Genomic DNA, 51,193 nt, shown 5'->3' with positions numbered 1-51,193 from the left:
ACGCGCCGCTGGACATGCGGATGGACCCGTCGTCGCCGCTGACCGCGGCCGACATCGTCAACACCTACGACGAGGCGGAGCTGGCGAACATCTTGCACCGCTACGGCGAGGAGCGGTTCGCGCGTCGCATCGCCGCGCACATCGTGCGCCGGCGCGCGCGTCAGCCGTTCGCCTCGACCTCGGACCTGGTAGCCCTGCTCTACGAAGCGATTCCGGCCGCGGCCCGGCGCACCGGCGGGCATCCGGCCAAGCGCACGTTCCAGGCGTTGCGGGTCGCGGTCAACGACGAGCTCGACACGCTGCGGCGTGCGCTCCCGGCCGCCCTGGACGCCCTGGACGTCGGCGGGCGCATCGTGGTGATGGCCTACCAATCGCTGGAGGACCGGATCGTCAAGCGGCTCTTCGCCCAGGCGGTCGCGTCGCGCACCCCGGTGGATCTGCCGGTCGAGCTGCCCGGCCACGAGCCGCGATTCCGGGCCCTGACGCACGGCGCCGGGCGCGCCGACGCCACCGAGGTCGAACGCAATCCACGCAGTGCCGCAGTGCGATTGCGGGCGCTGCAACGAATGCAATCACAGCAGGCTAGCGGGAAAGGCAACGCATGAGAGCAGAACGCGAGACGTCCAAACGGCGCGGCGGCAGCGACCGTCGGGGTGGACGCGACGGTTCTGCCCGGCGGAGCCGGCGGCCCGCCGCCGAAGCCGGCTCGGCGCGGCGCGCCCGAAACGGCCGGACCTCGGCGCCCGCCCGCGAGGCCCGTGCGCCCAAGTCCGGGCCGCAGACCAGCCCCATCGCCCGGCCGGTCGAGCGGCCGGCCCGGCCCAAGAGCACCAGCCAGGCCAAAGCGCGGGCCAAGGCGCGGAAAGCCAAGGCGCCAAAAGTTGTTCGCCCTCGCCTGACCGAGCGGCTGGCCGCCCGGCTGGCGGCCATCGACCTGCGGCCGCGGACGCTGGCCAGCAAGGTGCCGTTCGTCGTGCTGATCATCGGCGCGCTGGGCGTCGGGCTCGGGCTGACGCTGTGGTTGTCCACCGACTCCGCTGAGCGGTCCTACAAGTTGAGCCACGCCCGGGAGCGGACCCGGCTGCTGCAGCAGCAGAAGGAAGCGCTCGAGCGCGACGTGCGTGAGGCCGAGGCGGCCCCCGCGCTGGCGGAGGCCGCCCGCAAGCAGGGCATGATCCCCAGCAGGGACACCGCGCACCTGGTGCAGGACGCGTCCGGGAACTGGGTGGTGGTCGGCACCCCCAAGCCGGCCGACGGCGTTCCGCCGCCGCCGCTGAACAACAAGCTCCCCGACGAGGTGCCGCAGCCGCCCAAGCCGCCGGCCGCCCCGCCCGAGGTCTCGATGCGGCTGGAGCCCGCCCCCGGTGGCCCCGCCCCGGCGAGGTCCGGGCCCGAAGCGCTGCTGCGCGCGCCCGACGGCGCGTCGACGGTGGGCGGTCAGCACCTGCCGCCGGCGGTGCCCCCGGTGCCCGGCGCGCCTGCCCCTCCCGGTGTGCCGGTGCCGGGTACGCTGCCCGGCATGCCAGGCGGACCGGCGACGGGTGCATTGCCCGGCATGCCCGCTGCCCCGGCCACCGGCGCCCTGCCCGGTACGCCCGCCGGCCCGGTCACCGGGCGCGCACCCGGTGTGCTGCCGGGATTGCCGACGCCGGGTCTGCCCATGCCGGCCGGACCGGCGGCCCCTCCAGCGCCGGCCGAGGTGCCAATTCCCTTGGGCGGGCTGCCCATTCCGGCTCCCGGCCAGATGCCCGCGCCGTTGTCCGCCGAGATTCCGGTCCCGCTGCAGTTGGGCCGCCCGGCGACGCCGGCCCAACCGGTGGCCCCCGGCGCGCCGGCTAACGGCCTGCCCGGGCCGGCGGTCGGCGCGCCGCCAGGTGCGCCCAGGTGAGCCGCGGAGAATCCCCGCGGGCACGCCGGTCCCAGTCGGCACGGCCGACACGTGGTCCCCGTAAGGATTTGGCGGGCAAGGGCGTACGGCAGCCCAAACGTCGCCCGAAACCGCAGCAAGCCGACGTCGGCCGAGACGTGCGGGAACCGAAGCGATTCCGGAAGGCCAAGCAGGCCAAGGGCGCCGGGGCGGCACAGCGTTCCGAGGCGGTGACGGACGGGCACTCGGCGCGGCAGCGTCGCACCCGCCAGATCGTGGAGTTGACCAGCCGCGGTGGGTCATTCGTCTTCCGGCACCGCGCCGGCAACGTGGTCATCCTGGTGCTCATGTTGGTGGCTGCCTCCCAGCTGTTCGTCCTGCAGGTGACCAGCGCCCCGTCGCTGCGCGCCCAGGCCGCCGGCCAGCTCAAGGTCACCGATGTGGAAAAGGCGGTGCGCGGCAGCATCATCGACCGCCGCAAAGACCAGCTTGCTTTCACCATCGAGTCGCGTGCGCTGACGTTTCAGCCGAAACGGATCCGCAAGCAGCTGGAGGAGGCCAAGGCCAAGAACTCGGCCGCCCCTGATCCGCAGCAGCGGTTGCGCGATATCGCCAAGGAGGTCTCCAGCCGGCTGGGCAACAAGCCGGACTCGGCGACCGTCTTGAAGAAGCTGCAAACCGACGACAACTTCGTCTACCTGGCGCGCGCCGTGGATCCCGCTGTCGCCAGCGCGATCTCGGACAAGTATCCAGAGGTCGGTTCCGAACGCCAGGACCTGCGCCAGTATCCGGGCGGATCGCTGGCGGCCAACATCGTCGGCGGCATCGACTGGGACGGTCACGGCCTGCTGGGGCTGGAGGAGGCCATGGACTCGGTGCTGTCGGGCACCGACGGTGCGGTCACCTATGACCGAGGATCCGACGGCGTGGTCATCCCCGGCAGTTACCGCAACCGGCATCGGGCGGTCAACGGCTCGATGGTCCAGCTGACGCTCGACGACGACATCCAGTTCTACGTGCAGCAGCAGGTTCAGCAGGCTAAAGATGTCTCTGGCGCGCATAATGTTTCGGCCGTCGTGCTGGACGCGAAGACCGGCGAGGTGCTGGCGATGGCCAACGACAACACCTTCGACCCCTCCCAGGACATCGGTCGGCAGGGTGACAAACAACTGGGCAACCTCGCGGTGTCCTCGCCGTTCGAGCCCGGCTCGGTGAACAAGGTGATCACCGCGTCGTCGGTCATCGAGTACGGCCTGTCCAATCCCGATGAGGTGCTGCAGGTTCCCGGCACGATCCAGATGGGCGGGGTGTCCATCCACGACGCGTGGGATCACGGCGTGATGCCGTACACCACCACCGGCGTGTTCGGAAAGTCCTCCAACGTCGGCACTTTGATGCTCGCCCAGCGAGTCGGCCCGGAGCGCTTCTACGACATGGTCCGCAAATTCGGTCTGGGGCAACGCACCAACGTGGGCCTGCCCGGCGAGAGCGCCGGACTGGTGCCGCCGATCGACCAATGGTCGGGCAGCACCTTCTCGAACCTGCCTATCGGCCAGGGTCTTTCGATGACGCTGCTGCAGATGACCGGCATGTACCAGGCGATCGCCAACGACGGCCTGCGGATACCGCCGCGGATCATCAAGGCCACCATCGCCCCCGACGGCACCCGTACCGAGGAGCCGCGACCGGACGGCGTGCGGGTGGTCTCGCCGCAGACGGCGCAGACCGTGCGCAACATGCTGCGTGCCGTCGTGCAGAAGGACCCGATGGGGTACCAGCAGGGCACCGGCTCGGCCGGCGCGGTGACGGGCTACCAGATGGCCGGCAAGACGGGTACCGCGCAGCAGATCAACCCGGCCTGCGGCTGCTACTTCGACAACGTCTACTGGATCACGTTCGCCGGGATGGCCACCGTCGACAACCCCCGGTACGTCATCGGCATCATGATGGACAACCCGGAGCGCAACGCCGACGGCACGCCCGGACACTCGGCGGCCCCGCTGTTTCACAACATCGCCGGCTGGCTCATGCAGCGCGAGAACGTGCCGCTGTCGCCCGACCCCGGCCCGCCCCTGACGTTGCAGGCCACCTAGCGGGTCGCCGCCCGACGCCCGCGCCCGGGGGACCTCCGTGGAGCCGCCCGGCGGCCCCGTCGGCGCGCGGATCGCCTCCCTGCCGGTTGCGGCTAGGTAGGGTGTCATGGCCGATCATGAGGATCACGTGGCGTCGGAGGGAGGTGTGACTGTGCCGGTGCCCACCGGGTTACGCCCCAGCGCGGCCGCGGGCGCGCGGCTGCCCGCCCTGGCTGACCAGATCAGCGCGGTGCCGGCCGACACCCCAGGCCAGGGCGGCGCCGTGCCCGACGTGACGATCACCGGCGTGACGCTGCGCGCCCAGGATGTGCGGCCCGGTGACCTGTTCGCCGCGCTGCCGGGCCTGACGACCCACGGGGCCCGCTACGCCGCCGACGCGATCGAACGCGGCGCCGTCGCCGTGCTCACCGATCCCGCCGGCGTCGCCGTGATGACCGCGGCCGGCGCCCCGACCGTGCCGACGCTGGTGCACCCCGACCCCCGCCGCGTGCTCGGCGGCCTGGCCGCCACGGTGTACGGGCGCCCGTCGGCGCGGGTGGCCGTCATCGGCATCACCGGCACCTCCGGCAAGACCACCACCACCTATTTGGTCGAGTCCGGTCTGCGCGCCGCAGGCCGCACGGCCGGGCTGATCGGCACCATCGGCATTCGCATCGACGGCGCCGACATCCCCAGCGCGCTCACCACTCCGGAGGCACCCGCACTGCAGGCGATGCTGGCGGCGATGGCCGAACAGGGTGTGGACACCGTCGTCATGGAGGTCTCCAGCCACGCGCTGGCGTTGGGCCGGGTGGACGGAACCGGCTTCGCAGTCGGCGGCTTCACCAACCTGTCCCGCGATCACCTCGACTTTCACCCGACCATGGAAGACTACTTCGACACCAAAGCCCTTCTGTTCGACCCGGATTCGCCGCTGCGGGCGCGCCGCGTCGTGGTGTGCATCGACGACGAGGCCGGGCGGGCCATGGCGGCTCGGGCCGGCGACGCGATCACCGTCAGCGCCGAAGGGCGGCCCGCGAATTGGCGCGCCGTCGACGTGGCCCCGATGGGCGCCGGGGGACAACAGTTCACCGTCATCGACCCCACCGGCGCAAAGCATCAGGTCGGGGTCCCGCTACCCGGGCACTACAACGTCGCCAATTGCCTTCTGGCGCTGGCCCTTCTGGACGCGGTGGGGGTGTCCCCGGAGCGGGCGGCGCCGGGACTGCGGCAGACCCGCGTGCCGGGACGCATGGAAAAGATCGACGCCGGACAGGACTTCCTGGCGCTGGTCGACTACGCCCACAAGCCAGGCGCCTTGCGTGCGGTGTTGACCACGCTGGCGCGTCCGGGCCGCCGCGTGGCGGTGGTGTTCGGCGCGGGCGGCGAGCGCGATCCGGGCAAGCGGGGGCCGATGGGCGCGACGGCCGCCGAGCTGGCCGACCTGGTCGTCGTCACCGACGACAATCCGCGCGGTGAGGACCCGGCGTCGATTCGCCGCGAAATCTTGACCGGTGCGACCGGGAGTGGTTGCGCGGCAGAGGTTGTCGAAGTCGCCGACCGGCGCGACGCGATCAGGCACGCCGTCGCCTGGGCCGGCCCCGGGGATGTGGTGCTCATCGCCGGCAAGGGCCACGAAACCGGACAGCGCGCCGGCGACGTGGTCCGCCCGTTCGACGACCGCGTGGAGTTGGCGCAGGCGTTGGAGGATCGCGCATGATCGACCTCACCCTCGCGCAGATCGCCGAGATCGTCGACGGCACTTTGTCCGACATCTCGCCGCAGGACGCCGCGGAACTGCGCGTCACCGGAACCGTCGAATTCGACTCGCGCGCCGTCAAACCCGGCGGGCTGTTCCTGGCGCTGCCGGGGGCGCGCAGCGACGGCCACGACCACGCGGCCTCGGCCGTGGCGGCCGGCGCGGCCGCGGTGCTGGCCGCGCGGCCGGTCGGGGTTCCCGCCATCGTCGTCGCACCCGAGGGGGCCTCGGGATCGCGGGCCGGGGTGCTCGAGCACGATCCGGACGGCTCGGGGGCCGCGGTGCTGGCCGCGCTGGCCAAGCTGGCCCAGGCGGTGGCCGCCGAACTGGTGGCCGGCGGGCTGACCATCGTCGGCATCACCGGATCGTCGGGGAAGACGTCGACCAAGGATCTGGTGGCCGCGGTGCTGGCGCCCCTGGGCGAGGTGGTGGCGCCGCCCGGGTCGTTCAACAACGAGCTGGGGCATCCGTGGACGGTGCTGCGCGCGACGGCCGACACCGACTATCTGGTCCTCGAGATGTCGGCCCGGCATCCCGGCAACATCGCCGCGCTGGCCGACATCGCCACACCGTCCATCGGGGTGGTGCTCAATGTCGGCACCGCGCATTTGGGCGAATTCGGCTCACGTGAAGCCATCGCCCGGACGAAATCCGAACTGCCGCAATCAGTTCCGGCGTCCGGGGTGGTGATCTTGAACGCCGACGATCCGGCGGTGGCGGCCATGGCGAACGTGACCGCCGCCCGGGTGGTTCGGGTCGGGCGCGCCGAGCGCACCAACGCGGGCGCCAGCGACCTGTGGGCCGGGCCGGTGTCGCTCGACGAGCTGGCCAGGCCGCGGTTCACCCTGTACCGGCGCGACGCGTCCGGGGTGACGCAGGTGCAGGTGCAACTCGGCGTCTACGGCGATCACCAGGTGGGCAACGCGCTGTGCGCGGCCGCGGTCGCGCTGGAATGCGGCGCCGGACTCGAACAGGTGGCGGCCGCGCTCGCCGGAACGGGGCCGGTGTCGCGGCACCGCATGCAGGTCACCACCCGCGCCGACGGGGTTACCGTGATCGACGATGCCTACAACGCCAACCCCGATTCGATGCGGGCCGGGTTGCAGGCGCTGGCCTGGATCGCCCACGGCGGGGGCGCGGGCGGCGGCCAACGCCCCGCCGAAAAGCGCAGGAGCTGGGCGGTGCTCGGCGAGATGGCTGAGCTGGGCGAGGACGCCATAGCCGAGCACGATCGCATCGGCCGGCTGGCCGTGCGCTTAGATGTGTCTCGACTCGTTGTCGTGGGAAGTGGGAGGTCGATGAGCGCCATGCACCACGGAGCGGTCATGGAGGGTTCCTGGGGCGCGGCCGATAAGGGGGCCGTCAACGTCGCCGACAGCGATGCCGCCCTGGCTCTACTGCGGGCCGAGGTGCAACCCGGCGACGTCGTGCTGGTAAAGGCGTCGAACTCCGCCGGACTCGGTGCGCTGGCCGACGCGCTCGCCGCCGAAAGCTCGGAAGGCTCTGCGGGCGGGACGCGCGCATGAGGCAGATCCTGATCGCCGTCGCCATCGCACTGACCGTGTCGATCCTGCTGACCCCGGCGCTGATCCGGCTGTTCACCCGGCAGGGCTTCGGCCACCACACCCGCGAGGACGGCCCGCCTACCCACCACGCCAAACGCGGCACGCCGTCGATGGGCGGTGTGGCCATTCTGGCCGGCATCTGGGCGGGCTACCTGGGCACCCACCTGGCCGGGATGGCCTTTGACGGCGAGGGCGTCACCGTCTCGGGTCTGTTGGTGCTGGGCCTGGCCACCGTGCTCGGCGGCGTCGGATTCCTCGACGACATCATCAAGATCCGCAGGTCGCGCAACCTCGGCCTGAACAAGACGGCCAAGACCATCGGGCAGGTCGGCGCCGCGGTGATCTTCGGCGTGCTGGCGCTGCAGTTCCACAACAACAACGGCCTGACGCCGGCCAGCGCGGACCTGTCCTACGTGCGCGAGATCGCCACCGTCACGCTTGCCCCGGGCCTGTTCGTGTTGTTCTGTGTGGTCGTCGTCAGCGCCTGGTCCAACGCGGTCAACTTCACCGACGGCCTGGACGGGCTGGCCGCCGGGAGCATGGCGATGGTCACCGCCGCCTACGTGTTGATCACCTTCTGGCAGTACCGCAACGCCTGTGTCACCGCTCCCGGGCTGGGCTGCTACAACGTGCGCGATCCGCTGGACCTGGCGCTGGTCGCGGCCGCCACCGCGGGCGCCTGCATCGGCTTTTTGTGGTGGAACGCCGCGCCCGCCAAGATCTTCATGGGCGACACCGGATCCCTGGCGCTGGGCGGCATCATCGCGGGCCTGTCGGTCACGAGCCGCACCGAGATCCTCGCCGTCGTGCTGGGTTCGTTGTTCGTCGCCGAGGTCAGCTCGGTTGTGTTGCAGATCTTGACTTTTCGCACCACCGGGCGCCGGGTGTTCCGGATGGCGCCCTTTCACCACCATTTCGAACTGGCCGGTTGGGCCGAGACCACGGTCATCATCCGCTTCTGGCTGCTCACCGCGATCGCCTGCGGGCTGGGCGTGGCCCTTTTCTACGGTGAGTGGCTGGGCGCGATCGGTGCCTGATGAGCGGTCTTGAACCCCTGGCGCCCGGCGCGCCGGTGCTGGTGGCCGGCGGCGGGGTGACGGGCAAGGCGGTGCTGGCGGCGCTGGCCCGAGTGGGCGCGGCACCGACGCTGTGTGACGACGACCCGGCCAGGCTGCGCGGCTACGCCGACGCGGGGGTGGCGACCGCATCCACTTCGGCGGCCGCCGACGAGATCTCCCGGTACGCGCTGGTGGTCACCAGTCCCGGCTTCGCGCCGACGACGCCGCTGCTGGTCGCCGCGGCGGCGGCCGGGGTGCCGATCTGGGGTGACGTCGAGCTGGCCTGGCGGCTCGACGCCGCGGGCCACTACGGGCCGCCGCGGCGCTGGCTGGTGGTGACCGGGACGAACGGCAAGACAACCACCACGTCGATGCTGCACGCCATGCTCACCGCCGGCGGCCGGCGCAGCCTGCTGTGCGGCAACATCGGCGACCCGGTGCTCGACGTCCTGGAGCAACCCGCCGAGCTGCTGGCCGTCGAGCTGTCCAGCTTCCAATTGCATTGGGCGCCTTCGCTGCAACCGGAGGCCGGTGTGGTGCTCAACATCGCCGAAGACCACCTGGACTGGCACGGCAGCCTGGCGGCGTACGCCGCGGCGAAGGCGCGAGTGCTCGATGGTCGGGTGGCGGTGGTGGGCCTGGACGACGCCCGGGCGGCGGCGCTGCTGGATACCGCTCGGGCGCCGGTGCGGGTCGGCTTCCGGCTGGGCGAACCGGCGGTGGGGGAGCTGGGCGTGCGCGACGGCCACCTGGTTGACCGCGCCTTTGCCGACGACCTGGCCCTGCTGCCGGTCGGGTCCATCCCGGTGCCGGGCCCGGTCGGGGTGCTCGACGCCCTGGCCGCCGCGGCGCTGGCGCGCTGCGTCGACGTGCCTGCCGAGGCGGTCGCGGCCGCGATCGCCTCCTTCCGGGTGGGGCGGCACCGGGCCGAAGTCGTGGCCGTCGCCGACGGCGTCACCTACGTCGACGACTCCAAGGCCACCAACCCCCACGCCGCCGAGGCGTCCGTGCTGGCCTACCCCCGCGTCGTCTGGATCGCCGGCGGCCTGCTGAAGGGCGCGTCGGTCGACGCCGAGGTCGCCAGGATGGCGTCGCGGCTGGTCGGGGCGGTGCTGATCGGCCGAGACCGGCAAGAGGTTGCAGAGGCGTTATCGCGACACGCGCCGGATGTCCCCGTCCTGCACGTTGTGACAGGCGAGGATGCTGGTATGGATGCGACTGCTGTGGTTTCTGGGGCAGATGTGACAGAAGTGAAACAAACGGGTGACAATCGGGGCGCGGCGGTGATGAACGCGGCGGTCGCCGCAGCGCGTACTGTGGCGCAGCCCGGTGACACCGTCCTGCTGGCACCGGCGGGCGCATCGTTCGACCAATTCGCGGGTTACGCCGACCGTGGCGACGCGTTCGCGGCCGCCGTGCGCGCGGCGCTCCGGTAGGGCGGGCGTGGGTAACGCACTGACCCGGCTGCTGGGCCGGGGGAAAGACGCCACCGAAACAGCCACGGCCGAGCCGGGGCTGGCCGACGACGCCGACGCCACGGATGCCACCGCGGAAGCCAAGGCCGACAAGGAAGCCACGGCCGACCAGAAGGCCGTCAAGAGGGCCGATAAGCCGCAGAAGGCGAAGAAGGACAAGGCCGCCGCCGGCGAGGGCGGTTCGCACAGCCGGTTCGGCGCCTGGCTGGGCCGGCCCATGACCTCCTTTCACCTGATCATCGCGGTAGCCGGGCTGCTGACCACACTCGGGCTGATCATGGTGCTCTCGGCATCCGGCGTGCGGTCCTACGACGCCGACGGATCGGCCTGGGTGATCTTCGGCAAGCAGGTGCTGTGGACCGTGATCGGGCTCATCGCCTGCTACGCCTCGCTGCGGATGTCGGTGCGGTTCATCCGCCGCGTCGCGTTCACCGGCTACGTCGTCACGGTCATCCTGCTGGTGCTGGTACTCGTTCCCGGTATCGGCAACCTGGCCAACGGATCTCGTAAGTGGTTCGTGATCGCGGGCTTCTCCATGCAGCCCTCCGAGCTGGCCAAGATCGCCTTCGCCATCTGGGGCGCGCACATGCTGGCCGCCCGTCGGCTGGAGCGGGCGAGCCTGCGCGAACTGCTGATTCCGCTGGTGCCGGCGGCGGTGATCGCGCTCGCGCTGATCGTGGCGCAGCCCGACCTCGGGCAGACCGTGTCGCTGGGCATCATCCTGCTGGCCCTGCTGTGGTACGCGGGCCTGCCGCTGCGGGTGTTCGTCACCTCGTTGTTCGCCGTCTTCGTCGCCGGCGCGGTCCTGGCCATGTCGGCCGGCTACCGGTCGGACCGGGTGCGGTCCTGGATCAACCCCGAGAACGACCCGCAGGACACCGGCTACCAGGCCCGACAGGCCAAATTCGCGCTGGCGCACGGCGGTATCTTCGGCGACGGCCTGGGCCAGGGCGTGGCCAAATGGAACTATCTGCCCAACGCCCACAACGACTTCATCTTCGCCATCATCGGCGAGGAGCTCGGATTCGTCGGTGCCTTCGCGCTGCTGGTGCTGTTCGGGCTGTTCGCCTACACCGGGATGCGCATCGCCCGCCGCTCGGCCGACCCGTTCCTGCGGCTGCTGACCGCCACCACGACCATGTGGGTGCTGGGCCAGGCCTTCATCAACATCGGATACGTCATCGGCATCCTCCCCGTCACCGGTATTCAGCTGCCGCTGATTTCTGCCGGTGGAACATCCACCGCCGCAACGCTTTTCATGATCGGCATCATGGCCAACGCGGCTCGTCACGAACCCGAAGCGGTGGCCGCGCTGCGGGCCGGCCGCGACGACAAGGTGAACCGGATACTGCGGCTGCCGCTGCCCGAGCCCTATTCGCCGACGCGCCTGGAGGCGTTCCGCGATCGCAAGCGTGCCCGCCCGAAGTCGGCCGAGCCGCCGCGCAAGGGCGCAGGCGCGCCGGGGCGTAAGGCCCCCCGCAAGGCCTCCCAGAAGGCCGACGCACCGCTGCGGCCGGCGCTATCGCGATCGGGCGGGCGGCCGTCTCGCCAGACTGGGGGTACCGCTCGATCACGGGCGAGGCATCATGGATCTGGCCAGCGCCGCGTCAGCCAGGCGGCCGGCCAGCGTCAGCCACGACGCGCTCGCGCACTGGAAGGTCAGCGTTACGGGTGAACGACACGGTCAACAAGCCGACCGGCGGGCGGGGGGTAAACCCTTCGCCCGCCGGTGCCGCGTTGTCGTCTTTTAAGCCACTGTCGGTGGTGCTCGCCGGCGGGGGAACCGCCGGTCACGTCGAGCCGGCAATGGCCGTCGCGGACGCGCTGAGCGCCCTCGACCCGCGAGTCAGGATCACCGCGCTGGGCACCGCCCGGGGGCTGGAGACCCGGCTGGTGCCCGAGCGCGGCTATGACCTCGAGCTGATCACGCCGGTGCCGCTGCCGCGCAAACCCAGCGGCGACCTGGCCCGGCTGCCCTCGCGGGTGTGGCGGGCGGTCCGGGAAACGCGTGCCGTGCTCAGGGCGGTCGATGCCGACGTGGTGATCGGTTTCGGCGGGTACGTGGCACTGCCGGCCTACCTGGCCGCCCGCGGGGTCTCGCCCCGCAAGCCGCGGGTCCCGGTGGTGATCCACGAGGCCAATGCCAGCGCCGGGCTGGCCAACCGGGTGGGTGCCCGCACGGCCGAGCGGGTGCTGTCCGCGGTGGCCGACTGCGGGCTGCCGCGCGCCGAGGTGGTCGGGGTGCCGGTGCGCGAGACCATCACCTCGCTGGACCGCGCGGCGCTGCGCGACGAGGCGCGCCGCTTCTTCGGTTTCGCCGACGACGCCCCGGTGTTGCTGGTTTTCGGCGGCTCGCAGGGCGCGGCCTCACTGAACCGGGCCGTCTCCGGGGCGGCCGCCGGGCTGGCCGCCGCCGGCGTGGCCGTCCTGCATGCGCACGGCCCCAAGAACACGCTCGACCTGCGCGAGCCCCGGCCGGGCGACCCGCCGTACGTGGCGGTGCCCTACCTCGATCGGATGGATCTGGCCTATTCGGCCGCCGACCTGGTGATCTGCCGGTCCGGTGCGATGACGGTCGCCGAGGTGTCGGCGGTGGGCCTGCCGGCCATCTACGTGCCCCTGCCGATCGGCAACGGGGAGCAGCGGCTCAACGCGCTGCCGGTGGTCAACGCCGGCGGCGGCATGATCGTCGCCGACGCCGACCTGACGCCGGAGCTGGTGGCCCGGGAAGTGGCGGGGCTGGTGGGCGACCCGCCGCGGCTGGCGGCCATGACCGCCGCCGCCGCGCGGGTTGGGCATCCCGACGCGGCGCGCCAGGTCGCCCAGGCGGCGCTGGACATCGCCAGGAAGGCGCAGCTCCGCCCGAGTGCCCGGTGGACCGGGGAAACCTCGTGAACACCGAGCAGCTGCCGCCCGAGCTGCAGCGGGTGCACATGGTCGGCATCGGGGGAGCCGGCATGTCCGGCATCGCCCGCATCCTGCTCGACCGCGGCGGGCTGGTGTCCGGCTCGGATGCCAAGGAGTCCCGCGGCATTCACGCGCTGCGGGCCCGGGGCGCGCAGATCAACATCGGGCACGACGCGTCCTCGCTGGATCTGTTGCCCGGCGGTGCCACCGCGGTCATCACCACGCACGCCGCCATCCCGAAGACCAATCCCGAGCTCGTCGAGGCCCGGCGGCGCGGCATTCCGGTGATACTGCGGCCCGCCGTGCTGGCCAAGCTGATGGACGGCCGCACCACGCTGATGGTCACCGGCACGCACGGCAAGACGACGACGACGTCGATGTTGATCGTCGCGCTGCAGCATTGCGGGCGCGACCCGTCGTTCGCGGTCGGCGGCGAGATGGGCGAGGCCGGCACCAACGCCCACCACGGCAGTGGCGACTGCTTCGTCGCGGAGGCCGACGAAAGCGACGGCTCGCTGCTGGAGTACACGCCCAATGTCGCCGTGGTCACCAACATCGAGACCGACCACCTGGACTTCTACGGCAGCGCGGACGCCTATGTCGCGGTGTTCGACGCCTTCGTGGAGCGGCTGGCGCCCGGCGGGGCGCTGGTGGTGTGCGTTGACGACCCGGGGGCAGAGGCGCTGGCCCGGCGCACGGCCGAGCTGGGCATCAGGGTGCTGCGGTACGGATCCCCGCGCGCCGGCGACGAACTCGCCGCGACGTTGTTGTCGTGGCAACAGCAGGGCACCGAGGCCGTCGCGCAGATCCAGCTGGCCCCCGAACTGGACCCGGAGCAGCACCCGCGGGTGATGCGGCTGTCGGTGCCCGGCCGTCATATGGCGCTCAACGCGATGGGGGCGCTGCTGGCGGCGCTCGAGATCGGCGCCCCGATCGATGCGGTGCTGGACGGCCTGGCCGGCTTCGAGGGCGTGCGCCGCCGGTTCGAACTGGTCGGCAGCACGGCCTCGGTGCGGGTGTTCGACGACTATGCCCACCACCCCACGGAGATCGTCGCCACGCTGGCGGCAGTCCGCACCCTGCTCGAGCAGAGCGGTGACGGCCGCAGCATCGCGGTGTTCCAGCCCCATTTGTATTCGCGGACAAAGGCTTTCGCCGAGGAGTTCGGGCAGGCCCTGGACGCGGCGGACGAGGTTTTCGTCCTCGACGTCTACGGTGCCCGCGAACAACCGCTGGCCGGTGTCAGCGGGGCCAGCGTCGCCGAGCACGTCAGCGTGCCGGTGCGCTATCTCCCACACTTCGCCGCGGCCGCCGAGCAGGTGGCGGCCGCCGCCGGGCCCGGCGACGTCATCGTCACCATGGGAGCCGGCGACGTGACCCTGCTGGGGCCCGAGATCGTCACCGCGTTGCGGGTGCGCGCCAATCGCAGCGCGCCCGGGGCGTTGCGATGACGGAACCGGACGACCCCGTCCCGGCCAACGCTGTCGGCGAACCGGCGGCGGGTCGACCCGCCGGCGACGTTGACGACGACGCGGGCGGCGCTGACGAGGACGGCGCCGACAACGCGGCCACCGAACCGCTCGCCACCGGAACGGGCGGGGCCCGGCCGGGAACCGACGTGGGCGACGGTCAGGGGGCCGACCAGGCCGAGGTCGAGGGGCCCCGCCGGCGCGCTCGCCGGGAGCGGGCCGAGCGCCGCGCCGCGCAGGCCCGCGCCACCGCCATCGAAGAGGCCCGCCGCGAGGCGAAGCGCCGCGCCGGCGGGCGGCTGGTCAACGAGCCCAAACCCGTTGCGCGGGGCGTGGTTCGGGGCCTGAAGATGCTGCTGGTGACGGTCTTGCTGGTGATCGTCGGGATCGGGCTGGCCCTGATCCTCTATTTCACCCCCGCGATGTCGGCCCGCAACATCGTCGTCGTAGGCACCGGGGTGGTGACGCGGGAAGAGGTTCTGGACGCGGCGCGGGTGCGGATCGGAACGCCGCTCCTGCAGATCAACACCAACCAGGTCGCCGACCGGGTGGCGGCGATCCGGCGGGTGGCCAGCGCGCGGGTGCAGCGCCAGTACCCCTCGGCGCTGCGCATCACCATCGTCGAGCGAGTCCCGGTGGCGGTCAAGGACTTTCCCGACGGCCCGCATCTGTTCGACCGCGACGGCGTGGACTTCGCGACCGGGCCGCCGCCGCCGGCGCTGCCGTACCTCGACGTCGCCGACCCCGGGCCGAACGACCCGGCGACCAAGGCCGCCCTGCAGGTGCTGACCGCGTTGCGTCCCGAGGTCCAGGGCCAGGTCGGTCGCATCGCCGCCCCTTCGGTGGCCTCGATCACCCTGACGCTCGGCGACGGCCGAGTGGTGATCTGGGGCACCACCGACCGCACCGACGAGAAGGCCGAGAAGCTGGCCGCGCTGCTGACCCAGCCCGGCAAGACCTACGACGTGTCCAGCCCGGACCTGCCGACGGTCAAGTAGCGATCTTCATCACGTCGCGCCGCGCGATGCGCCGCCGAGCAGCGCGCACGCCGCCCGACGCGGGAAAATTGCCCGAAATTTGCGGGACGCGTGTCGGCGCGCCTGCGGGGTTAGGGCGCGCCATACCCATACCGTTCTGGTTGCGCGGAACTACTTGACATAACTCTAACTCTATGGTTGAGGTTGAGGGTTTGCCAGGGGGGTCCGCGAATGTCCGGAGGAGCCCACCGCCGGGAGAGCTGAGCCAAGCCCATCAGGGAGGAAGACGAATGATGACCCCCCCGCACAACTACCTGGCCGTCATCAAGGTCGTGGGTATCGGTGGCGGCGGCGTCAACGCCGTCAACCGGATGATCGAACAAGGCCTCAAAGGCGTGGAGTTCATCGCGATCAACACCGACGCGCAGGCGCTGTTGATGAGTGATGCCGACGTCAAACTCGACGTCGGGCGCGAGTCCACGCGAGGCCTGGGGGCCGGGGCGGACCCGGAGGTCGGCCGCAAGGCCGCCGAGGACGCCAAGGACGAGATCGAAGAGCTGCTCCGCGGCGCGGACATGGTTTTCGTCACCGCCGGCGAGGGCGGCGGGACCGGCACCGGCGGCGCGCCCGTCGTCGCAAGCATCGCGCGCAAGCTGGGAGCGCTGACCGTCGGCGTGGTCACCCGGCCGTTCTCGTTCGAGGGCAAGCGGCGCGGCAACCAGGCCGAGAGTGGCATCTCGGCGCTGCGCGAGAGCTGCGACACCCTGATCGTGATCCCCAATGACCGGCTGCTGCAGATGGGCGACGCCGCGGTATCGCTGATGGACGCCTTCCGCAGCGCCGACGAGGTGCTGCTCAACGGTGTGCAGGGCATCACCGACCTGATCACCACCCCGGGCCTGATCAACGTCGACTTCGCCGACGTCAAGGGCATCATGTCCGGCGCGGGTACAGCTCTGATGGGTATCGGTTCGGCCCGCGGCGAGGGCCGCTCGCTCAAGGCCGCCGAGATCGCCATCAACTCGCCGCTGCTGGAAGCCTCGATGGAGGGCGCGCACGGCGTGCTGATGTCGATTGCCGGCGGCAGCGACCTGGGACTGTTCGAGATCAACGAGGCGGCCTCGCTGGTGCAGGACGCCGCCCACCAAGACGCCAACATCATCTTCGGCACCGTGATCGACGACTCGCTGGGCGACGAGGTGCGCGTCACCGTCATCGCCGCGGGCTTCGACGCCGCGGGCGCCGGCCGCAAGCCCGTGATCGGCGGCAGTGCCGATAAGGAGGAGAAGACCGGCGGTGCGCACCGGATCGAGTCGGCGAAGGCGGGCAAGCTCACCTCGACGTTGTTCGAACCGGTCGACGCGGTCAGCGTGCCGGTGCACACCAACGGCTCGACCTTGAATATCGGCGGCGATGACGATGACGTCGACGTGCCGCCGTTCATGCGCCGCTGAGAACATGCCCTTGACCCTGGACCCCCGGCCGCGACCGTCGGGGCCGCCTGGCCGACAGGGGAATCCGGATACTGGTCACGTGAGCGTTCGCATCCGGCGGGTGACCACCACCCGCGCCGGCGGTGTCTCGAAGCCGCCGTTCGACACCTTCAATCTGGGCGACCACGTCGGGGACGACCCGGCGGCGGTCGCCCAGAACCGGGCCCGGCTGGCCGCCACCATCGGCCTGCGCGCCGGCCGCGTGGTGTGGATGAACCAGGTCCACGGTGTCCGGGTGGAGGTGGTCGACGGGGCGCGCGACACCGCGGTCGACGACACCGACGCGCTGGTCACCCGAACCGCGCGCCTCGCCCTGGCGGTGGTCACCGCCGACTGCGTCCCGGTGCTGATGGCCGACGCGCGCGCCGGCGTGGCCGCGGCGGTGCACGCCGGCCGGGTCGGCGCCCAGCGCGGGGTGGTGGCCCGCACGGTGGAGAAGATGCTGGAGCTCGGCGCGCGGCCCGAGAACATTTCGGTGTTGTTGGGTCCGGCGGTCAGCGGCCGCAATTACGAAGTGCCCGCGGCCATGGCCGACGAGGTCGAGGCTGCGCTCCCGGGCAGCCGGACCACCACCGCCACGGGAACCCCCGGACTCGACCTGCGGGCCGGAATCGCCTGCCAGCTAACGGATTTGGGTGTGATAGCAATCGACATCGATCCGCGATGCACGGTAGACGACTCGGCGCTGTTCAGTCATCGCCGGGATGCGCCGACCGGCCGGCTGGCCTCACTGATCTGGATGGAGTGACCGCGATGGCGGTAGAGATACCTGCCGGGGGAGACCGCGAATCGGAATTGACGCACGCATTGGCTTCGGTGCGCTCTCGCCTTGCGGCGGCGGCGGAAGCGGCGGGCCGCAATGTGGGCGAAATCGAAGTTCTGCCGATTACCAAATACTTTCCAGCAACCGATGTTGTGACTTTGTCCCGATTGGGTTGTCGCGTCATCGGCGAATCGCGGGATCAGGAAGCGACGGCGAAAGTGGCCGAAGTCACCCGATTGCTGGCGGCATCCGGACGCGCGGATGTGGCAAATCCGCGCTGGCACATGGTGGGTCATATCCAGCGGAATAAGGCCCGGTCGGTGGCGCGCTGGGCGCATACCGCGCACTCCGTCGACAGCGCGCACCTGGTGTCCGCGCTCGACAAGGGCGTGGCGGCGGCGCTGAACGACGGCCGCCGCACCACCCCGATGCGGATCTACGTTCAGGTCAGCCTCGACGGCGACGAGTCGCGCGGCGGCGTCGACATATCCCGCCCGGGGGCCGTCGACCAGGTGTGCGATCAGGTCGAGGACTCCAAGAACCTGGACCTGATCGGGCTGATGGGGATTCCCCCGCTCGACTCGGACCCCGACGAGGCCTTTGACCGGCTCCGATCCGAGCATCGCCGGGTTCTCGAGTCGCATCGCAACGCCGTCGGACTGTCCGCCGGCATGTCCAACGACTTCGAAATTGCCGTCAAACACGGTTCGACATGTGTGCGTGTCGGTACCGCGTTAATGGGTCCACGGCGGTTACCGTCACCGTAAGTAGTCACTGCAGTAACAGCTTTATCACTAACACCAGTACTCCCAGGGGCTAGAAGGGTCAACGCAATGAGCACACTGCACAAAGTCAAGGCCTATTTCGGTATGGCCCCTATGGACGACTACGAGGACGAGTATTACGACGACCACGCGCCGTCCCGTGGGTTTCCGCGCCCGCGATTTGACGACGGATACGGTCGCTACGAGCAAGACGACTACGACGACCCGCGCCGCGAGCCCGCCGACTACCCGCCGCCCGCCGGCTACCGCGGCGGCTACGGCGACGAGCCCCGTTACGGCGCCGTCCACCCCCGCGAGTTCGACCGCGGCGAGCGCGGCGGCCCGCGCTTCGGCTCGTGGTTGCGCAACTCCACCCGCGGAGCTCTGGCGATGGACCCGCGCCGGATGGCGATGATGTTCGAAGAGGGTCACCCGCTGTCGAAGATCACCACGCTGCGGCCCAAGGACTACAGCGAGGCCCGCACCATCGGCGAGCGTTTCCGCGACGGCACCCCGGTCATCATGGACCTGGTGTCGATGGACAACGCCGACGCCAAGCGGCTCGTCGACTTCGCGGCCGGCCTGGCCTTCGCGCTGCGCGGCTCCTTCGACAAGGTCGCGACCAAGGTGTTCCTGCTGTCACCCGCCGACGTGGACGTTTCCCCTGAGGAGCGCCGCCGGATCGCCGAAACCGGTTTTTACGCTTACCAATAGACGCATCCGCCGCCCGCTTCCCGGCGGGCGGCCGGATCGTCGACGGGTCCCGGGGGCCACGTGAGATAGGGCCTCTTACCCGGAGTCGGTACGCTGGCAGGCGCCGCGCTTAGTCCGCGGCGCTTGGCATCTCATCGGTAAGGTCGGGGCACTTCAGTTGGTGTTGTTCTTTCAGATCCTTGGGTTTGCGCTATTCATTTTCTGGCTGCTGCTCATCGCTCGGGTCGTCGTCGAGTTCATCCGCTCGTTCAGCCGGGACTGGCATCCCACCGGCATCACCGTGGTGGTGCTGGAGATCATCCTGTCGATCACCGATCCGCCGGTGAAACTGCTCCGCAGGCTGATCCCGCAACTCACCATCGGGGCGGTCCGCTTCGACCTCTCGATCATGGTCCTGTTGCTCGTCGCGTTCATCGGCATGCAGCTGGCGTTCGGCGCCGCGGCTTAGCCTCCACGGCCCGCGCGCGGCGCGCCGGCCCGCGCGTCAGCGTCGACCCATTCCGGCCCGGAGACGGTTCGGCCACGTTTTAGCGTCGGTTTGGTTCCGCCGATTTAAAATTTCTAAGGTTTCGGATTTTATTGGCCTCACTGTTTGAAATTGGCTCTTATTTATTGGGCTAATCAGCAACCGTCGCGCCTGGTGTGACAGGATGGACGGCAGTTGCACTACGGCTACCACTGCGTTCTACACTTTCCAGAACGTTCGACAGGAACTTGAGGGGACGAAACAATGCCGCTTACACCAGCCGACGTCCACAATGTGGCGTTCAGTAAGCCACCGATCGGCAAGCGGGGCTACAACGAAGACGAGGTGGATGCCTTCCTCGATCTGGTGGAAGCCGAGCTGACCCGGCTCATCGAAGAGAACAGCGATCTGCGTCAGCGGATCGAAGAGCTCGACCACGAGCTGGCCTCCGGCGGCGGCTCGGCCGCTCCCGCCGCAGCGGCCGCGCCCACCCAGGCGATTCCCGTCCCCGAACCGGAACCGGTCAAGCAGGCGCCCGCCGCAGCCCCGGCCGCGGCGGCCAACAACGAGGAACAGGCCATGAAGGCCGCTCGGGTGCTGACGCTGGCGCAGGACACCGCCGACCGCCTGACCACCACCGCCAAGACCGAGTCGGAAAAGATGCTGGCCGACGCCCGTGCCAACGCCGACCAGATCCTCAGCGAGGCCCGCAGCACCGCCGAGACCACGGTCACCGAGGCCCGGCAGCGCGCAGACGCCATGCTCGCGGATGCGCAGACCCGCTCCGAGACCCAGTTGCGGCAGGCCCAGGAGAAGGCCGACGCCCTGCAGGCCGACGCCGAACGCAAGCACTCCGAGATCATGGGCACCATCAACCAGCAGCGCACGGTTCTGGAAGGCCGCCTCGAACAGCTCCGCACCTTCGAGCGCGAATACCGGACCCGGCTCAAGACCTACCTGGAGTCTCAGCTGGAGGAACTCGGGCAGCGCGGTTCCGCGGCGCCCGTGGACTCCAGCGCGGACGCCGGCAGCTTCGACCAGTTCAACCGGGGCAACAACTAGCCTTTCGGGCGTGCCGGTCACTCGCCGAGCTTCGGGGTTGGCACACTAGGGCTTGAAACCGCGGTCCCACTCGTCGCTTGGAGGATGACTGATGCTCATCATTGCGCTGGTATTGGCCTTGATCGGGCTCGTCGCGTTGGTGTTCGCGGTCGTCACGAGCAACGAGCTGGTGGCCTGGGTTTGCATCGCCGCCAGCGTGGTGGGCGTGGTGCTGTTGATCCTGGATGCGTTGCGTGAACGCCAGCGGCGTGACCTGGGCGGCGACGAGTCCGAGGCCGCCGATGAGGCCCAAGCCGACGAGAACAGGGCCGACGAGGGCGACTACGTCGACTACCCCGAGGAAGTCCCCGGTGAAGGCGAACCGGCGACGACGGGGGAGGCGACGACCCGGGAGACCGCGCCGACCGAAGAGTCCAAGGTCGTGGCCGAGGGCCGCGGCGACGAGCCCGCCAAGTAACTACCTTTCGCGCGCGTTTCGCCCTCAGCCGGTCGGCGTGGTGAGCAGCTCGCGGACCTCGTCGTCGCTGACCTGATGGAAGTCGTCGTAGACCTGCCCCACCGCTTCGAATCCGGGCGGCATGGTCGCGCACACCACATCGTCGGCTTCCTGCGCCAGCTCGCGGCAGGTCGACTCGGGCCCCACCGGAACGGCGACCACGATCGATTTCGGCCCGGCGGCCCGGATGGCACGCACGGCGGCGAGCATGCTTGCGCCCGTTGCGATTCCGTCGTCGGCCACAATGACTATCCGGTCGCGCAGGTCGGCGATCGGGCGACCGCCCCGGTAGGCGTGCTCGCGTCGGAGCAACTCGGCTGTCTCGCTGTCGATCACCTCGCGCACCTGCTCGTCGGTGATGCGCAGGCTGGCCACCACGTCCTCGTTCATCACCAGGCCGCCGCCGCTGGCCAGTGCGCCCATCGCCAACTCCGACCACTGGGGTACCCCGAGCTTGCGCACCAGGAAGACGTCGAGCGGCGCCTTCAGGGCGGCGGCGATCTCCCAGGCCACCGGCACTCCGCCGCGTGCCAGCCCGAACACCAGCACATCGTCCCTGTCGCGATAGGCCGCCAGCTGCTGCGCCAGCGCGCGTCCGGCCTCGCGCCGGTCGACGAACGTCTTCGGTGAGGTCCGCCGGACAAAGCCACTCGATGGGTTCATTCGTTAACGCTCCCGGCTGATGGACTTCTCTCCAGGCTACGTGCGTCAGGCCCAATGCGGTGGCAAAGTTCGGGTTGGTGACAGTGTCAGCGCGACCGAGAGGATCCGCGAGATGAGACGGCGTTACGGCACCTACACGGCCTACAGCATCGCCTGCGCGATCGTCTGGGCGGTGATTTTGGCGGTGGTTTCCACGGCGGGCGACGCCGCCTCCCGGCACACGTTCCTGTTGGTGTGTGGCGGGTGGGCGATCGGGTGGCTGTCCGGCGACGATCGCCAGGGGCGTGTACCCGCCACCGAAGCGGCATATTCGGCAATAGATACGGGTGTGATCGCGGCTTCGCCGCTCAACACACTCCATCGGCTCGGAAATGAACGCAATCGTCCATTTCGCTCACCTCAGTCGTGTGTCCGAGGGGGGACTTGAACCCCCACGCCCATTAGTAGGGCACTAGCACCTCAAGCTAGCGCGTCTGCCATTCCGCCACTCGGACAAGGCCAAACCAGCATGGGTTGGCAGCTAAGGCTATCGGATCGCGCGCCGCGAACCCAATCCAGCTCCCCCGGACGGCTCGATGATCGGCGTCGAGCCGTCCAGCCTCGGCAATGGTAGGAAAGGTGGTTGTGACCATTCAGAGCGGGGCGACCGAGGTGCCGACCAATCCGAGCGACGACGTGGTCGAGGTTGTCAGCAAGTTGATCCGGTTCGACACCACCAACACCGGCGAACCGGAGACGACCAAGGGCGAGGCCGACTGCGCGCAGTGGATCGCCGAGCAGCTCGCCGAGGTAGGGTACGCGCCGCAGTATGTCGAGTCCGGCGCCCCGGGCCGCGGGAACGTGTTCGTCCGCCTGGCGGGCGCCGACAGGGCGCGTGGTGCGCTGCTGATCCACGGGCATCTCGACGTGGTGCCGGCCGAGCCGACCGAGTGGAGCGTGCACCCCTTCTCCGGCGCGGTCAAAGACGGCTTCGTCTGGGGCCGCGGCGCGGTCGACATGAAGGACATGGTCGGCATGATGATCGTGGTGGCCCGCCAGCTGAAGCGCGCGGGCGTCGTCCCGCCGCGCGATTTGGTCTTCGCGTTCATCGCCGACGAAGAACACGGTGGCACCTTCGGAGCACAGTGGCTGGTCGATCACCGGCCGGAGCTCTTCACCGGCGTCACCGAGGCGATCGGTGAGGTGGGCGGCTTCTCGCTGACGGTGCCGCGTAAGGACGGGGGAGAGCGTCGGCTCTACCTGATCGAGACGGCCGAAAAGGGGCTGTCCTGGATGAAGCTCACCGCCCGGGGCCCGGCCGGCCACGGGTCGATGGTGCACGACCAGAACGCCGTCACCGCCGTCGCCGAGGCCGTCGCCCGCCTGGGCCGCCACCAGTTTCCGCTGGTGCTGACCGACTCGGTCGCGCAATTCCTCGCCGCCGTCAGCGAGGAGACCGGGCTGACCTTCGACACCGAATCGGGCGACCTGCGCGGAGTGATCGAAAAGCTGGGCCCGATGGCCCGCATGCTCAAGGCGGTGCTGCACGACACCGCGAATCCCACCATGCTCAAGGCCGGATATAAGGCCAACGTCGTGCCCGCCGTCGCCGAGGCGGTGGTGGACTGCCGGATCCTGCCGGGGCGCAAGGAGGCGTTCGAGGCTGAGATCGACGAGTTGCTCGGACCGGACGTGACGCGCGAGTGGATCAAGGACTTCTCGTCGTATGAGACGAGCTTCGACGGCGACCTGGTCGATGCCATGAACGAGGCGGTGCTGGCGCACGACCCGGGCGCCCGTACCGTGCCATATATGCTTTCCGGTGGCACCGACGCGAAATCGTTCGCGCGCTTGGGTATTCGCTGTTTCGGGTTCAGCCCGCTGCGGTTGCCGCCGGACCTGGATTTCACCGCGCTGTTCCACGGTGTCGATGAGCGGGTACCCATCGATGCGCTGCGGTTCGGCACCGACGTGCTGGCCCACTTCCTGACCCACTGCTAGACGACAAACGCAAGCCGATCACACGAGAGGACCGCCATGAGCACTGCGCCTGACCCGTACGCATCGTTGCCGAAGCTGCCGACCTTCACTCTGACCTCGCAATCGGTTACCGACGGCCAGCCCCTGGCCAAGCCGCAGGTCAGCGGAATCATGGGTGCGGGCGGCGAAGACGTCAGCCCCCAGTTGAGCTGGTCGGGATTCCCGGACGAGACCCGCAGCTTCGCCGTCACCGTCTACGACCCCGACGCCCCGACGGCCTCCGGGTTCTGGCACTGGGCCGTGGCCAACCTGCCTTCCGACGTCACCGAGCTGCCCGCGGGTGCCGGCGATGGCAGCAACCTGCCCGGGGATGCGCTGACGCTGGTGAACGACGCCGGGCAGCGTCGCTACATCGGGGCCGCGCCGCCGGCGGGCCACGGCCCACACCGGTACTACATCGCCGTGCACGCCGTGGACACCGACAAGCTGGATCTCCCCGAGGACGCCAGCCCGGCCTTCCTCGGATTCAACCTGTTTCAGCACGCCATCGCGCGGGCGGTCATCCACGCCACCTACGAACAGAAGTAGGGCTTCGGGCTCAGGCCGGAATAGAGCCCGGGCTCAGGCCCGAAATCACTTGCGTCAGTTTCGTTTAGGAATTTTCACCGCGGCGGGTTTTGTCGGCAAGTTGCCTCATGTCAAGATGCGCGCGAAGGGTGGTTCGTTGCCTCACGTGAGCGTGCGCGCTTGGTGATTGGAGCGGGGGTGCCAGCTGGGGCTTTGCTGGTGGCCAGGGTGAAGAGCTGGGCGGTCAACGCCTGAATCTGGCGTTGGGTGGCGGCCGGATTGATCAGCGAGTGGGTTCGCTTGAGCGCGACGATGCGTTCTACAGCCATGCTCGGGTGATTGATCGCGCGGTGAAACGGGGTCCTGGCCTTGTCGTGTTTGCGGGACACCTTGGCTCCTGTGCGGACTTTGGAGATCAGTTTCTGCTGGGGGTGGAAGTAGTTGGTCAGCTTCGATTGCAGGTGCCAGATTTCGTTGAGTAGCAACAGTTCTGATGCGGTGTCGTAGCGGTAGTAGCCGACCACTGTGCGTACTACGGCCCAGTTCTTTTGCTCGACGTGGAGCTCCACCATGTCGAAGATTGGGCCAGGACGCACCGCACCGACATCGATCAACTCGCGATGGCCTGCGGACCGCACCACCGGCTTCTCGAGAAGGGCTGGACCACCCGAAAACGCGCCAACGGCGATACCGAATGGATACCGCCGCCGCACCTCGATCGTGGCCAACCGCGAACCAACACCTTCCATCACCCGGAGGATCTGCTATGTGAGGACCAAGACGGCGCGGCCTGAGCTACTCCGGTGTGCGGGCCGCCGAGCCGACGGCATCACCGAGCGAAGCGAAGCCGCCGTCACGCAGCCGCTGCGCGATGCCCTGGTGAATCTGCTTGGCCCACAAGCCTCCTCCGTAGATGAAGCCCGTATAGCCCTGCAGCAGCGATGCGCCCGCGGTGATCCGCTCCCACGCGTCGTCCGCGGTCTCGATGCCCCCGACGCTGATCAGCACCAGGCGGTCGCCGACGCGCCCGTACAGTCTGCGCAGCACCTCGACCGCGCGGAGCGCCACCGGCGGCCCGGAGATGCCACCCGGCCCCAGCTCGTCGACCCCCGGTGTGTGCAGACCCTGCCGCGACACCGTGGTGTTGGTGGCGACGATGCCGGCCAGCCCCAGTTCGACTGCCAGGTCCGCGATCTCGTCCACATCGGAATCGGAAAGATCCGGCGCGATCTTCACCAGCACGGGCGTGGATGTCTCGGCGAGCACGGCCGACAGGATGGGCCGCAGCGACTCGACCGCCTGCAGATCACGCAGTCCGGGCGTGTTCGGCGAGCTGACGTTGACCACCAGGTAGGACGCCAGCGGGCCGACCAGCCGGGCGCTCGCCCGGTAATCGTCGACCGCCTGCTCGGCCGGCGTCACCTTCGTCTTGCCGATGTTGACCCCGATCGGCACCTCGGGCCGCTGTCGCGAGAGCCGCATCGCGAGTGCGCCCGCACCGAGATTGTTGAAGCCCATCCGGTTCAGCAGCGCCCGGTCGGCCGGCAGCCGGAACATGCGCGGGGCGGGATTGCCGGGTTGCGGATTGGCGGTGACCGTCCCCACCTCGGCGTGCCCGAAGCCCAGCGCGCCCCAGGTGAGCAGGCCGAGGCCGTCCTTGTCGAAGCCGGCCGCCAGCCCCAGTGGCCCGGGGAAGCGCACCCCGAACACCGTGCTGGCCAGCGCCGGATCCGTCGGAGCCAGCAGCCGGTGCAGCACCCGGCGCGTCCACCCGACCGCGGTGACACCACGCAGCACGGCGAACACCAGCGTGTGGATCCGCTCGGGCGGGACCACGAAAAACAGCTGGCGCACCAGGCCGTACATCCGGTGTCCGCCCTGACGTGGCTGGGCGGGCGTCACAGTTCCGGCTGGTCGGGCCGTCGCCCCTCGGATCCGCCGCTGTCCAAACGAGATTTCTTGCGGCGCAACAGGACTCGTCTGCTGCCATCGGTGTAGAGCCGCACCCGGGTCAATTCCCAGCCGCGGTATTCGGCCTCGATCGACAATCGGGTGGACGCGCTGATCCTGGTCACTTCCGGCGGCAGGCGCAACGGCGCCCATTCGTATTCGTCGGACATCTCGGTGTCCCAGCCCGCGGGTAGGCGGCTGCGCCGCGCGGCCGTCAACGCGTACCCGCAGCGTGTTCGATGACCTGAACTCCCGCACCGGAACCCGACACCACGTACAGGGTGTCCGACGCTTCGTCGAAGGCCAGTGAGTTCGGTTGCTGCACGGTCGGGTAACGCACCTTTTCGACGGGAATTCCGGTGGACAGATCGTAACCAATGACGATATTGGAAACGGTCTGCGAAACCCAGGCTAACGCGCGGGAGCCGGCCAGGCCGTAAGGCGCCTGCGGAATCGGGTAGGCCTGACGCAGGATCAGCGGGTCCACGCCGTACACCAGCAGCTGGCCGCCGCGGGTATCGGCGACCAGCACCCGGCCCACCGGATCGGCGGCCATCGTCGTGGCGCCCCGGCCCGCCCGCAGCGCCTGCTGGGCATGGCCGTCCGCATCGATCGTCGTCACCGACGTCTGTCCACGGTCCAGCACCACCGTCGTATTGCCTTGTGTGGCAAGCCAATCGACGCGAGCGAAGATCTTGTTGCGGCTGTTGACGGTCGCATTGGTCATGGTGCCCGGCGCCTGGGAGGCGAGGGTGTAGACGGCGCCGTCGGCGCTGCCCAGCACCAGCCTGCCGTCGGCGCGCTGCGCCACCGCGGTGAATTCGGTCTGGGCGGCGTCAGCGACGGCCACCTGCGTCACTCGGCCGGTGGACAGCTCGACCGCGAGGTACCCGCCGCGGTCGGCCAGGTAGGCGGTTCCGCGGCCGTCGTCGGCCAATGCGGTCGCCGGCCCCGGCAGCTCCACCACCCGCGGCGGGGCCTGCGGACCGCCGAACACGGTGACGCTGGCGGGTGCGGCCGGGTCGCTGCCCGGCGTCAGGACCGCCAGCTGATGGGTGCCGCCGTCGAAGACCGCCGCCGCGGCGTGACCGGCCAGCGGCCGCACCGCCCCCGCCGGCTGCTGCGAGGCCGGCGGCGACACGGCGGCGTGCGCCGGTTCGATGGTGCGCGGCGCGGTGTCGAGCGGATTCGAGGAACATCCGGCTACCGCGCTCAGCAAAACCACGAGTACCAATACACGCGCTTGAACTGCCAGCTTGTGGCGAAAGTGCCGTGACAGCAATTCTTTTCCCTCGTGGTTCGGCGGTGGAACACAAATTCTAAGGAACGCTTTCGCATCCAACAGGGCCACGCTGCCTTCGTCCCTCGCTACCGGCGGGGTATGGTCAGCTCATGGCCGTCACCGCTGACCGTCATTTGGCGCAGAATGAGTTTGCTGTCGAGGACATGTCGACAGGCATTTCCGCTAGCGGATACGGACAAGTCGGTGATGGGCGAAGTTTTTCGTTCCACATCGAGAACCGATCCCTTGTCGTCGAGGTTTACCGGCCGCGCCTGGCCGGGCCCGTTCCGCAGGCCGACGAGGTGGTCGCCAGGGCGGTCCGCAGCCTGGTCGAGATCGACCTCACCGACGAGCGCAGCCTGAGCGCCGCTGTGCGTGACTCCGTGGCGCACGCGGAGCCGGTTTCGCGCTAGGCCTGCCCGGACCCGTCCACCGGGTACCGTCGTGGTCGATATGACCGTCATCCTGCTACGGCACGGCCGCTCGAGTTCGAACACGGCTGGCGTACTCGCCGGTCGCTCCGAAGGCGTCGACCTCGATGAGAAGGGCCGTGAACAGGCCGATGGCCTGATCGATCGGATCGGTGATCTGCCGATTCGCGAGCTGGTCAGTTCGCCGCTGCTGCGCTGCCGTCGCACCCTCGATTCGTTGGCCGACGCGCTGTGCCTGACGCCGCTCGTCGACGATCGGCTCGCCGAGGTGGACTACGGCGAGTGGACGGGCCGTAAGCTCGGCGATTTGGTCAGCGAGCCGCTGTGGAAGGTCGTTCAGGCGCATCCCAGCGCGGCGGTGTTCCCCGGCGGCGAGGGCCTGGCTCAGGTGCAGGCGCGAGCCGTGTTCGCCGTGCGCGAGCACGACCGCCGGCTGGCCGCCGAGCACGGCGGCGACGTGCTGTGGGTCGCCTGCACTCACGGTGATGTCATCAAGGCGGTCATCGCCGACGCGTACGGCATCCACCTGGACGGGTTCCAGCGGGTTACCGCCGATCCCGCGTCGGTGAGTGTGATCCGCTACACCGAGCTGCGCCCGTTTGTGTTGCACGTCAACCACACCGGCGCGCGGCTGTCCGCCGGCCTGCGGGCCGGACCCCCGGCGAAGGCGGACGCGAAGCCCGAAACCGACCCCAAGTCCAACGGAGAGCCCCCGGAATCGGCCGCCGCGGCACCGTCCAGCGACGCGGTGGTCGGTGGTTCCACGGATTAATTCGGCGGCTACCTCCATCGGATCGCACGGCGGTGGCAACAGCCGGTATTTTGGGAAGTGCCATGGCCCGCGCAATTCATGTCTTCCGCACACCCGACCGCTTCGTGGCCGGGACCGTCGGCCAGCCCGGAAATCGCACGTTCTACATCCAGGCTGTGCACGACGCCCGAGTGGTGTCGGTGATTTTGGAGAAGCAGCAGGTGGCGGTGCTCTCCGAACGCATCGGTGCGCTGCTGCTCGAGGTGAACCGCAGGTTCGGCACGCCCGTCCCGCCGGAGCCCGCCGAGATCGAGGACCTCGATCCGCTGGTCACCCCAGTGGACGCCGAGTTCCGGGTCGGAACCATGGGCCTGGGTTGGGATTCGGAGGCCCAGACGGTGGTGGTCGAGTTGCTGGCGGTCACCGACGCCGAGTTCGACGCATCGGTGGTGCTCGACGACACCGAAGAGGGTCCCGACGCGGTGCGGGTGTTCCTGACGCCGGAGTCGGCGCGCCAATTCGCCACCCGCTCCAATCGCGTCATCTCCGCGGGACGTCCACCGTGTCCGTTGTGCGACGAACCGCTGGACCCCGAGGGCCATATCTGCGCACGCGCCAACGGATATCGGCGCAGTGCGCTGCTCGGGCCTGACGATGACCCCGAGGTCTGACGACCGTGAGGTGTTGCGCGACGGCGAGCTGACGGTCATCGGACGGATCCGCTCGGCCAGCAACGGCACCTTCCTCTGCGAATCGACGCTCGGTGAGTCCAGCGTGCACTGCGTCTACAAGCCGGTCGCCGGGGAGGCGCCGCTGTGGGATTTCCCGGACGGCACGCTGGCCGGGCGCGAACGGGCCGCGTATCTGGTCTCCGCGAAGTTGGGCTGGAACATCGTGCCCTACACGATCATTCGGCACGGGCCGGCGGGCCCGGGCATGCTGCAGCAGTGGGTGCAGCAACCCGGCGACGCGGTCGACAGCGAGCCGCGCCCGGGGCCGGATCTGGTCGACCTGTTTCCCGCCGGCACCAGGCAGCCGGGCTACCTGCCGGTGCTGCGTGCCCTCGACTACGCCGGCGACGAGGTGGTCCTGATGCACGCCGACGACATTCGCCTGTGGCGGATGGCGGTCTTCGACGTGCTGATCAACAATGCCGACCGCAAGGGCGGCCACGTGCTGCGTGACCTCGACGGCCACATCTTCGGGGTCGACCACGGCGTGTGCCTCCACGTCCAGGACAAGCTGCGCACTGTGCTGTGGGGATGGGCCGGCAAGCCGATCGACGATCACACGTGCCAGGCCGTCGCCGGCCTGGTCGACGCGCTGGACGATCAGTTCGGCGACGAGCTGGCCGAGCAGATCACCCGGGCCGAGATCGCCGCGCTGCGCCTGCGCGCGCGCACCTTGCTGGACAACCCGGTGATGCCCGGACCCAACCGGCACCGCCCCATCCCGTGGCCGGCTTTCTAGCGGTGATCGCAAGCGCGGCGCGGCCATCGGTGAAGGCCGCGGTGCGCCGTCGGCGATACTGAAGCGGTGAGCCCCGCCGCCGACGAGACAACCGCCGACGAGACAACCGATGCCGCCCTGGCCGCCGATCTCGCCGCCGATGCGGGGGAGTTGCTGCTGAAGGTCCGCGACGAAGTCGGCTTCGGATATCCCTGGGCGCTGGGCGACGCGGGCGACAGCCTGGCGAACGCGCTGATCCTGCGGCGCCTGCAGGAGGAACGGCCCGACGACGCGGTGCTCAGCGAGGAGGCGTACGACGACCTGTCCCGCCTCAAGCACGACCGGGTGTGGATCATCGACCCGCTGGACGGCACCCGCGAGTTCTCCACGCCGGGGCGCGACGACTGGGCGGTGCACATCGCGCTGTGGCAGCGTCCCACCGGCGACTCCAGCAACGGCCAGCGCGAAATCACCGACGCCGCCGTGTCGTTGCCGGCCCGCGGAAACATCGTCTACCGCAGCGACACCGTGACCGCCGACGCCGCGCGCGTCGGCGTCACCGACACCATCCGCATCGCCGTCAGCGCGACCCGTCCTCCCGCGGTGCTGCACCGGATGCGGCAGGCGCTGGCCATCCAGCCCGTCGCGATCGGCTCTGCGGGCGCGAAGGCGATGGCCATCATCGACGGCCACGTCGACGCCTACGTGCACGCGGGCGGCCAGTGGGAATGGGACTCGGCGGCCCCCGCCGGGGTGGTGATGGCCGCGGGGATGCACGCGTCGCGGCTGGACGGATCGCCGATGCGCTACAACCAACTCGACCCGTATCTGCCCGACTTCGTGATGTGCCGCGCAGAGTTGGCGCCGATCCTGCTGAGCGCCATCCGCGGCGGGTAACGCTACCGCCCCAACCGACGCCGCCAGTCTTTCGCCGAGAGCACCCGGACCATGTTTTCGACGAGGCTGCCCTTCTTGCGGCTGTAGGGGTACCAGAGCAGCTCCTTTTTCATCGCGACCCGGTCGGCGGCGATGGCCTTCTGGCGGCAGTATTTGCGAATGCCGTCGGCGCCGCCGGAGCGGGAACCGATTCCCGATTCCTTCCATCCCACCATCGGAAGCCCGAACTGCAGCAGGCTGGCGATCACGTTGTTGATGTTGACGCTGCCCGTATTCATCTGCCGCGCAACCGACATCGCCTTGTCTTTGTCCCGCGTCCACACGCTGCCGGACAACCCCAGGTTGGAGTCGTTAGCCCGCTCGACGGCCTCGGCGACGTCGCGCACCTTCATGACGGGCAGCGTCGGGCCGAAGGTCTCCTCGCGCATGCAATCCATGTCGTGGTTCACGTCGACCAGCACCGTCGGCTCGTAGAACAGGCCGCCGTCGTCGCCCGCCTTCCCGCCGGCGAGCACTTTCGCGCCTTTGCTCACGGCGTCGTCGACGTGGCGGGACACGATCGCGAGTTGCTGCGCTGTGGTCATCGACCCGACCTCGCAGGAGTAGTCGTGCGCGGAGTCCATCCCGGTGCGCAGCGCAGATGTCTTGGCCACCAACTTGTTTACGAACTCGTCGTAGATCGGCTCCTCGACATAGACCCGCTCCACCGAGATGCACACCTGCCCGGTGTAGACGAAGCCGCCCCAGACCGCGCCGTCGACGGCGCGGTCGATGTCGGCATCGGCGCACACGATCATCGCGTCCTTGCCGCCGAGCTCCAGGCTGCAGGGGATCAGCCGCTCGGCGGCCGCGACGGCGATGCGGCGCCCGGTGTTCACCGAACCGGTGAACATCACGTAGTCGACCGTATTAACCAGTGCCGCACCGGTTTCGCCGTAACCGAACACCGCGTCCAGCACGTCCGGCGCGCCGATCTGCTTCCAGCCCTCGACCGCCACCCGCCACGCCAGCGGCGTGAACTCCGAAGGCTTGGACAGCACGGCGCAGCCGGCCATCAGCGCCGCGGGAATGTCGAGCAGCGGCACCGACAGTGGCCCGTTCCACGGTGTGATCACCCCGACGAGGGGATAGGGCTGGTAGACCAGGGTCAGCTTCTTGCCCGCGTTCGCGGCGCCGTAGGGGCGCACCGTCTGATCGGCGAGGAATTCGGCGGCGTTGTCGATCCAGTAGTTGATGATCTGCAGCGCGGCGATCTCCACGCCGGTGTCGCCCCAGGACTTGCCCGTCTCGAGTTGCAGCGGCGTCAGCAGGTCGTCGCGGTGGTCGAGCATCCAGTCGCGCCACTTGCCCAGCCACCGCGCGCGGCCGTCGATTCTCATTTGCTGCCATAACGGCTGGGCCATGCGCAATCGGGTGGCCACCGCCTCGACTTCGGCGGCCGTCGAGACGGGGACGCCGCCGACGACTTGTGCCGTTGCGGGGCATCTGACCACGACTTCTTGCTGTGCGGCCGCGCCCGCGGTGTCTGGTCGGTCAGTTGTGTCAGTCGACATGGCAACCACCTCGCTCGTCGACACGGAGCGAATTTGCCCGATACCGGATTCAGCAAACCACAAATCGCGCCGCGGCGATATAGCTCGCGACGGGTATGGCTGCGGGTGATTCAGACCCGCATCGCCGGCGCGCCAGACCAGCGGAACAAGGCTGATCGCGCGCCTCCTTCCCGGCCCACCGCGTCGGCCGTATCGCCGGCGCGCCTAGGCTGATTGCCATGCAGTCGTGGTCGTCCCCACAGGTCCCCGTGTTGTCGGGACGCGGTCCGGAGCTTCGGCTGTATGACACGTCTGACCGGCAGGTGCGTCCCGTGGCGGCCGGTTCGACCGCCACGATGTACGTCTGCGGCATCACCCCGTACGACGCCACCCATCTGGGCCACGCGGCGACCTATCTGGCGTTCGATCTGATCTACCGGCAGTGGCTGGATCTCGGCCACGACGTCCACTACGTCCAGAACGTCACCGACGTCGACGATCCGCTGCTGGAGCGCGCCCAGCGCGACGGCATCGACTGGCGCGACCTGGCCGAGCGTGAGGTGTCGCTGTACCGCGAAGACATGGCGGCGCTGCGCATCCTGGCGCCCCGCGAGTACGTCGGGGCGACCGAGGCGGTCGCCGAGGTCGTCGAACTCGTCGAGAAGATGCTGGCTTCCGGCGCGGCGTACGTCGTCGACGGCGAGTACCCCGACATCTACTACCGCGCCGATGCGACTCCTCAGTTCGGCTACGAATCCGGCTACGACCGCGACACCATGCTGCGCCTGTTCGCTGAGCGCGGGGGCGACCCGCAACGGCCCGGCAAGACCGACCAACTCGATGCCCTGCTCTGGCGGGCCGCGCGGCCGGGGGAACCAAGCTGGCCGTCACCGTTCGGCCCCGGGCGCCCGGGCTGGCACGTCGAGTGCGCGGCGATCGCGCTCAGTCGCATCGGCAGCGGCCTGGACATCCAGGGCGGGGGTAGCGACCTGATTTTCCCACACCACGAATTCACCGCCGCGCACGCCGAATGTGTGCGCGGCGAGCGGAGATTCGCGCGCCACTACGTGCATGCCGGGATGATCGGCTGGGACGGGCACAAGATGTCCAAGAGCCGCGGCAACCTGGTGCTGGTGTCGCAGCTGCGCGCCCGGGGCGTCGAGCCGGCGGCGATCCGGCTGGGGCTGCTGGCCGGGCACTATCGCGGCGACCGGTACTGGAGCGATCAGGTGCTCGACGAGGCCATCGCCCGGCTGCAGCGCTGGCGCAGCGCGGCCGCGCTGCCGGCCGGTCCGGACGCCGCGGACCTGATCGCGCGGGTTCGCCAATACCTGGCCGATGACCTGAATACTCCCAAAGTCCTTGCCGCGCTTGATGGCTGGACCACCGATGCGCTGGAATACGGCGGCCACGACGCTGAGGCGCCCAGGCTGGTGGCGACCGCCGTCGATGCGCTACTGGGCGTGGCCCTCTAGCCGACGCGGCGGTGTGTTCTGGGTCAGGCCGGCACAGCCGTTCCGGCGCCGGGTTCGTCCGGGATGACCTGTGAGGCGGCCGTCAACGCGGGCGTCCACCATTTCGCCAGCGCCAACAGATCGACGGCTTCCTCGTAGAGGTTTGTTGAACGGGAGCGCACGGCAAATGCCCTATCGGGTGTCTCGGGTCGATGTCCGGCGGTCTTGGCCCCGGCGGCGTGCGCGAGCTCGAAAGCCGTTGTCGCGGAGCCCTGTTCGTCGGCAGGCACTGAGTTTTCCTGAAGGAATCGGGCCAGCTGGTCCGGGGCCGTACTACGCACATAGTGGCGCAGCTGCAGGATCGCGTCGCGAATTTCGATGACGGTTTGGTGCAGCTGGAGAGTGGTCTTCTGAAATCGCCGGTGGTCATGCTCGATGCTGAAACTGCTTTCCGGCACCACGGCCGTCATGCTGAGCCGCAGTGGCTGCAAACTCTTCCAGGTGCGGCTGATGCGGTCCAACCCGAAAAACGAATGCAGCCTGACGACGAGCGGCACCGCGCCGAAGAGGTAGACGATGACGGCCATCCACAGGAATTCCGACCCATGAACCCGGCCCCGGAATCCAACGGTATGAGTCCAGCCGAGCTGGTCGCTCACCGCCAACACCAGCGCCTCCATGCACGCCGCTGCCGTCACGACAACCGCAAGGATTCCGGCGGCGGCGAGCAGCGATTCGCGACGCTCGGTGGCTCTTATCAGCTCGGAGCCGAACATCCACAGCAACCGGGTCACCAAGATGACGATCATGGTCAGGTACAAGCTCAGCGCCAGCACCGCGTCCCAGCCGCCGGACACCTCAAATGTCTGTCCCGCAACGCGCGCACGGGTACCCGCACCCAGGAATGCCACCGACAACACGACGGCGGCCAGGCGGTAATAGCGATGACTGCGGCGCGTTTCCTCCGGTGAGACCTTGTTCCACAGCATGGTAAACCCGACGAATTCACCGGACGCTAAAATCATTGCGACGCAAGATAATTGCTGGGCGGTGGTCACGGTCATGAGAGCGCTGTTGGACAGCACCGCTTCGACCTTGCGCTCCCGCAACAGCTGGGCCAGCAGCAGCCAAGCCATCACATTGTTGAGGTAAGTCTGGTAGAGGTTGGCCCTGCACCATCGGAAACGTGCCGCGAGAACCATCCCCATGATCGTGATCACGGGCCACGCGATGATGCCTGGGATGGTGGAGGTCACTGGCGGCGGAAGAAGGCGCTACGCATCATGGAGTGACGCTCGGCGGCCTCCGCGGCGGCGATCAGCAGTAAAGAAGCGAACATCTCGGCATCGCGCTCCTGGTCACCGCCGTAGTCGCTGCGTCCCAGCACGGCGCGCACCGTGTCGGGATCGAGGTCGGGCAAGGCCTGGCACACGGCCGCATCGCAGGCGCGGCTGGCGCTACGACCATGGCCCAGCAGGATATGTCCGATCTCGTGGCCCACGATCTGATCGATGTGGTAGTCGGTGGTTCCGGTCTCATGCAGAATCACGTCTTCGTCGTCGCAGGCCAGCCAGAGCCCGCACGGGCTGTCCGCCAGCGCGGCCGTATCCGCCGGGACGAGCCGGATCGCCCGACCGCGCATTTGGCCCAAGTTCTCGATGAAGACGTTCCGGTCCCACGGGACCGGAATCGGGAGCGTGCGCGTCAGCGCAAGGATGTCAGCGTTTGATGCCGGCATCGAGCTGGTCATTTTGCCGGGAGGAGATAGGGGGTAATCGCTCGAGTTCGCGGAGGTGATCGACGATTGCCGCCAGGCTGTCGAGAGCCTGGGGAGTCAAGCCGGATGCACGGGCCGCCAGATCGCGCACGCCGTTGTCACGTAGCGCCTGCAACAGATTCAGCTGCGCGTCGATCGCCGGGTCGGTGCCTCGATCGATCAGATAGGACGGCGGCACGCCGAAATAGTCGGCGATCGCCCGTAAATGGGCGACCGTCGGGTTTGTTTTGAGGCCGCTTCTGAGTTGCCAAAGGTAAGCCGGGCTGATCGGGACTCCGGTTTTATCCGTGATCGCCGCCGCGGCCGCGGCGTTGGAGAGCGGGGGCGTGCCCGCCTTGCGCATCAGCTCGAAAAGCTTGTTCAGGCGGGTGGCCAGTCCGCTGTCACTCGGCCCTGTGGTCTGGACGCCGTCGACTCCCAATGCACTCTCATTTCATGCGAACGCCAGCAGTGTGTACCCATGTTACAGGCTCGCTCATGACGACCGACCCCCGATTCGCCACCCTGAGTCTTTTCAGGTGCACGACTGTGACCTCGGGATCTGCGGCTGGTGAAGCGCTTCACCATGTTTATCCACAGGGGTCGCCGTTCCGTTTTACATTTTCATCAACGTACGGTTGAATGCGTGACGTGTACTGCCGTGTACAGTTCGCCACCCGGTTGCCGCACCGCGAGTCGGCGATCGACGCGCTCGTTGGCGAGTGCGCAGACCCGGCTTTGCTGGCGAGCGGGATGGGGCGGATGCGATCGCACGGGATCGAACTTCGCTCCTGGGGCCCGGACACTCTTGACATTTCACATTGCGCGCAGCCGCGTGTTTCGCGCCGGCGAAGCAACGCACGGCGAGTTGAACCAGCATGGCAGGAGGTCGTGACGAAGTGCAGCAAAGTCGAATCGGGGCCTGAAGTCCGTCACGAACCACTTCCCCCGTTGTGTACATGTCGCCCGACTCAAATACCGAGGCGCCACTAAAAGCTGAATTCCCAGGGCTGGCCGACACCATCGGCGTTGTTAGCCAGTGTTGCATTCCGAGGCCCTAAATGTCTCAGGCGCCGCTTCGATGGGCGGTCTCATCCGAAGTGGTGCACTGTGTCTGTTGTTTGCTGTGCACTTCTCCCAAAGGCTGGCGTGAATCTATGAAACACCTGTATAACCCCTGCAACAATTTACACGAGTGTCGAATTTCTGCGGTGGACGAGCCTTTGCTGTCGCGCCAATATAGGGGTATATTTCTGGCAAATACTGGGCTGCAGAAGGAGTTGGGTCCGGTGCGTACTAAGAGCGAGTTGGCGCGGCCGCCGGTGGGCAGGCTGCTGCGCCGACCGCTCGGAAGCGACCGCGACCGGCCACAAGCTCTTCGCTCGGCTGCCGTCGCTGGGGCTTCTCTTGGGCCCGTTCGTGATTCACAACGTCGCCCACTGGGCACGCGCCTGGCTTTGCGAAACGCCTTGGCGCCCAAGCCCTCCCAGCAAGCCTAGGGTTTGCGGTGTCGGGGGAAGTCGGGTCGACGTGGCCAGTAGTGGGTCGCGACGTGGAGCTGCGGCGGTCACTGGCGGCGCTGAACAACTCGGAGTTTCACGGGGTGGCGTTGGTCGGCGACAGTGGGGTGGGCAAATCCACCCTGGCCCGCATGCTCGCCAAGACGGTTGAGTCGGCAGGGCGCACGGTGCGGTTCGCGCTGGGCACTCAAACGGGTTGCGCTGTGCCGCTGGGCGCGTTCTCCCGCGCGGTGAGCCTTCAGGTGACGCACGAACCGGCGGTCATGCTGGCCGCCGCGCACGACACCTTGAGCAAGGACAAGAACCTGGTCGTGGTGGTGGACGACGCGCAGTTGCTCGATCCGCTATCTGCCACGTTGATCAATCAGCTTGCGGCCAGCCGCAGTGCGCGGTTGATCGTGACGATCCGGTCGCGTGAGCCGGTACTGGATGCGGTGACCGCATTGTTGAAAGAGCGCCTGTTGCTGACCGTCCACGTGGAACCGTTCGGCCGCGAGCAGACGGGTCTATTGGCCGGCGCTGTTCTGGGCGGTCCGGTCGACTCTGGTCTGGTTGATGAGTTGTTTGAGCGCAGTGTGGGAAATCCGTTGCTGCTGCGTGGTTTTCTTACCGCGGGCCGGGAAAATGGAGCGTTGGCCCGCACCGAGGAAGGCTGGCAACTGCGGGGCCCCCTGCGCGCGGATCGCGAACTCCACGATGTTCTGGGGTTTCGGCTGCAATCGCTGAGCCCGGAGGAGTTGGAGGTGGTGGAGATCTTGGCCACCGCCGAGGGGCTGAAGTGGGAGATCCTGCGCGACATCTGCGATGCAGAGGCCATCGCAACTCTGGAGCGTCGTGGCCTGATCCAATTGGTTGCCGACGGATCCCACACCGTGGCGCAGTTGAATCACCCCATGCTCGGTGAAGCCGCGACCCGGCACGCTGGAATGGTGCGCGCCCGGCAACTCAACGGCAAATTGGCACGAGCTCTACGGAAGCATGAGCGGGCCGGGGACCGGCTGAAGCAGCCCGGCCTGCGAAGCCGGATCCGGTTGGCGCAGTTCATGATCCACAGCGACATGGAGCCCGACCTCGATCTGGTCGTCGAAGCGGCGCAGCACGCGCTGGCGATGTCGAATGTGGTGCTGGGTGAGGAACTGGCGAGGTTTGCGGTCGATCGCGGTGGGGGGCTGCCGGCCGCGTTGGTGCTTGCCGAGGCGGTGAGTTGGCAGGGCCGCGGCGACGAGGCGGACGAGGTGCTGGTCGACGCCGAACCCGACGACGGCGACGACTTCATGACCGCCCGATGGGGCTGCCTGCGCGCCGCCAACTTCTTCTGGGGCTGCGGGGACGTCGAAGCCGCCACTCGAGAGCTCTATGACGTGAAGAAGCGCGTCTCGTCCGAGGCCGGCCTGACCCTCATCAATGCGTTGGAGCTGTCCGTCGGCTACTTCCATGGGGATGTCGAGACGACGATCGAGGTCGGCCCGGGCCTGTGCGAGTCCGATGAAGTGCCGGTGGCCACCGTGTGGGCCGTTTTCCCGACCTGTGCCGCATTGGGGGCGGCCGGGCGTTTTTCCGAAATCGGCCGCATAGCGGACGTCGGGGTGCGTGCGGCTGCACTGTGCGGATTGGGGCCGCATCGATTCAACATCGGGATGACCGAGATCATGGCCGCGACGGCGGCAGGGGATGATTGCGCGGCCGAGCGAATCTACAAGCGTTACGCCGCGATGACCGACGGCCTTCCCGCGGCGGAGGCCATGGTTGACGCGATGCTGGGGCTCATTCGACTGAGCCGCGGAGAGCTGACCGCGGCGTGCGCTCTGTTCACCAGTGCAATCGCCGTGTTCTCGAAGGGTTTTGCGTCGCCGTGGCTGGTGGTCGTGGGCGCCTGGCAAGCCCAGGCCGAGGGGGCGCGCGGTGACGGCGCGGCGGCCACCGCGGCTTTGCGACGCGCGGACAAAGCCTATGGACCGCATGTTGCGGTGTTTGTGCCGGAACTCGAGCTTGCGCGCGCCTGGGAGCGGGCAGCGGCCGACGACGAGAAGGCCGCCCAGACGCACGCCTTGCAAGCGGCGGAGATCGCGCGCGCGGCGGGTTCGCACGTGATGGAGATGCGAGCACGCCATGCGGCGGTCCGCTTCGGCGACCGTTCTCAGGCCGCGAGGCTGGAAAAGCTTGCCCGTATTCTGGACACGGCGCTGGCCGGGGCAGTCGCTGATCATGCCCGCGGTTTGGCGCAACACGACGGCGACCTGCTCGATGCCACGGCACGTTCATTCGCCGATCTCGGCGCCTTGGCGAATGCCGCCGACACAGCGGCGCAGGCGGCCGGCGAACATGCCCGCCGGGGCGACCGGGCTAAGCGATACGAGTCGTCGGCCTGGGCACACGCTTTGGCCAGGCGTTGCGAGTTGCGCACGCCGGCGCTCGAGGCTGCGATATGCCCGCTTCCCTTCAGTGATCGGGAGCGCCAGATCGTGGGTTTGGTCGCGGCCGGTTTGTCGAACCGTGACATCGCCGAGCGGTTGGTCCTTTCGGTACGCACGGTGGAGGGACACCTCTACCGCCTTTTCACCAAGCTCGGCGTCAACAGTCGCGAACAGCTTGCCTTATTGGCAACCAGAGAGCCGTTTGCGGGGAGAGACTTCTTGACCCGCGGCAGCCAACCACTGGGTCGCGGGGACGATGTTCACCCCTATGCAGGCTAAGTTTGTATAGGCAACGTATAGAGTTCTAGGGGCCGCTACTCTATCTCGGCGCGCACACCACTCGACTTCCCTATAGATTCCGGCGACGGCCGCTCGAGCGGCCATACGCTCCGGCCCATGATAGGTAGTCGGAAGCACACGAGCGTGACCGCTGTTCACGATGTCGACTCGTCCGGACCCGCAGATGCGGTCCCGCCGAGCGAATTTCAGGTAGTCGAGGACGTGGTCCCGCCGGCCTGCTCGGGCGTGGCGGCTTCCTATGACTTCTTCGGACTTTATCTGGCAGCGGCGCGCTCCGGCTTTATGTAGCGCCGCGAGCTCGACGGGTCGGCCGGCGGATGCGAACCGCAGTGGCTCGCGGCATGCGGTGAGCGGTCCAGCAACAGTTTGGTTGCCATGTCGGCACCTCGGTGGGAGTGGGAGATACATCATTTGACGCAACGGGTTAACGGGTCGACGTGGCCCATTGTGGGACGCGATGTGGAGTTCCGGCGGTCACTCGCGGCGCTCAACAACGGGGACTTCAACGGGGTGGCGTTGGTCGGAGACAGCGGGGTGGGCAAGTCCACCCTGGCCCGCATGCTGGCCAAAACGGTCGAGTCGGCGGGACGCACGGTGCGGTTCGCGCTGGGCACTCAAACGGGTTGCGCCGTGCCGCTGGGCGCATTTTCCCGTGTGGTCAGCCTCGGAGTGGGGCACGAACCGGCGATCATGCTGGCGGCCGCGCACAACACTCTGGGCCAAGACAAGAACCTGGTGGTGGTGGTCGACGAGGCGCAGTTGCTCGATCCGTTGTCAGCCACCTTGATCAATCAACTTGCGGCCGGCCGTAGTGCGCGGTTGATCGTGACGATCCGGTCCGGCGATCCGGTCTTGGATGCGGTGACCGCGTTATTGAAAGAGCGCATGTTGCTGACCGTTCACATCGATCCCTTCACCCGCGAGCAGACCGGCCTATTGGCCGACGCGGTCCTGGGGGGCCCGGTCGAGCCCGGGCTGGTTGATGAGTTGTTTGAACGCAGTGCGGGCAATCTGTTGCTGCTGCGTGGCTTCCTCACCGCGGGCCGGGAAAGCGGGGCTCTGGTACACACCGATCACGGCTGGCGTCTTCAGGGCCCGCTGCGCCCGGATCGCGAACTCAACGATGCTTTGGAGTTTCGGCTGCAATCGCTGAGTTCTGCGGAACTGGAGGTGGTGGAGCTCTTGGCCACCGCCGAATTGCTGGAGTTGGAAATCCTGCGTGACATCTGCGATGCGGACGCAATGGCAAACCTGGAGCGCCGTGGTCTGATCCAGTTGGTTGCCGACGGATCCCACACCGTGGCGCAATTGAATCACCCCATGCTCGGTGAAGCCGCGGTCCGCCATGCCGGGGTGGTGCGCTCGCGGCAACTCAACGGCATTTTGGCGAAAGCTCTTCGCAGGCATCTGCGGGCAGTGGGGCGGCGCTCGCAGATCTCGGATCCCCGTGGCCGTATCCAGCTGGCGCAGTTCATGATGCGCAGCGATTTGGAAGCCGACCTCGATGTGGCTGTCAAGGCGGCGGCGGATGCGCTGGCGATGTCGAATGTGGTGCTGGGTGAAGAGCTGGCGAGGTTTGCGGTCGATCGTGGTGGCGGGTTGCCGGCCGCGTTGGTGCTTGCCGAGGCGGTGAGTTGGCAGGGCCGCGGCGACGAGGCCGAGTCCATCCTTTTGGATGTCGACGTCGATGACGCCGACGAGTTGTTGATCGCGCGGTGGGGTTGTCTGCGCGCTGCGAACTTGGCCTGGGGATGCGGTGACGCCGAAACCGCGATGCGCGTACTCACCGAGGTGAAACAGCGTCTCATGACCGAGGGCGGTCTCGAGCTGATCAATGCGTTCGAGGTTTCAATCGGGTTCTTCCGCGGCGACATTGAGACGACGATCGAGCTCGGGCCCGGGCTGTGTGAGCCCGGTGTAGTGCCGATGGCGACCGTGTGGGCGGCTGTCGCGACTTGCGGTGCCTTGATGGCGGCCGGCCGTTTCTCCGAAGTCGGCCGCATAGCCGCTGCCGGCGTGCGCGCGACGACGCTCTGCAGGGCAGGAGCGCAGCGGTTCGCCATCGGACTGGCCGAGGTTATGGTCGCGACCGCCGCCGGTGACTATCCGGCGGCCGACCGAATCCACAAGCGCTACGCCGCACTGGCTACGGGTCTTCCCGCAGCGGAGGCCATGGTCGACGCGATGCTCGGGCTCGTGCAGGTTACCCGCGGTGAGCTCTCGACAGCGTGCGCCACTCTAGCCCGGTGCATTTCCCAACTGTCCCAAGGCTTTCCGTCACCCTGGTTGCTGGTGGTGGCCGCCCTGCTGGCCCAAGCCGAGGGGACGCGCGGCGACGATGCGGCGGCGGCAGCGGCGTTGCGGCATGCGGAGGAAGCATACGGACCACATGTCGCGGTGTTCTTGCCCGAACTGGAACTCGCCCGGGCCTGGGAGCGGGCAGCGGCCGGCGACACGACGGCCGCCCAGACACATGCAATGCAAGCGGCGCAGATCGCGCGGACAGCCGGGATGCACGTTGCCGAGATGCGGGCACGCCATGCAGCCATTCGCTTCGGCGATCGTTCGCAGGCCACGCGAGTAGATGAGCTCGCCCGAACCTTGAACTCCGCATCGGCGCAAGCGGTCGCCGACCACGCGCGCGGGCTGGCACAACACGACGGCGACCTGCTCGATGCCGCGGCCCATCGATTCGCCGATCTCGGCGCACTGGCTTTCGCCGCCGATGCGGCGGCTCAGGCGGCCGGCGAACATGCCCGTCGCGGCGACCGTCGCAAGGAGGTCGAGTCGTCGACGTGGGCGCACGCGTTGGCCAACCAATGCGGGTCACGCACACCGGCGCTCGAGGCCGCGGCGCACCCGCTTCCCTTCAGCGGACGTGAACGTCAGATCGTCAGTCTGGTCGCGGCAGGGCTGTCCAACCGCGAGATCGCCGACCGGCTGGTCATTTCGGTACGCACGGTGGAGGGACACCTGTACCGCCTTTTCACCAAACTCGGCATCAACAACCGTGACCAACTCATCCATCTGATCAACCGAGATGCGTCGTGAAGCAACAGGTTGTCCGGGCATCGGGTAGGGCGGCCGGTCGGGAGCTGCGCCGCCGGCCCGTGGTCCGCCTGCGCCTCTGAGAGTCGCAGCCAACTGAAAACCGAAAATCCCTCCTGCACAGGGAAATAGCAGGTGGGCTTGTGCCGCGCGACCAGCGTGTCCAGCTGCTAAGTCCGGATTCGTCCAGGAACAGGAGACGGCGACATCGGTACGTCATGACCGACGTTCCGCGATGGCTCATGTCCATCGAAAACCAGCAGCCGGGTACCCATCTGGAACGCGCCAGGACATAGAAGGAGCCCACGCCGCGCGAGTGTTCAGCACGGACCCCACGGCCACCTCGGGCGGCGTTGCGGCACTACGTAAGAGAGGAAGCCGGCAGCGGCAACGAAAATCCCTGTTGCACAAGGTAATTCAGGGCAATAGGCTAATTTTCGGTTGTGCAATTTCCTGTCTCCGCAGAGCCACCACTCTGTCGGCTTGCGCCTACCACTCTATGTGGGGGTCCTGACTACGCTACCGACTTGATAAGCCTGACAACAGGATTGAAACCCACGACGCTCTGGGTCATGCACTTCGTCGAGACCGCGTTCGGGCGCCCGGCCAGCACCAGCTAGTGCACTCAACTGTTCGGCTCATGTCAAAGCAAAATTTGGAGGACTGGTGAGTACCAACCCGTTCGACGACGACAATGGCAGCTTTTTTGTCCTGGTCAACGACGAAGAGCAGCACAGCCTCTGGCCGGCCTTCGCCGAGATTCCAGCCGGCTGGCAGACGGTCTACGGGGAAGCCGATCGCGCTGCGTGTCTGGAGTACATCGAGCAGAACTGGGCTGACATACGTCCGAAGAGTCTGCGCGAGAGGCTGGCAAGCCGTGGTTTTGATAGTTGAACCGTGCGGGCGGCCGACGGAACCCGACGGCCAGGCATATCCGCTGACGCGCGGGCAGCTAGACACTTGGCTTGCACAGGAATCGGGCCAGTCCGATAGGCAATGGCAGCTAGGCCAATTCGTCAAAATCGAGGGCGCGGTAGACCGTGATGCCCTCGAGTGGGCGATCCACCGGGCGGTCCGGGAGGCCGAACGGGGCAGGGCCGCCATCTTCGAGGCGGATGGCCAGGTCTTCCAACGGGCGATGTGGACAAGATTGACATCACACTGAGAGAGGCTGGGGTCCATGGAAAGAATCGAGCACGATTTGATGGGTAACGTTGTGGTGAGCGACACGCAGCCGCAAGGATTCTTGTTGCGAACGCGCATCTGGCTCTTCCAATTCTTACAAAACATGTTCTTCCGGTTTGAAAACTTCATTGGACGCGCCTCGACGTACGGTGACCAAGAGTTTTTCGATCCGAAGGACTTTCCCTGGGTTGGGGCGATCGAGGCTGATTGGCGCAAGGTCCGCGCGGAGCTCGATGCGCTTCTGCCCTATGCGGCGGACATTCCTGCCTTCCAGGAACTCCAGCCGGCCCAGAAGGCGCTCACCCAGGACGACGGCTGGAAGACTTTCTTCTTCTACGCCTACGGTCTTAAGGCGCGGGGGAATTGCCGCCGCTGTCCGGAAACAACCAAGCTCCTCAAGCAGATGCCGGGCATGAAGACCGCGTTCTTTTCCATCCTCGCGCCCGGCAAGCACCTGCCGCCGCATCGTGGTCCCTGGAAGGGCGTGCTCCGCCTCCATCTCGGGCTGCTCATTCCCGAGCCGGCCGAGATGTGTGCCATCCGAGTGGGTTCGCAGACCCGTCATTGGCAGGAGGGCAAGGTGATGATCTTCGATGACACCTTCGAGCACGAGGCGTGGAACCGGACCGACGGGGTACGGGTGATCCTTTTTGTCGACATCATGCGGCCGATGCGCTTCCCGGCGAATGTCGTGAACGCGGTGTTCACGTCGGTGATCGCGATGCCCTTCGTGCCTCTCACCGGCCTCGCCGGTAACTATCTTCGCTGGGAAAAGCGTTTCGAGGCCCTCGTCAATCAGGGCGCCGCAGCGAAGTAGCGGTTTGAAGATGTCTACCGAACCGACCACGCTCCACCATACGAAGAGATACGTTCCCGCTTTCCTGCGGTCTCGCCGGTTCGCCGTAATCGTCGCGATCGGCGGCATGCAGCTGATGGTGGCGATGGACGGCCCTGTCGCGATCTTCGCGCTTCCCAGGATCCAGAACGAGCTGGGCCTGTCGGATGCCGCGCGGAGCTGGGTGATCACCGCCTACATGCTGACCTTTGGCGGCCTGATGCTGCTGGGTGGCCGACTGGGTGACACCGTCGGCCGCAAGCGCGCTTTCATCGTCGGAGTCGCGCTGTTCACTTTCGCCTCGACGTTGTGCGGCATCGCCTGGGACGGAAGCACACTGATAGCGGCACGGCTGCTGCACGGCGCGGCCGCCGCAATCATCGCACCGACCAATTTGGCGTTAATAGCGACCACGTTCCCGAAGGGGTCGACACGCAATGCGGCGACTGCGGTGCTCGGCGCGATGACCGGCCTCGGCGGGGTGCTGGGCCTGGTGGTGGGCGGGGCGCTCACCGACGTGTCTTGGCGGTTGGCGTTTTTGGTGAACGTACCGATCGGGCTGGCGGTTATCTACCTGGCCGTCATCACGCGGCAGGAAACGCAGAAGGAGCGGATGAAGCTCGACGCCACCGGGGCTGTACTGGCCACGTTGAGCTGTACCGCCGCCGTGTTCGGTCTCTCGATGGGCCCGGAGGTGGGGTGGCGATCGGCCACCACGATCGGTTCAGCCTTGGTGGCTCTAGCCGGTTTTGTGGCGTTCGTCGTGGTGGAGCGCACCGCCGAAAACCCGATCGTGCCCTTCAACCTATTCTTCGACCGCAACCGGCTGGCCGCGTTCGCGGCTACATTCCTTGCCGGCGGAGTGTTTTTCACCCTGACGGTGCTCGTCGGCCTGTACGTGCAGACCATCATGGGCTACAGTCCGCTGCACGCTGGCGTTGCCTTCATCCCGTTCGGTATCGCGGTGGCCATCGGGGTGGGCCTGGCGTCGAAGCTGATGATGTGGTTTCCGCCGCGAGTGGTGGTGATCCTCAGCGCCAGCTTGATTTTGGGCGCGACGCTGTACGGCTCGACCTTCAACCGCGGCATGCCGTACTTCCCGAATCTTGTTTTGCCGCTGATCGTTGGCGCTATGGGTATCGGCGCGATCTTCGTCCCGCTGACGCTATCGGTGATCGCCAGCGTCGGGTTCGACCGCATCGGGCCCACATCGGCGATTTCAGTGATGCTGCAGACCTTGGGCGGACCGCTGGTTTTGGTCGTCGTCCAGGTTGCCATCATGTCGCGCACGCTATCCCTGGGCGGCACCCTCGGTCCGGTGAACTCCATGAACGCCGCCCAGTTGCATGCGCTGGACAGCGGCTATACCTATGGAATGCTGTGGCTGGCTGGGGTGGTCGTGCTGCTTGGCGGGGTGGCGCTGCTGATCGGGTACACCGCCGAGCAGGTGGCCCACGCGCAGGAGGTGAAGAAAGCCATCGACGCCGGGGAGCTGTAGCGCGTAGCCGGCTACGTCTACAGAGCACGGACCGGACTGCTTGCCTTGGCCCGTAGGGTGTGCGACGCCCACCGGATCTTGGCGAAGCTCGGCGTCAAAAAGCAGGCGCCACCGCCTCATCCACCTACTTCAAGGTGAAGCAGGCCCAAGGCAAATGACGAGTTCAGCCCGACGTACGGGGTGTCCGGCAACGGCCCTCATGGTCGTCGCGGCCGAGGTCCGAGCCCCTGCGTAACGGCCAACGTCGGCACTCTCGACGAAACACGCTGTTGCAGAATGTAATCCGCGCCAGCACGCGTATCTTCGGTGATTGTTGCCTGTCACTACGCAAGCCACTCTGTCGGTTTGCGTCTACCACTCGATGTGCAGATCCTGACTACGCTACCCGGCTTGATAAGCCAGACAAAGGGTTTGAAACCCACAACGCTCTGGATCATGCAACGGGCGGGACCGTTGCCGGCCCAAACCCCCCGGGGGTAACTGGTCGAAATAGCTAGTGCAGCGAACTGTTCGACCCATGCCGAAAAGGATTTGGAGGACTGATGAGTATCAATCCTTTTGAGGATGACAGTGGCAGCTTTTGCGTCTTGATCAACGACGAAGAGCAGCACAGCCTGTGGCCGGCGTTCGCCGAGATTCCAGCCGGCTGGCAGATGGCTTACGGCGAAGCGGATCGCGCTGCGTGCCTCGAGTACATCGAACAGAACTGGGCCGATATACGTCCGAAGAGTTTGCGCGAGAGGGTGGCGGGCCGTGGTTTTGATATATGAGCCGTGCGGGCAGCCGACGGATCGCGACGACTGGGGATACCCGCTGACGCACGGGCAGTTAGACATTTGGCTTTCGCAGGAAACGGGTCAGCTCGGTACGGAGTGGCAGCTTGGCCTCTTCGTGCGAATCGAGGGCGCGGTAGACCGTGAGGCCCTCGAGTGGGCCATCCGCCGGGCGGTGGGGGAGGACGAACCGGGCAGGGCCGCCTTCTTCGAGGTGGATGGCCAGGTTTTCCAGCGGGCGATCGACTACCCGGATGTAGAGCTGGCCTTCTATGACCTCAGGGGCTCGGACCATGCCGTGCAGGAAGCCCACGAACTAGCGTCATCGATCCAACGCACGCCGATGCCGTTCAGCGGCCCGCTGTTCAAATTTGCGCTATTCCAGACACGGCCGGACGAATATTACTGGTTCGTATGCAGCCACCACATAATCATAGACGGAACCGGCATTGCCCTGGTAGGTCGTCGGATTGCAACTATTTACTCTGCAATTGTTACCGGCGCGCCGATCCCACCTGCATTTTTTGGCTCGTTACAGGACTTGGTTGACTGCGAGACAGAGTACGAAGCGTCCAGCGATTATTTGGAAGATCAGGCCTATTGGAGCGAAAACCTTCCCCAGCAAAACGGACCGGATTATCGGTTGCCTCAAGCCCCGAGCGAGCCGGATTCGTATTGGCCGTCGGCGCCGGTTCAATTGGATCCATGCGTCCTCGGCCGAATCAAAGAACTATCCAAGAGGTTGGGTATCCGTCGATCATCGGTCCTCACCGCAGCGTGCGCACTTTTGGTGGGTGCGTTCGACGCTGACGGTTCAGAGGTGGTATTCAACTTCCCGGTCAGCAGGCGAGTAGGTCCAACGTCAAAGCTGCTTCCCGGGATGGTGGCCGGGGTGGTACCGCTGGTCTTGACGACCAAGCCGGAAGCCTTGGTAGCCGACTTCTGTAAACACGTTGACACACGAATACGAGAAGCGGTGAAACATCAGCGGTTTCCGGTGCACCTTCTTGAGGGCGACGGTGATGTTCGCGGCCTCGGGCGGGCGGCAAATCGCGTAGTGCTGAATTTCGTGCCTGCCAGACTGACCCTGGATCTCGGCGGTGTTCCGGCAACAGCGACCTATACGACTTTTGGCCCAATAGGTCACTTTGGGCTGTTGTTCTACGGATTCGGTGATGAGCAGCTTTTCAGCACGGCCGGCGCCGGGCAGCCTTTTTCGAGTTTTGACGTCTCGGATTTAGCGGGGCGGTTGCAGCGGCTGTTGGTGGCGATGGCCGCTGATCCAACGCGGTCATTGTCGTCGGTACATGTGCTGGATGCCGGTGAGCGCGCCCGGCTGGATGGGTGGGGTAATCGGTCGGTGTTGACCGAGCCCGCTCCGCCGCCGGTGTCGGTCCCGGTGCTGTTCGCTGAGCAGGTGGCCCGCGCCCCAGAGGCTGTGGCGGTGACTTTCGAGGGCCGCTCGATGACCTATCGGGAACTCGAGGAAGCGGCTAACCGGTTGGCGCACTTGCTGATCGGCCATGGGGTGGGTGCGGGGCAACGGGTGGCGTTGTTGTTGGACCGGTCATCCACGGCCATCGTCGCGATGCTGGCGGTACTGAAGGCGGGGTCGGCTTACCTGGCGATCGACCCGGCGCTGCCGGCGGCACGGATCGGTTTCATGATGGCCGATGCCGCGCCGACGGCCGTGATCACCACCGCGGAGCTGCGCTCCCGGCTGGACGGGCATGACGTGATGGTCATCGATATCAACGACAAGGCTGTGGAAGCGCAACCCAGCACAGCGTTCTCGGTGCCGACCCCTGACGACATTGCTTATCTCATTTACACCTCGGGCACTACCGGGGTGCCCAAGGGGGTGGCGGTCACCCACCATAACCTGACCCATTTGGCGGACTCACAGCCTTCAGATCTGCCGGCGGCGCAGGTGTGGACGCAGTGTCACTCTTATGCGTTCGATTTCTCGGTGTGGGAGATCTGGGCCGCGCTGCTTGGTGGCAGCCGGCTGGTGGTCGTGCCCGACGAGGTGGTCGGCTCCCCGGATGATTTCCACGCCCTGCTGGTCGGTGAACGGGTAAATGTGTTGACCCAGACTCCTTCTGCGGTGGGGACGTTGTCGCCGGAAGGGCTGGAGTCGGTGGCGCTATTGCTCGGCGGTGAGGCATGTCCGGCCGAGATGGTGGATCGGTGGGCGCCGGGGCGGGTGGTGATCAACGCCTATGGCCCGACCGAGGCCACGGTATATGCGTCAATGAGTGCATTGGCGGCGGGATCGGGGACACCGCCGATCGGTGCGCCGGTGCCGACTGCGGCGCTATTCGTGCTCGATGAGTGGTTGCGGCCGGTACCGGCTGGGGTGGTCGGTGAGTTGTATGTGGCCGGTCGCGGCGTGGCGTGTGGGTATGTGGGCCGGCCTGGATTGACCGGGTCGCGGTTTACGGCCTGCCCATTCGGGAGGCCCGGGGCGCGGATGTATCGCACCGGGGATCTGGTGCGCTGGGGCGCTGATGGGCAGCTGCAATATCTGGGCCGTGCCGATGAGCAGGTCAAGGTCCGCGGCTATCGCATCGAACTCGGGGAAATCCGCGCGGCGCTGGCCGCACTCGATGGGGTGGATCAGGCGGCGGTGATCGCCCGTGAGGACCGTCCCGGCGACAAGCGACTGGTGGCGTACGTCACCGGGACCGCCGAGCCGGCCGAGCTACGCCTCCAGCTGGCCGAGCGGCTGCCGGAATATATGGTTCCGGCCGCGGTGGTGGTCCTCGACGCGCTGCCGTTGACGGTCAGCGGCAAACTTGACACCCGAGCCCTGCCCGCACCGGAGTACCAGAAGCACGCCGGCCAATACCGTGCTCCTTCCAACCACACCGAGGAGATCCTGGCCGGTATCTACGCCCAGGTACTCGGCCTCGAGCGGGTCGGTGTCGATGATTCGTTCTTCGATTTGGGTGGGGATTCGCTGTCCGCGATGCGCCTGGTCGCCGCGGTCAACGCCGGCCTGGATACTCACCTGGCGGTGCGCACGGTGTTCGAGGCGCCCACGGTGGCCCAGTTGGCGCCCCGCATCGGTATCGATGGGGGTGGGTTGGAGCCGTTGGTGGCCGTGGAGCGGCCGGCGGTGGTGCCGTTGTCGTTTGCCCAGCAGCGGTTGTGGTTCATTGATCAGTTGCAGGGGCCCTCACCGGTTTACAACATGGCGGTGGCGTTGCGGTTCAGCGGGCGCCTTGATGCCGACGCGCTGGGTAGGGCGTTGGCCGATGTGGTGGCTCGCCACGAGAGCCTGCGCACCTTGTTCGTCGCCCCCGACGGGATCGCCCGGCAGCTGGTGGTGTCCCCCGAGCGAGCCGACTTGGGCTGGCAGGTCGTCGACGCCACCGGCTGGTCGGCAGGCCGGCTAGAGGAGGCCATCGATCCCACGGTGCGTCACCCGTTTGATTTAGCCACCGAAATCCCGTTGCGGGCAACGCTTTTCCGCGTCGCCGACGACGAGCATGTGCTGGTGGCCGCGGTGCACCACATTGCCGCCGACGGCTTGTCGGTCACCCCCCTGGTGGCCGATCTGGGGGTGGCTTATGCCAGCCGGTGTGCGGGGCAGGCCCCGGACTGGGCGCCATTGGCGGTGCAGTACATCGATTACACGCTGTGGCAGCGTGCGCAGCTCGGCGATCTGGCCGATCCCGAGAGCCCGATCGGCGCGCAGCACCAAGGTATTGACGAAGAAGCCCACCAGTTCATCGAGTGCGGGATCACCGCGCCCGGCGATCGGGAACCCCACCGCCACATCAGAATTGGCGCTGAGCTTGGCCAACAACACCGCCAAGGCGGCCTGCATCACCATGAAGCTGGTCGCGTTGTGCTCACGGGCCACGCTGCGCACCCGCTGCTGCAGCTCGGCCGGCCACTCCACGGCCACACTGGCGCCGCGCTGATCGGCCACCGTCGGGTAGGGCCGATCGGTGGGCAACGCCAGCCGCTCGGGCATCCCGGCCAGCTCCTGCTCCCAATAAGCCAGCTGCGCG

Annotated in this window: 41 protein-coding genes, 1 tRNA gene and 4 pseudogenes; 34 read left to right on the top strand and 12 right to left on the bottom strand. The window is 67.8% G+C overall.

Annotated features, from left to right (window positions below; genetic code table 11):
• The 18 genes from rsmH to A5708_RS22955 all read left to right on the top strand — a co-directional run.
• Positions 1-605: 16S rRNA (cytosine(1402)-N(4))-methyltransferase RsmH (gene rsmH, locus A5708_RS23040; protein ID WP_065030829.1), on the top strand; the 605-nt coding region annotated here is incomplete at its 5' end.
• Positions 602-1,888 (top strand): hypothetical protein, encoded by a 1,287-nt coding sequence (locus tag A5708_RS23035; protein ID WP_065030820.1) that lies wholly within the window; start codon positions 602-604, stop codon positions 1,886-1,888. The genes rsmH and A5708_RS23035, both read left to right, overlap by 4 nt.
• Complete coding sequence (locus A5708_RS23030) at positions 1,885-3,960, top strand: peptidoglycan D,D-transpeptidase FtsI family protein (protein WP_065030819.1); 2,076 nt, start codon at positions 1,885-1,887, stop codon at positions 3,958-3,960. Before A5708_RS23035 ends, A5708_RS23030 begins: the two co-directional genes overlap by 4 nt.
• Positions 3,961-4,066: 106 nt before the next feature.
• Positions 4,067-5,659, top strand: coding sequence for a UDP-N-acetylmuramoyl-L-alanyl-D-glutamate--2,6-diaminopimelate ligase (locus tag A5708_RS23025; protein WP_065030818.1), 1,593 nt, complete (start codon positions 4,067-4,069; stop codon positions 5,657-5,659).
• Complete coding sequence (locus A5708_RS23020; protein ID WP_065030817.1) at positions 5,656-7,224, top strand: UDP-N-acetylmuramoyl-tripeptide--D-alanyl-D-alanine ligase; 1,569 nt, start codon at positions 5,656-5,658, stop codon at positions 7,222-7,224. Before A5708_RS23025 ends, A5708_RS23020 begins: the two co-directional genes overlap by 4 nt.
• Entirely contained in the window at positions 7,221-8,300 is a 1,080-nt protein-coding gene (gene mraY, locus A5708_RS23015) for a phospho-N-acetylmuramoyl-pentapeptide-transferase (protein WP_065030816.1), read from the top strand. The genes A5708_RS23020 and mraY overlap by 4 nt, the downstream gene beginning before the upstream one ends.
• Positions 8,300-9,757, top strand: a complete 1,458-nt coding sequence (gene murD, locus A5708_RS23010; protein ID WP_065030815.1) for a UDP-N-acetylmuramoyl-L-alanine--D-glutamate ligase — start codon at positions 8,300-8,302, stop codon at positions 9,755-9,757. Before mraY ends, murD begins: the two co-directional genes overlap by 1 nt.
• Positions 9,758-9,764: 7 nt before the next feature.
• Positions 9,765-11,471 carry a putative lipid II flippase FtsW gene (gene ftsW / locus A5708_RS23005; protein ID WP_065030828.1) on the top strand — a complete coding sequence of 569 codons (1,707 nt, stop codon included), beginning with the start codon at positions 9,765-9,767 and terminating at the stop codon, positions 11,469-11,471.
• Positions 11,468-12,691 carry an undecaprenyldiphospho-muramoylpentapeptide beta-N-acetylglucosaminyltransferase gene (murG, locus tag A5708_RS23000; protein ID WP_065030814.1) on the top strand — a complete coding sequence of 408 codons (1,224 nt, stop codon included), beginning with the start codon at positions 11,468-11,470 and terminating at the stop codon, positions 12,689-12,691. Before ftsW ends, murG begins: the two co-directional genes overlap by 4 nt.
• Positions 12,688-14,154: a UDP-N-acetylmuramate--L-alanine ligase gene (gene murC / locus A5708_RS22995; RefSeq protein ID WP_065030827.1), complete on the top strand. Its 1,467-nt coding sequence runs from the start codon at positions 12,688-12,690 to the stop codon at positions 14,152-14,154. Before murG ends, murC begins: the two co-directional genes overlap by 4 nt.
• Positions 14,151-15,170, top strand: a complete 1,020-nt coding sequence (locus A5708_RS22990) for a cell division protein FtsQ/DivIB (RefSeq protein WP_065030813.1) — start codon at positions 14,151-14,153, stop codon at positions 15,168-15,170. Before murC ends, A5708_RS22990 begins: the two co-directional genes overlap by 4 nt.
• A gap of 272 nt (positions 15,171-15,442) precedes the next feature.
• Positions 15,443-16,603 (top strand): cell division protein FtsZ, encoded by a 1,161-nt coding sequence (gene ftsZ, locus A5708_RS22985; protein ID WP_065030825.1) that lies wholly within the window; start codon positions 15,443-15,445, stop codon positions 16,601-16,603.
• Between the two features lie 79 nt (positions 16,604-16,682).
• A complete protein-coding gene (pgeF, locus tag A5708_RS22980; protein ID WP_065030812.1) occupies positions 16,683-17,390 on the top strand; it encodes a peptidoglycan editing factor PgeF in 708 nt (235 codons plus the stop codon).
• Between the two features lie 5 nt (positions 17,391-17,395).
• Positions 17,396-18,172, top strand: coding sequence for a YggS family pyridoxal phosphate-dependent enzyme (locus A5708_RS22975; protein WP_065030826.1), 777 nt, complete (start codon positions 17,396-17,398; stop codon positions 18,170-18,172).
• A 66-nt stretch (positions 18,173-18,238) separates the two neighbouring features.
• Complete coding sequence (locus A5708_RS22970; RefSeq protein WP_007770769.1) at positions 18,239-18,883, top strand: cell division protein SepF; 645 nt, start codon at positions 18,239-18,241, stop codon at positions 18,881-18,883.
• Positions 18,884-19,040: 157 nt separating this feature from the next.
• Complete coding sequence (locus tag A5708_RS22965) at positions 19,041-19,331, top strand: YggT family protein (protein ID WP_007770770.1); 291 nt, start codon at positions 19,041-19,043, stop codon at positions 19,329-19,331.
• 282 nt (positions 19,332-19,613) lie between these two features.
• Positions 19,614-20,411, top strand: a complete 798-nt coding sequence (locus tag A5708_RS22960) for a DivIVA domain-containing protein (RefSeq protein ID WP_065030811.1) — start codon at positions 19,614-19,616, stop codon at positions 20,409-20,411.
• Positions 20,412-20,502: 91 nt separating this feature from the next.
• Entirely contained in the window at positions 20,503-20,868 is a 366-nt protein-coding gene (locus A5708_RS22955) for a phage holin family protein (RefSeq protein WP_065030810.1), read from the top strand.
• Between the two features lie 24 nt (positions 20,869-20,892).
• Here the strand turns inward: A5708_RS22955 and A5708_RS22950 are convergent.
• The 3 genes and pseudogenes from A5708_RS22950 to A5708_RS22945 form a co-directional block, all read right to left on the bottom strand.
• Positions 20,893-21,570 (bottom strand): annotated as a pseudogene (locus A5708_RS22950) (phosphoribosyltransferase); the annotation flags it as partial.
• Between the two features lie 141 nt (positions 21,571-21,711).
• Complete coding sequence (locus A5708_RS27040) at positions 21,712-21,921, bottom strand: hypothetical protein (protein WP_155766156.1); 210 nt, start codon at positions 21,919-21,921, stop codon at positions 21,712-21,714.
• Between the two features lie 57 nt (positions 21,922-21,978).
• Positions 21,979-22,064 (bottom strand) — tRNA-Leu (locus tag A5708_RS22945).
• Positions 22,065-22,176: 112 nt separating this feature from the next.
• On the opposite strand from A5708_RS22945, the gene A5708_RS22940 reads away from it, so the two are divergent.
• The gene (locus tag A5708_RS22940) at positions 22,177-23,550 is read left to right on the top strand and encodes a M20/M25/M40 family metallo-hydrolase (protein WP_419538350.1); all 1,374 of its coding nucleotides are present in this window, start codon (positions 22,177-22,179) and stop codon (positions 23,548-23,550) included.
• Positions 23,551-23,586: 36 nt separating this feature from the next.
• Entirely contained in the window at positions 23,587-24,117 is a 531-nt protein-coding gene (locus tag A5708_RS22935; RefSeq protein WP_065030808.1) for a YbhB/YbcL family Raf kinase inhibitor-like protein, read from the top strand.
• A 110-nt stretch (positions 24,118-24,227) separates the two neighbouring features.
• On the opposite strand, the gene A5708_RS22930 is transcribed toward A5708_RS22935, so the two are convergent.
• Positions 24,228-24,668 (bottom strand): hypothetical protein, encoded by a 441-nt coding sequence (locus tag A5708_RS22930; protein ID WP_231117996.1) that lies wholly within the window; start codon positions 24,666-24,668, stop codon positions 24,228-24,230.
• Between A5708_RS22930 and A5708_RS27700 the strand changes: the two are divergent.
• Positions 24,657-24,890 (top strand): annotated as a pseudogene (locus tag A5708_RS27700) (hypothetical protein); the annotation flags it as partial. The gene A5708_RS22930 and the pseudogene A5708_RS27700 sit on opposite strands and share 12 nt — an antisense overlap.
• A gap of 1 nt (position 24,891) precedes the next feature.
• Here the strand turns inward: A5708_RS27700 and A5708_RS22920 are convergent.
• Genes A5708_RS22920 through A5708_RS22910 form a run of 3 tightly spaced genes read right to left on the bottom strand, consistent with a single transcriptional unit; the run spans position 24,892 to position 27,328 of the window.
• Positions 24,892-25,962 (bottom strand): quinone-dependent dihydroorotate dehydrogenase, encoded by a 1,071-nt coding sequence (locus A5708_RS22920; RefSeq protein ID WP_065030806.1) that lies wholly within the window; start codon positions 25,960-25,962, stop codon positions 24,892-24,894.
• A 32-nt stretch (positions 25,963-25,994) separates the two neighbouring features.
• Positions 25,995-26,264, bottom strand: coding sequence for a DUF5703 family protein (locus A5708_RS22915; RefSeq protein WP_065030805.1), 270 nt, complete (start codon positions 26,262-26,264; stop codon positions 25,995-25,997).
• Positions 26,261-27,328, bottom strand: coding sequence for a YncE family protein (locus A5708_RS22910; protein WP_065030804.1), 1,068 nt, complete (start codon positions 27,326-27,328; stop codon positions 26,261-26,263). Before A5708_RS22910 ends, A5708_RS22915 begins: the two co-directional genes overlap by 4 nt.
• Before the next feature lie 110 nt (positions 27,329-27,438).
• Between A5708_RS22910 and A5708_RS22905 the strand changes: the two genes are divergently transcribed.
• The 5 genes from A5708_RS22905 to A5708_RS22885 all read left to right on the top strand — a co-directional run bounded on the left by A5708_RS22905 (position 27,439) and on the right by A5708_RS22885 (position 30,856).
• A complete protein-coding gene (locus tag A5708_RS22905; RefSeq protein ID WP_065030803.1) occupies positions 27,439-27,741 on the top strand; it encodes a hypothetical protein in 303 nt (100 codons plus the stop codon).
• Positions 27,742-27,781: 40 nt separating this feature from the next.
• Positions 27,782-28,531: a histidine phosphatase family protein gene (locus A5708_RS22900; RefSeq protein ID WP_065030802.1), complete on the top strand. Its 750-nt coding sequence runs from the start codon at positions 27,782-27,784 to the stop codon at positions 28,529-28,531.
• A 62-nt stretch (positions 28,532-28,593) separates the two neighbouring features.
• On the top strand, positions 28,594-29,181 hold the full coding sequence (locus A5708_RS22895) for a DUF3090 domain-containing protein (RefSeq protein WP_007770786.1): 588 nt from the start codon (positions 28,594-28,596) through the stop codon (positions 29,179-29,181).
• Complete coding sequence (locus tag A5708_RS22890; protein WP_065030801.1) at positions 29,165-29,980, top strand: SCO1664 family protein; 816 nt, start codon at positions 29,165-29,167, stop codon at positions 29,978-29,980. The genes A5708_RS22895 and A5708_RS22890 overlap by 17 nt, the downstream gene beginning before the upstream one ends.
• A 66-nt stretch (positions 29,981-30,046) precedes the next feature.
• Complete coding sequence (locus A5708_RS22885) at positions 30,047-30,856, top strand: 3'(2'),5'-bisphosphate nucleotidase CysQ (RefSeq protein ID WP_065030800.1); 810 nt, start codon at positions 30,047-30,049, stop codon at positions 30,854-30,856.
• Positions 30,857-30,858: 2 nt separating this feature from the next.
• Here A5708_RS22885 and A5708_RS22880 read toward each other — a convergent pair whose 3' ends face one another.
• Entirely contained in the window at positions 30,859-32,409 is a 1,551-nt protein-coding gene (locus A5708_RS22880) for an aldehyde dehydrogenase family protein (RefSeq protein ID WP_065030799.1), read from the bottom strand.
• Between the two features lie 218 nt (positions 32,410-32,627).
• On the opposite strand from A5708_RS22880, the gene mshC reads away from it, so the two are divergent.
• Entirely contained in the window at positions 32,628-33,863 is a 1,236-nt protein-coding gene (mshC, locus tag A5708_RS22875; RefSeq protein WP_065030798.1) for a cysteine--1-D-myo-inosityl 2-amino-2-deoxy-alpha-D-glucopyranoside ligase, read from the top strand.
• Between the two features lie 23 nt (positions 33,864-33,886).
• Here the strand turns inward: mshC and A5708_RS22870 are convergent, their stop codons facing one another.
• Genes A5708_RS22870 through A5708_RS22860 form a run of 3 tightly spaced genes read right to left on the bottom strand, consistent with a single transcriptional unit; the run spans position 33,887 to position 35,962 of the window.
• Positions 33,887-35,062, bottom strand: coding sequence for a DUF6545 domain-containing protein (locus tag A5708_RS22870; RefSeq protein WP_155766155.1), 1,176 nt, complete (start codon positions 35,060-35,062; stop codon positions 33,887-33,889).
• Positions 35,063-35,094: 32 nt separating this feature from the next.
• A complete protein-coding gene (locus A5708_RS22865) occupies positions 35,095-35,592 on the bottom strand; it encodes an ImmA/IrrE family metallo-endopeptidase (protein ID WP_231117995.1) in 498 nt (165 codons plus the stop codon).
• Positions 35,561-35,962, bottom strand: coding sequence for a helix-turn-helix domain-containing protein (locus tag A5708_RS22860; RefSeq protein ID WP_231117997.1), 402 nt, complete (start codon positions 35,960-35,962; stop codon positions 35,561-35,563). Before A5708_RS22860 ends, A5708_RS22865 begins: the two co-directional genes overlap by 32 nt.
• Before the next feature lie 1,176 nt (positions 35,963-37,138).
• Between A5708_RS22860 and A5708_RS22855 the strand changes: the two genes are divergently transcribed.
• The 7 genes and pseudogenes from A5708_RS22855 to A5708_RS22820 form a co-directional block, all read left to right on the top strand.
• Positions 37,139-39,811 (top strand): helix-turn-helix transcriptional regulator, encoded by a 2,673-nt coding sequence (locus A5708_RS22855; RefSeq protein WP_065030795.1) that lies wholly within the window; start codon positions 37,139-37,141, stop codon positions 39,809-39,811.
• 480 nt (positions 39,812-40,291) lie between these two features.
• Positions 40,292-42,883, top strand: a complete 2,592-nt coding sequence (locus tag A5708_RS22850) for a helix-turn-helix transcriptional regulator (RefSeq protein WP_065030822.1) — start codon at positions 40,292-40,294, stop codon at positions 42,881-42,883.
• Positions 42,884-43,546: 663 nt separating this feature from the next.
• Positions 43,547-43,774 (top strand): MbtH family protein, encoded by a 228-nt coding sequence (locus tag A5708_RS22845; RefSeq protein WP_065030794.1) that lies wholly within the window; start codon positions 43,547-43,549, stop codon positions 43,772-43,774.
• A 286-nt stretch (positions 43,775-44,060) separates the two neighbouring features.
• Positions 44,061-44,882 carry an aspartyl/asparaginyl beta-hydroxylase domain-containing protein gene (locus A5708_RS22840; protein WP_196772722.1) on the top strand — a complete coding sequence of 274 codons (822 nt, stop codon included), beginning with the start codon at positions 44,061-44,063 and terminating at the stop codon, positions 44,880-44,882.
• Between the two features lie 4 nt (positions 44,883-44,886).
• Positions 44,887-46,398, top strand: coding sequence for an MFS transporter (locus A5708_RS22835; protein ID WP_269199409.1), 1,512 nt, complete (start codon positions 44,887-44,889; stop codon positions 46,396-46,398).
• Between the two features lie 542 nt (positions 46,399-46,940).
• Positions 46,941-47,168 carry an MbtH family protein gene (locus tag A5708_RS22830; protein ID WP_065030792.1) on the top strand — a complete coding sequence of 76 codons (228 nt, stop codon included), beginning with the start codon at positions 46,941-46,943 and terminating at the stop codon, positions 47,166-47,168.
• A pseudogene (locus A5708_RS22820) lies at positions 47,152-50,874 on the top strand (non-ribosomal peptide synthetase); the annotation flags it as partial. The gene A5708_RS22830 and the pseudogene A5708_RS22820, both read left to right, overlap by 17 nt.
• Positions 50,875-50,913: 39 nt before the next feature.
• Here the strand turns inward: A5708_RS22820 and A5708_RS28065 are convergent.
• Positions 50,914-51,156 (bottom strand): annotated as a pseudogene (locus tag A5708_RS28065) (condensation domain-containing protein); the annotation flags it as partial.
• Positions 51,157-51,193 lie beyond the last annotated feature (37 nt).

Origin of the sequence: Mycobacterium colombiense (genome assembly GCF_001672755.1) — a bacterium.
Lineage (GTDB): Bacteria > Actinomycetota > Actinomycetes > Mycobacteriales > Mycobacteriaceae > Mycobacterium > Mycobacterium colombiense_C.
Note: the sequence above shows the minus strand (reverse complement) of the source record. Positions and strands in the feature narration are given on the sequence as shown.

Bases quoted from the DNA above. Each gene is read 5' to 3' on its own strand.
- A5708_RS23035 (WP_065030820.1), top strand. From the start codon at position 602: ATGAGAGCAGAACGCGAGACGTCCAAACGGCGCGGCGGCAGCGACCGT.
- A5708_RS23025 (WP_065030818.1), top strand. From the start codon at position 4,067: ATGGCCGATCATGAGGATCACGTGGCGTCGGAGGGAGGTGTGACTGTG.
- A5708_RS23020 (WP_065030817.1), top strand. From the start codon at position 5,656: ATGATCGACCTCACCCTCGCGCAGATCGCCGAGATCGTCGACGGCACT.
- mraY (WP_065030816.1), top strand. From the start codon at position 7,221: ATGAGGCAGATCCTGATCGCCGTCGCCATCGCACTGACCGTGTCGATC.
- murD (WP_065030815.1), top strand. From the start codon at position 8,300: ATGAGCGGTCTTGAACCCCTGGCGCCCGGCGCGCCGGTGCTGGTGGCC.
- A5708_RS22990 (WP_065030813.1), top strand. From the start codon at position 14,151: ATGACGGAACCGGACGACCCCGTCCCGGCCAACGCTGTCGGCGAACCG.
- ftsZ (WP_065030825.1), top strand. From the start codon at position 15,443: ATGACCCCCCCGCACAACTACCTGGCCGTCATCAAGGTCGTGGGTATC.
- A5708_RS22975 (WP_065030826.1), top strand. From the start codon at position 17,396: ATGGCGGTAGAGATACCTGCCGGGGGAGACCGCGAATCGGAATTGACG.
- A5708_RS22970 (WP_007770769.1), top strand. From the start codon at position 18,239: ATGAGCACACTGCACAAAGTCAAGGCCTATTTCGGTATGGCCCCTATG.
- A5708_RS22960 (WP_065030811.1), top strand. From the start codon at position 19,614: ATGCCGCTTACACCAGCCGACGTCCACAATGTGGCGTTCAGTAAGCCA.
- A5708_RS22955 (WP_065030810.1), top strand. From the start codon at position 20,503: ATGCTCATCATTGCGCTGGTATTGGCCTTGATCGGGCTCGTCGCGTTG.
- A5708_RS22940 (WP_419538350.1), top strand. From the start codon at position 22,177: ATGGTAGGAAAGGTGGTTGTGACCATTCAGAGCGGGGCGACCGAGGTG.
- A5708_RS22935 (WP_065030808.1), top strand. From the start codon at position 23,587: ATGAGCACTGCGCCTGACCCGTACGCATCGTTGCCGAAGCTGCCGACC.
- A5708_RS22930 (WP_231117996.1), bottom strand. From the start codon at position 24,668: ATGGTGGAGCTCCACGTCGAGCAAAAGAACTGGGCCGTAGTACGCACA.
- A5708_RS22920 (WP_065030806.1), bottom strand. From the start codon at position 25,962: ATGTACGGCCTGGTGCGCCAGCTGTTTTTCGTGGTCCCGCCCGAGCGG.
- A5708_RS22905 (WP_065030803.1), top strand. From the start codon at position 27,439: ATGGCCGTCACCGCTGACCGTCATTTGGCGCAGAATGAGTTTGCTGTC.
- A5708_RS22900 (WP_065030802.1), top strand. From the start codon at position 27,782: ATGACCGTCATCCTGCTACGGCACGGCCGCTCGAGTTCGAACACGGCT.
- A5708_RS22895 (WP_007770786.1), top strand. From the start codon at position 28,594: ATGGCCCGCGCAATTCATGTCTTCCGCACACCCGACCGCTTCGTGGCC.
- A5708_RS22890 (WP_065030801.1), top strand. From the start codon at position 29,165: ATGACCCCGAGGTCTGACGACCGTGAGGTGTTGCGCGACGGCGAGCTG.
- A5708_RS22880 (WP_065030799.1), bottom strand. From the start codon at position 32,409: ATGTCGACTGACACAACTGACCGACCAGACACCGCGGGCGCGGCCGCA.
- mshC (WP_065030798.1), top strand. From the start codon at position 32,628: ATGCAGTCGTGGTCGTCCCCACAGGTCCCCGTGTTGTCGGGACGCGGT.
- A5708_RS22865 (WP_231117995.1), bottom strand. From the start codon at position 35,592: ATGACCAGCTCGATGCCGGCATCAAACGCTGACATCCTTGCGCTGACG.
- A5708_RS22860 (WP_231117997.1), bottom strand. From the start codon at position 35,962: ATGCGCAAGGCGGGCACGCCCCCGCTCTCCAACGCCGCGGCCGCGGCG.
- A5708_RS22840 (WP_196772722.1), top strand. From the start codon at position 44,061: ATGGAAAGAATCGAGCACGATTTGATGGGTAACGTTGTGGTGAGCGAC.
- A5708_RS22830 (WP_065030792.1), top strand. From the start codon at position 46,941: ATGAGTATCAATCCTTTTGAGGATGACAGTGGCAGCTTTTGCGTCTTG.